General features: G+C 72.2%; 49 protein-coding genes, 4 pseudogenes and 1 riboswitch (2 of these 54 only partly in view). Of the genes and pseudogenes, 28 read left to right on the top strand and 25 right to left on the bottom strand.

Features of this window, described 5'->3' with window-relative positions:
• On the bottom strand, nt 1-230 hold the 5' end (the start) of the coding sequence (locus tag NQU54_RS21330) for an NAD-dependent epimerase/dehydratase family protein (RefSeq protein WP_257632438.1). Its footprint begins 580 nt before the window's first position; only the first 230 of its 810 coding nucleotides appear in the window; the start codon lies at nt 228-230; its stop codon lies beyond the left edge, outside the window.
• Between the two features lie 306 nt (nt 231-536).
• Here NQU54_RS21330 and NQU54_RS21325 point away from each other — a divergent pair, with 306 nt between their 5' ends.
• The 3 genes and pseudogenes from NQU54_RS21325 to NQU54_RS21315 all read left to right on the top strand — a co-directional run.
• Nucleotides 537-1,484, top strand: coding sequence for a 5-dehydro-4-deoxyglucarate dehydratase (locus NQU54_RS21325; RefSeq protein WP_093701624.1), 948 nt, complete (start codon nt 537-539; stop codon nt 1,482-1,484).
• Nucleotides 1,481-2,680 (top strand): hypothetical protein, encoded by a 1,200-nt coding sequence (locus NQU54_RS21320; RefSeq protein ID WP_257632437.1) that lies wholly within the window; start codon nt 1,481-1,483, stop codon nt 2,678-2,680. The genes NQU54_RS21325 and NQU54_RS21320 overlap by 4 nt, the downstream gene beginning before the upstream one ends.
• 158 nt (nt 2,681-2,838) lie before the next feature.
• Nucleotides 2,839-3,717: pseudogene (locus NQU54_RS21315) on the top strand (MFS transporter); the annotation flags it as partial.
• 26 nt (nt 3,718-3,743) lie between these two features.
• On the opposite strand, the gene NQU54_RS21310 reads toward NQU54_RS21315, so the two are convergent.
• Nucleotides 3,744-4,346, bottom strand: a complete 603-nt coding sequence (locus tag NQU54_RS21310) for a kinase (protein ID WP_257632436.1) — start codon at nt 4,344-4,346, stop codon at nt 3,744-3,746.
• A gap of 172 nt (nt 4,347-4,518) precedes the next feature.
• On the opposite strand from NQU54_RS21310, the gene NQU54_RS21305 reads away from it, so the two are divergent.
• The 9 genes and pseudogenes from NQU54_RS21305 to NQU54_RS21270 all read left to right on the top strand — a co-directional run bounded on the left by NQU54_RS21305 (nt 4,519) and on the right by NQU54_RS21270 (nt 12,924).
• Nucleotides 4,519-5,190, top strand: coding sequence for a GntR family transcriptional regulator (locus tag NQU54_RS21305; protein ID WP_257632435.1), 672 nt, complete (start codon nt 4,519-4,521; stop codon nt 5,188-5,190).
• A gap of 77 nt (nt 5,191-5,267) precedes the next feature.
• A complete protein-coding gene (locus NQU54_RS21300; protein WP_257632434.1) occupies nt 5,268-6,170 on the top strand; it encodes a dihydrodipicolinate synthase family protein in 903 nt (300 codons plus the stop codon).
• Nucleotides 6,167-6,394: pseudogene (locus NQU54_RS21295) on the top strand (dihydroxy-acid dehydratase); the annotation flags it as partial. The gene NQU54_RS21300 and the pseudogene NQU54_RS21295, both read left to right, overlap by 4 nt.
• Nucleotides 6,343-6,519, top strand: a pseudogene (locus NQU54_RS50550) (gfo/Idh/MocA family oxidoreductase); the annotation flags it as partial. The pseudogenes NQU54_RS21295 and NQU54_RS50550, both read left to right, overlap by 52 nt.
• A complete protein-coding gene (locus tag NQU54_RS21290; RefSeq protein ID WP_257632433.1) occupies nt 6,516-7,370 on the top strand; it encodes a DUF6807 domain-containing protein in 855 nt (284 codons plus the stop codon). The pseudogene NQU54_RS50550 and the gene NQU54_RS21290, both read left to right, overlap by 4 nt.
• 138 nt (nt 7,371-7,508) lie before the next feature.
• Nucleotides 7,509-8,850: pseudogene (locus tag NQU54_RS21285) on the top strand (ABC transporter substrate-binding protein).
• Nucleotides 8,851-9,053: 203 nt separating this feature from the next.
• On the top strand, nt 9,054-9,905 hold the full coding sequence (locus NQU54_RS21280) for a polysaccharide deacetylase family protein (protein WP_257632458.1): 852 nt from the start codon (nt 9,054-9,056) through the stop codon (nt 9,903-9,905).
• A 215-nt stretch (nt 9,906-10,120) separates the two neighbouring features.
• A complete protein-coding gene (locus NQU54_RS21275; protein ID WP_257632432.1) occupies nt 10,121-11,341 on the top strand; it encodes a right-handed parallel beta-helix repeat-containing protein in 1,221 nt (406 codons plus the stop codon).
• 137 nt (nt 11,342-11,478) lie between these two features.
• Entirely contained in the window at nt 11,479-12,924 is a 1,446-nt protein-coding gene (locus NQU54_RS21270; protein ID WP_079257187.1) for an NCS2 family permease, read from the top strand.
• 33 nt (nt 12,925-12,957) lie between these two features.
• Here the strand turns inward: NQU54_RS21270 and NQU54_RS21265 are convergent, their stop codons facing one another.
• The 5 genes from NQU54_RS21265 to NQU54_RS21245 form a co-directional block, all read right to left on the bottom strand.
• A complete protein-coding gene (locus tag NQU54_RS21265; RefSeq protein WP_257632431.1) occupies nt 12,958-13,938 on the bottom strand; it encodes an aldo/keto reductase in 981 nt (326 codons plus the stop codon).
• 72 nt (nt 13,939-14,010) lie between these two features.
• Nucleotides 14,011-14,691, bottom strand: a complete 681-nt coding sequence (locus NQU54_RS21260) for a response regulator transcription factor (protein WP_257632430.1) — start codon at nt 14,689-14,691, stop codon at nt 14,011-14,013.
• Nucleotides 14,688-15,953: a sensor histidine kinase gene (locus tag NQU54_RS21255; protein ID WP_257632429.1), complete on the bottom strand. Its 1,266-nt coding sequence runs from the start codon at nt 15,951-15,953 to the stop codon at nt 14,688-14,690. Before NQU54_RS21255 ends, NQU54_RS21260 begins: the two co-directional genes overlap by 4 nt.
• Complete coding sequence (locus NQU54_RS21250) at nt 15,950-17,005, bottom strand: hypothetical protein (protein WP_257632428.1); 1,056 nt, start codon at nt 17,003-17,005, stop codon at nt 15,950-15,952. The genes NQU54_RS21255 and NQU54_RS21250 overlap by 4 nt, the downstream gene beginning before the upstream one ends.
• Before the next feature lie 93 nt (nt 17,006-17,098).
• A complete protein-coding gene (locus NQU54_RS21245; RefSeq protein WP_069869920.1) occupies nt 17,099-17,869 on the bottom strand; it encodes an IclR family transcriptional regulator in 771 nt (256 codons plus the stop codon).
• A 135-nt stretch (nt 17,870-18,004) separates the two neighbouring features.
• On the opposite strand from NQU54_RS21245, the gene NQU54_RS21240 reads away from it, so the two are divergent.
• Entirely contained in the window at nt 18,005-19,540 is a 1,536-nt protein-coding gene (locus NQU54_RS21240) for an aldehyde dehydrogenase (NADP(+)) (RefSeq protein ID WP_257632427.1), read from the top strand.
• 266 nt (nt 19,541-19,806) lie between these two features.
• Complete coding sequence (locus NQU54_RS21235; protein ID WP_257632426.1) at nt 19,807-20,853, top strand: aminotransferase class V-fold PLP-dependent enzyme; 1,047 nt, start codon at nt 19,807-19,809, stop codon at nt 20,851-20,853.
• Between the two features lie 134 nt (nt 20,854-20,987).
• Here NQU54_RS21235 and thpD read toward each other — a convergent pair whose 3' ends face one another.
• The 6 genes from thpD to NQU54_RS21205 all read right to left on the bottom strand — a co-directional run bounded on the left by thpD (nt 20,988) and on the right by NQU54_RS21205 (nt 25,929).
• Nucleotides 20,988-21,875 (bottom strand): ectoine hydroxylase, encoded by an 888-nt coding sequence (gene thpD / locus NQU54_RS21230; RefSeq protein ID WP_079257182.1) that lies wholly within the window; start codon nt 21,873-21,875, stop codon nt 20,988-20,990.
• Between the two features lie 4 nt (nt 21,876-21,879).
• Nucleotides 21,880-22,284: an ectoine synthase gene (locus NQU54_RS21225; RefSeq protein WP_069869916.1), complete on the bottom strand. Its 405-nt coding sequence runs from the start codon at nt 22,282-22,284 to the stop codon at nt 21,880-21,882.
• Between the two features lie 40 nt (nt 22,285-22,324).
• Entirely contained in the window at nt 22,325-23,587 is a 1,263-nt protein-coding gene (ectB, locus tag NQU54_RS21220; protein ID WP_257632425.1) for a diaminobutyrate--2-oxoglutarate transaminase, read from the bottom strand.
• A gap of 61 nt (nt 23,588-23,648) precedes the next feature.
• Nucleotides 23,649-24,209, bottom strand: coding sequence for a diaminobutyrate acetyltransferase (ectA, locus tag NQU54_RS21215; protein ID WP_257632424.1), 561 nt, complete (start codon nt 24,207-24,209; stop codon nt 23,649-23,651).
• A 320-nt stretch (nt 24,210-24,529) separates the two neighbouring features.
• Nucleotides 24,530-25,342 carry a hypothetical protein gene (locus NQU54_RS21210; protein ID WP_257632423.1) on the bottom strand — a complete coding sequence of 271 codons (813 nt, stop codon included), beginning with the start codon at nt 25,340-25,342 and terminating at the stop codon, nt 24,530-24,532.
• A complete protein-coding gene (locus tag NQU54_RS21205) occupies nt 25,342-25,929 on the bottom strand; it encodes a SigE family RNA polymerase sigma factor (protein WP_257632457.1) in 588 nt (195 codons plus the stop codon). The genes NQU54_RS21210 and NQU54_RS21205 overlap by 1 nt, the downstream gene beginning before the upstream one ends.
• A gap of 433 nt (nt 25,930-26,362) precedes the next feature.
• On the opposite strand from NQU54_RS21205, the gene NQU54_RS21200 reads away from it, so the two are divergent.
• Both NQU54_RS21200 and NQU54_RS21195 read left to right on the top strand, forming a co-directional pair.
• Complete coding sequence (locus tag NQU54_RS21200) at nt 26,363-27,472, top strand: amidohydrolase family protein (protein WP_257632422.1); 1,110 nt, start codon at nt 26,363-26,365, stop codon at nt 27,470-27,472.
• A gap of 288 nt (nt 27,473-27,760) precedes the next feature.
• Nucleotides 27,761-28,654, top strand: coding sequence for an SCO1860 family LAETG-anchored protein (locus NQU54_RS21195; RefSeq protein WP_306278931.1), 894 nt, complete (start codon nt 27,761-27,763; stop codon nt 28,652-28,654).
• Nucleotides 28,655-29,052: 398 nt separating this feature from the next.
• Here the strand turns inward: NQU54_RS21195 and cobC are convergent, their stop codons facing one another.
• The 10 genes from cobC to NQU54_RS21145 all read right to left on the bottom strand — a co-directional run bounded on the left by cobC (nt 29,053) and on the right by NQU54_RS21145 (nt 40,639).
• Entirely contained in the window at nt 29,053-30,141 is a 1,089-nt protein-coding gene (cobC, locus tag NQU54_RS21190; protein ID WP_257632456.1) for an Rv2231c family histidinol phosphate aminotransferase CobC, read from the bottom strand.
• Nucleotides 30,142-30,280: 139 nt separating this feature from the next.
• Complete coding sequence (locus tag NQU54_RS21185; RefSeq protein ID WP_257632420.1) at nt 30,281-31,117, bottom strand: sirohydrochlorin chelatase; 837 nt, start codon at nt 31,115-31,117, stop codon at nt 30,281-30,283.
• 68 nt (nt 31,118-31,185) lie between these two features.
• Entirely contained in the window at nt 31,186-31,686 is a 501-nt protein-coding gene (locus NQU54_RS21180) for a cobalamin biosynthesis protein (protein WP_372505971.1), read from the bottom strand.
• Nucleotides 31,687-31,705: 19 nt separating this feature from the next.
• Nucleotides 31,706-33,157 carry a cobyrinic acid a,c-diamide synthase CobB gene (locus tag NQU54_RS21175; RefSeq protein ID WP_257632418.1) on the bottom strand — a complete coding sequence of 484 codons (1,452 nt, stop codon included), beginning with the start codon at nt 33,155-33,157 and terminating at the stop codon, nt 31,706-31,708.
• The gene (gene cobO / locus NQU54_RS21170; protein ID WP_037949564.1) at nt 33,151-33,747 is read right to left on the bottom strand and encodes a cob(I)yrinic acid a,c-diamide adenosyltransferase; all 597 of its coding nucleotides are present in this window, start codon (nt 33,745-33,747) and stop codon (nt 33,151-33,153) included. Before cobO ends, NQU54_RS21175 begins: the two co-directional genes overlap by 7 nt.
• Complete coding sequence (locus NQU54_RS21165) at nt 33,747-35,897, bottom strand: putative cobaltochelatase (RefSeq protein WP_257632417.1); 2,151 nt, start codon at nt 35,895-35,897, stop codon at nt 33,747-33,749. The genes cobO and NQU54_RS21165 overlap by 1 nt, the downstream gene beginning before the upstream one ends.
• Nucleotides 35,898-35,961: 64 nt before the next feature.
• Nucleotides 35,962-37,605 carry a cobyric acid synthase gene (locus NQU54_RS21160; RefSeq protein ID WP_257632416.1) on the bottom strand — a complete coding sequence of 548 codons (1,644 nt, stop codon included), beginning with the start codon at nt 37,603-37,605 and terminating at the stop codon, nt 35,962-35,964.
• Nucleotides 37,602-38,585, bottom strand: a complete 984-nt coding sequence (locus NQU54_RS21155; protein ID WP_257632415.1) for a cobalamin biosynthesis protein — start codon at nt 38,583-38,585, stop codon at nt 37,602-37,604. Before NQU54_RS21155 ends, NQU54_RS21160 begins: the two co-directional genes overlap by 4 nt.
• 149 nt (nt 38,586-38,734) lie before the next feature.
• Nucleotides 38,735-38,952, bottom strand: a riboswitch (cobalamin riboswitch).
• A gap of 142 nt (nt 38,953-39,094) precedes the next feature.
• Nucleotides 39,095-39,346, bottom strand: a complete 252-nt coding sequence (locus NQU54_RS21150; RefSeq protein WP_257632414.1) for a hypothetical protein — start codon at nt 39,344-39,346, stop codon at nt 39,095-39,097.
• Nucleotides 39,347-39,358: 12 nt separating this feature from the next.
• Nucleotides 39,359-40,639 carry an inorganic phosphate transporter gene (locus NQU54_RS21145; RefSeq protein ID WP_257632413.1) on the bottom strand — a complete coding sequence of 427 codons (1,281 nt, stop codon included), beginning with the start codon at nt 40,637-40,639 and terminating at the stop codon, nt 39,359-39,361.
• A 347-nt stretch (nt 40,640-40,986) separates the two neighbouring features.
• Between NQU54_RS21145 and NQU54_RS21140 the strand changes: the two genes are divergently transcribed.
• The 6 genes from NQU54_RS21140 to NQU54_RS21115 all read left to right on the top strand — a co-directional run bounded on the left by NQU54_RS21140 (nt 40,987) and on the right by NQU54_RS21115 (nt 47,879).
• Nucleotides 40,987-41,673, top strand: a complete 687-nt coding sequence (locus NQU54_RS21140; RefSeq protein WP_257632412.1) for a class II aldolase/adducin family protein — start codon at nt 40,987-40,989, stop codon at nt 41,671-41,673.
• A gap of 90 nt (nt 41,674-41,763) precedes the next feature.
• The gene (locus tag NQU54_RS21135; protein ID WP_257632411.1) at nt 41,764-42,891 is read left to right on the top strand and encodes an alpha/beta hydrolase; all 1,128 of its coding nucleotides are present in this window, start codon (nt 41,764-41,766) and stop codon (nt 42,889-42,891) included.
• Nucleotides 42,892-43,101: 210 nt separating this feature from the next.
• A complete protein-coding gene (locus NQU54_RS21130) occupies nt 43,102-44,508 on the top strand; it encodes a hypothetical protein (RefSeq protein WP_257632455.1) in 1,407 nt (468 codons plus the stop codon).
• 248 nt (nt 44,509-44,756) lie between these two features.
• Nucleotides 44,757-46,355: an ABC-F family ATP-binding cassette domain-containing protein gene (locus NQU54_RS21125; RefSeq protein ID WP_257632410.1), complete on the top strand. Its 1,599-nt coding sequence runs from the start codon at nt 44,757-44,759 to the stop codon at nt 46,353-46,355.
• 400 nt (nt 46,356-46,755) lie between these two features.
• Nucleotides 46,756-46,977 carry a helix-turn-helix domain-containing protein gene (locus tag NQU54_RS21120; RefSeq protein ID WP_009718933.1) on the top strand — a complete coding sequence of 74 codons (222 nt, stop codon included), beginning with the start codon at nt 46,756-46,758 and terminating at the stop codon, nt 46,975-46,977.
• A gap of 122 nt (nt 46,978-47,099) precedes the next feature.
• A complete protein-coding gene (locus NQU54_RS21115) occupies nt 47,100-47,879 on the top strand; it encodes an enoyl-CoA hydratase/isomerase family protein (protein WP_069869900.1) in 780 nt (259 codons plus the stop codon).
• Between the two features lie 383 nt (nt 47,880-48,262).
• Here the strand turns inward: NQU54_RS21115 and NQU54_RS21110 are convergent, their stop codons facing one another.
• Complete coding sequence (locus tag NQU54_RS21110; protein ID WP_257632409.1) at nt 48,263-50,149, bottom strand: SpoIIE family protein phosphatase; 1,887 nt, start codon at nt 50,147-50,149, stop codon at nt 48,263-48,265.
• Nucleotides 50,150-50,376: 227 nt separating this feature from the next.
• Here NQU54_RS21110 and NQU54_RS21105 point away from each other — a divergent pair, with 227 nt between their 5' ends.
• Nucleotides 50,377-54,681 (top strand): HAMP domain-containing protein, encoded by a 4,305-nt coding sequence (locus NQU54_RS21105; RefSeq protein WP_257632454.1) that lies wholly within the window; start codon nt 50,377-50,379, stop codon nt 54,679-54,681.
• Complete coding sequence (locus NQU54_RS21100) at nt 54,678-55,172, top strand: response regulator (RefSeq protein ID WP_257632408.1); 495 nt, start codon at nt 54,678-54,680, stop codon at nt 55,170-55,172. Before NQU54_RS21105 ends, NQU54_RS21100 begins: the two co-directional genes overlap by 4 nt.
• Before the next feature lie 74 nt (nt 55,173-55,246).
• Here NQU54_RS21100 and NQU54_RS21095 read toward each other — a convergent pair whose 3' ends face one another.
• Complete coding sequence (locus tag NQU54_RS21095) at nt 55,247-55,981, bottom strand: nucleopolyhedrovirus P10 family protein (protein WP_257632407.1); 735 nt, start codon at nt 55,979-55,981, stop codon at nt 55,247-55,249.
• 190 nt (nt 55,982-56,171) lie between these two features.
• Between NQU54_RS21095 and NQU54_RS21090 the strand changes: the two genes are divergently transcribed.
• The 4 genes in view from NQU54_RS21090 to NQU54_RS21075 are tightly spaced (at most 57 nt apart) and all read left to right on the top strand, a layout consistent with a single transcriptional unit that may run on beyond the window.
• Entirely contained in the window at nt 56,172-56,696 is a 525-nt protein-coding gene (locus tag NQU54_RS21090) for an Asp23/Gls24 family envelope stress response protein (RefSeq protein WP_087684190.1), read from the top strand.
• A 41-nt stretch (nt 56,697-56,737) separates the two neighbouring features.
• The gene (locus tag NQU54_RS21085) at nt 56,738-56,935 is read left to right on the top strand and encodes a hypothetical protein (protein ID WP_069869895.1); all 198 of its coding nucleotides are present in this window, start codon (nt 56,738-56,740) and stop codon (nt 56,933-56,935) included.
• Between the two features lie 57 nt (nt 56,936-56,992).
• Nucleotides 56,993-57,394: an Asp23/Gls24 family envelope stress response protein gene (locus tag NQU54_RS21080; protein WP_257632406.1), complete on the top strand. Its 402-nt coding sequence runs from the start codon at nt 56,993-56,995 to the stop codon at nt 57,392-57,394.
• Nucleotides 57,391-57,435 carry the beginning of a DUF6286 domain-containing protein gene (locus NQU54_RS21075; RefSeq protein ID WP_257632405.1) on the top strand. It continues 639 nt past the right edge of the window, so only the first 45 of its 684 coding nucleotides appear in the window; its start codon is at nt 57,391-57,393; its stop codon lies off the right edge, out of view. Before NQU54_RS21080 ends, NQU54_RS21075 begins: the two co-directional genes overlap by 4 nt.

Raw genomic sequence — 57,435 nt, 5'->3', positions numbered from 1 at the left:
GAGGCTTCCAGGGAGATGCCCGCGAGATGGATGATCGCGTCGACGCCCCGTACGGCCTCGCGCAGGGCGTCCCGGTCGGACAGGTCCGAGGTGATCGCGTCCGGCTCGCCCTCGATGGGGAGTTGGTCGAGCAGCCGCAGCTGGTACCCGTACTGCGGCAGCAGTTCGCGCATCAGGGTGCCCATGCCGCCGGCGGCGCCGGTGAGGAGGACGGTGCGGGGAGCGGGCATGGGGGGATCTCCTCCGTGGGGGTGTCGCGTCATGGGGTTGTCGCGAGGCATCGCGTATGTGGTTTTTATTCGTGTATGTGGTTCAGATTCATGGACACCGTAAGGATCGGCGCATGCACCGTCAAGGGTGGCGCGACGGCGCGGAATTCGCCATCAGGTGAGTGGTGTCACGCCGTTGGCGCCCTTGACCGGCGGCCGATGGCTGCCTTACGGTGAGGATTGTTCATGAATGTAGATGACGATCAGAAACGTGCACACTGCGTCGGTGGGTGACGGCGGGTCGGTGTACACGACAGGGAGAAGGCCGTGACCTCAGCTTCACTCGCCGGGCGCCTTGACGGACTGCTGTTCTTCCCCGTGACCGCCTACGGTCCCGATGGCGCCCTGGACCTGGAGATCTACCGTGCGCACATCCGCGCCGGGATCGACGCGGGGGCGGGCGCCGTCTTCGCGTGCTGCGGTACGGGCGAGTTCCACGCACTGACGCCCGAGGAGTTCCACGACTGCGTCGCGGTCGCCGTGGACGAGGCCGCCGGGCGGGTGCCGGTGGTCGCGGGCGCCGGGTACGGGACCGCGCTGGCGATCCAGTTCGCCAAGCTGGCCGAGCGGGCCGGTGCGGACGGGCTGCTCGCCATGCCGCCGTATCTCGTCGTGGCCGGTCAGGAGGGGCTGATCCGTCACTACAGCGCCCTCGCGGGCGCGACCGACCTCGACATCATCGTCTATCAGCGGGACAACGCCGTCCTGGAGCCGGAGTCCGTGGCCAGGCTCGCCAAGGTGCCCGGCATCATCGGCCTCAAGGACGGCCTCGGCGACCTCGATTTGATGCAGCGCATCGTCAGCGCGGTGCGCGCAGAGGCCCCCGACGGGGGCTTCCGTTACTTCAACGGGCTGCCGACCGCCGAGCTGACCGGCCTCGCCTACCGCGGTATCGGCGTGACGCTCTACTCCTCCGCCGTCTTCTGCTTCGTCCCCGAGATCGCCCTCGCCTTCCACAAGGCCCTCATGACGGGCGACGACGAGACCGTCAACAAGCTGCTCGACGGCTTCTACCGGCCGCTGGTCGAGCTGCGCAACCAGGGCCGCGGCTATGCCGTTTCGCTGGTCAAGGCGGGCGTCCGGCTGCGCGGACTGGACGTGGGCGAGGTGCGGCCGCCGCTGAGCGAGCCCAGCCCCGCCCATGTCAAGGAGCTCACCGAGCTGATCGAGCGCGGCATGGCGCTGATCGGGGACGGGGACGGGGAAGCGCGGTGAGGGCCTCCGCCTTCGTCTACCCCTGGGACGTCGTCGGAGACCCGGACGCCGCGCGCCGCATCGCCGATCTCGGCGTCCGGCAGGTGACGCTGGCCTCCGCCTACCACTCCACCCGGGCCCTGACCCCGCGTCACCCCGGCCACCGCATCGTCACCGCCCGCCACGCGGCCGTGCTCTACCCGCCGGACGCCGAGCGCTGGCAGGGGCGCGAACTGCGGCCGTACGAGCAATCGTGGGTGCCGGGCGACGACCCGTACGGCGAGGCGGCCGCCGCGCTGGCCGACGCCGGTCTCGAGGTCCACGCCTGGGTGGTGCTCGCGCACAACACCCGGCTGGGCGAGGAGCATCCGCGGATCACCGTGCGCAACGCCTACGGCGACCGCTACCCATGGGCGCCGTGCATCGCCCGCCCCGAGGTGCGCGCCTATCTGGTGGACCTGGCCGCCGAGGCCGCCGTACGGCCCGGCACCCGCGGCACCGAGCTGGAGTCCTGCGGCTGGTACGGGCTCGCCCATCTGCACGCCCACGACAAGATCGGCGGGGTGCCGCTGGGCGGCGCCGGCCAGTATCTGATGTCGCTGTGCTTCTGCGAGAGCTGCGGCGCGGGCTATGAGGAGCTCGGGGCCGACGCCGAGGAGCTGCGCCAGGCGGTCGTGCGCGCGCTGCGACCGGTGTGGACGGGCGAGACGACCGCGGACGGCGGTGACCGCGCGGAGGAGTGGGCCGAGGTCGAGAAGCTGCTCGGCGCCGACCACGCCGCCGTCTTCGCGGCCTGGCGCGACCGGATCGCGAGCAGTCTGCGGGCCGAGGCCGTGGCCGCCGTAAGGGCCGCGGCGGAAGCGGACTTCCGGGTTCTGCTGCATGCCGACCCGGCCCCGCACCGGCTCGGCGCCAACGTCGGGGTGGACCCGGCCGATGTGCTGGCGCAGGCCGATGGGGTCGTGCTGCCCTGCACCGGGGGCGAGGCGGCACGCTCCGGGGTGCTGCTCCCCTTCGTGCCGCACCGGACCGAACGGACCGTGCTCGCCGCCAACTTCACGGTGGTGGCGGGGATGGGCGGCAGCCCGGCCACGCTGGCCCAGGACGCGGCCCACGCGGTGGAGCTGGGCGCGGATGAGCTCCGGCTGTATCACGCGGGTCTGGCCTCGGACCAGGACCTCGAGGCCGTCCGCACGGCCCTCGCCGAGCTGAGCTGAGCTGAGATGGGCTGAGATGGCCTGAGCTGAGCTCAACAGAGCGGAGCCGATCCGAACCGAGCTGCCCGGAAGCCCGCCGCACCCCCATGGCGGGTTTCCGGCATGAGTCGGCGGTTTATCGGAAGCGCGACACCTCGTGGCATCGCCACGATCGAAGGGTGCTGAAGAACCGAACCACCCCACACCGCAGGCCCATCGCCCTGTTGTCCCTGGGACACGCCTGTGTGGACATCTACCAGGGAGCGGTGGCCGCGCTGGTGCCGTTCTTCGTCTCCGAACGGGCCTACAGCTACGCCGCCGCCTCCGGTGTCGTGCTGGCGGCCTCGCTGCTGTCGTCCGTGGTGCAGCCGCTGTTCGGGGCGCTCACCGACCGGTGGGCCATGCCATGGCTGCTGCCGGTGAGCACGCTGGTGGGCGGCGCCGGGGTGGCGCTGAGCGGGGTCACCGGCTCCTATGCGATGACCCTGGTGGTGGTCGCCGTCTCCGGGATCGGCGTCGCCGCGTACCACCCCGAGTCGGCCCGGGTGGCCCGGCTCGCCAGCCGGGGCAGCCACACCGCGATGAGCTGGTTCTCCCTCGGCGGCAACCTCGGCTTCGCCGCCGCGCCCCTCGCGGTCGCGGCCGTCATCGCCACCGGCGGCCTGCGCGCCTCCCCGCTGCTGGCCGTCCCCGCCGTCGCCGGAGCCGCCCTGTGCGCGGCGGCGCTACGGGCGCTGAGGGCCCCGGGCGGGTCGGCCGGGTCCGCGCGAGCGGGCCGCGGGGGAGCGGGAAGGGATGACTGGTCCTCCTTCCTCCGGCTGTCCGGGGCCATCATGTGCCGCTCGATCGTCTTCGTCGGGCTGAGCGCGTTCATCTCGCTCTACGTGCGCGAGCGTACTGGTGGCGGCGAACTGGGCGGTACGACCGCCCTGTTCGTGCTCTACGCCGGTGGCGCAGTGTGCGCGGTCGCCGGAGGCACGCTCGCCGCCCGCTACGGCCGCATCCCGGTTGTCCGGTGGTCGTACGCTCTGAATCGCCCTCCCCGCCCTGGGCCGGCCCCTCCTGCGTCCCCTCCCCGAAGCGATCACCGGCCCCCGGCACCCGAAGACCGCCGACGCACCCGAGCGGGCGTGACAACGGAAGGGCCCGGTCCGCCGACGTCCCCGGGCGCCGCAGCCCACCCCGCGTCCCGCATCACCCGCTCGACCGTCTCCTCCAGCGCGCTCGCCGCCGGGATCACCGTCTCGACCCCGCCGGGCAGCAGGTCCAGCGGCCGGTACCAGTCGCGCATCTCCCGTTCGCCGTACTCGTCCGCCTGCGGTTTCGTGGCGTGCCGCCGCAGGGTCTCGGCGAACGGGACGTCGAGGTAGTAGGCGTGGGTGCGGCCCAGGTGGTCGCGGCACAGGGCGTCCAGCATCGGGCCGTAGTGCGCGGTGTGCAGGATGCCCTCGACCACGGCGTGGAAGCCGTGGTCGAGGGCGTAGCGGGCCACGGTGTCGATGAGGCCGATGTTGGCCGCGTCCGGGGTGTCCCGCTCCCGCAGCACGACCCGGCGCAGATTGTCCTGGCCCACCAGCGCGAGGCCGCGTCCGTAGCGGGCGCGCAGCCCGGCGGCGACGGAGGACTTGCCGGACGCGGAGTTGCCGCGCAGCACGATCAGCCGCGTCGTCGCGGATCCCACCCTCATCCGGCCACGCTATCGGCGCCGGGGCGAGTCGCGGGGCGTGTGCGGACGATCGCCCGCAGTGTGCGAATTTTCGTCAGGACGGTTGACGAACCCCCGGGGCCGCCCTAACTTCATCGCGTCGTACTTCATGCGTCATATACGAGACAAGATATGTGAGATCTGAGAGCCCTCCATGGACATCGCCCCGAGCCCGATCCCCTCCCGCACCCAGTACGTGCTGGAGGCGGTCAAGCACGCGATTCTCACCGGGCGGCTGCGGCCCGGACAGGCGCTGGTGGAGGCCGAGTTGGCGGCACAGTTCGGGGTGTCCAAGACGCCCGTGCGGGAGGCGCTCAAGACGCTCGCGGGGCGTGGGCTCGTGGTGATGAGCGAGTACAAGGGGGCCACGGTCAGGACCGTGGACACCGCGATGGCGCACTCCGTCTACGATGTGCGGCTGCTCCTGGAGCCCGAGGCGCTGCGCCGGACCGTGACCGCCGGGGCCGCGCTGGAGACCGCCGGGGCCGCCCTGGAGCGGTCGGACGCGGCCGCCGACCCGGCCGGCCGGTCGCTCGCCAACCGCGACTTCCACCGGGCGCTCTATCTGCCCTGCGGCAACCCCCTGCTGACCCGGATGCTCGACGAACTGCGCGACCAGGCCGCGCTGGTGTCCGCCATCGGCCGGCAGGCGGTGCCCTCCTGGGAGCGGGAGGCCCGTGAGCACCGGGAGATCCTGGCCCGCGCGCTCGACGGCGACGCCGACGGGGCGGCGAGCGCACTCCACGACCACATCGCCTCCTTCGTCCAGCGCGCCTTCCCGGACGGGGAGCGGCACCCGACGGCCCCGGTCGCCGACCGGGAGTAGCCCCCGGCGGCCCGGTCGCCGACCCCAGCACCATTCGAACAGCCCGCCCGATGCCCACATCGAGAGAAAGGGTTCGTATGGACTACTCACCGCTGAGGACGGCGCTCGCGGACGTCGTGGCGATCCCGGTGACTCCGTACGACGCGCAGGGCGCCGTGGACCGCACCGCCTACCGCGCCCTGCTCCGCCGGCTCCTCGACGGCGGGGTCAAGGCGGTCACGCCGAACGGCAACACCGGGGAGTTCTACGCCCTCACCCTCGAAGAGCGGCGGCTGGTCACCGAGTTGACCGTCGAGGAGGCCGCTGGCCGGGCCGCCGTGCTCGTCGGGGTCGGGCATGACGCGGCCACCGCGGTCGAGGCCGCCCGCCACGCCCGCGCGGCCGGGGCCGACATGGTGATGGTCCATCAGCCGGTGTATCCCTACGTCGCCCAGGACGGCTGGATCGACTACCACCGCACCATCGCCGAGGCCGTCCCCGGGCTGGGTGTGGTGCCGTATCTGCGCAATCCGCTCATCGAGGGCGCGGCGATCGCCCGGCTCGGCGAGGAGTGTCCCAATGTCATCGGGGTCAAGTACGCGGTCCAGGACGCCACCCGCTTCGCCGCCGTGTCGCGCGACGCCGGTCTTGACCGGTTCGTCTGGGTGGCCGGGCTCGCCGAGCTGTACGCGCCCTCGTACTGGGCGGTCGGCGCCACCGGTTTCACCTCGGGCCTGGTCAATGTGGCCCCCAACGTCTCGCTCGACATGCTGGGGGCGCTGCGCGCGGGGGACTATCCGGGCGCGATGAAGGTGTGGGAGCAGATCCGGCGGTTCGAGGACCTCAGGGCCGAGCGGCAGTCCGCCAACAACGTCACGGTGGTCAAGGAAGCGCTTGCCGCGATGGGCCTGTGCCGGCGCGACGTCCGCGCCCCGAGCAAGCCGCTGCCCGAGCCGAGGCGCGCGGAAGTCGCCGCGATCGTCGAGGGGTGGTCGGTGTGAGCACGCGACGGAGACCGCGCAAGCGCCCCGAGGAGCTGCGCAGTCACCAGTGGTACGGCACCGAGGGCCTGCGCTCCTTCAGCCACCGGGCCCGCACCCGCCAGCTCGGCTATCTCCCCGAGGAGCACCTGGGCAAGCCGGTCATCGCGATCCTGAACACCTGGAGCGATATCTGCCCGCCGACGCCTGGCGCACCGAGCGCGGTGCGGGCGTCGTCCCGCGGGCCGCCAAGCGGCGCGTGGTGCCCGGCATAGACCGACTGGTCACCGCCGGCGCCGAGCGCCTCGCCCTGTACTCGGAACTGCGCGCCCCCTGGGCCGCAACCCCCGCGGAGGTCCCGCACCCATGACACCCCTGCCCCCCTCGAATCCCCTGACCCCCTCCCTCACCCGCCGTCCCCCCTGCACCCTGCTGCGCCATGAGGGCCGGGTCGTCGGGACGTACGCCCACCGGCCCCAACTGCCCGGCGCGCTCGCGCCACCCCCGTATCTGCACCCCGTGCGCACCCTCGGCGGCGTCACCGTCACCGGGCTGCGGCCCGCGGAGGATCCGGCCCACCTGGGCGTGTCCATGGCCATCCCGGAGGTGGCGGGACACGACTTCCGGGGCGGGCCGGGCCGACGGGACCGCCAGGGGAGCCAGCGCCATCTCAGCTGGCTGCTGCGCGACCCCGACGGTTTCGTGGAGGAGCTGGCGTGGGCGGCCGGCGGGCGGCAACTGCTGCTGGAGCGGCGCACAGTGGCCGTACGGTCCCTGGGCACCGAGTGCTGGGCGCTGGACTTCACCTCCGCCCTCACCAATGTGACGGGCCAGGAGATCGCCCTCGGCGGGGCGGGCCACGGCGGCGGCTTCTTCTGGCGCGTCCCGCGGCTCCCCGAGTCCGCCCACGTCTTCAGCGCCGACGGCGAGGGCGGGGCGGCGGTGCACGGACGGCCCGCGGACTGGCTGGCGCTGGCCACCGACGACTGGACGCTGGTCTTCGCCGGTGCGACCGGCGACACCCGGGCCGACCCGTGGTGTGTGCGCACCGGGGAGCACCCGGGTGTCGGCTCGACCCTCGCATGGGAGCGTCCGCTGCCCATCGCCCCCGCCGACACGGTCACCCGCCGCATCGTCACCGCGATCGCCGACGGCCGCCTACCCCACGCCGCGGCAGCCCGCCTGGCAACCCACCTCTCAGACAAAGGCGCAGCCGTATAACCCAGGTTGTGGGCAATCGTTCTGCGGGGCGGAACGGGTGGGCACAACCGACCCGCAGACGGCCACCGTCCTCAGCCAAGACGGCGCAACCCTCAACGACCAGCAACCGCAAGGAGACCCACAAAGGAGAAGAACACCATGAAACCAACGCGCCGCAGAACACCCCGAACCGCAGCCACCCTAGCCGCAGCCCTAACCTTCGCCTTAACAGCCACCGCCTGCGGCGACGACGGCTCGACCACCGGCGAGGAGGGCCCCGGCAAGGGCACCATCACCTTCTGGGACAACAACGGCGGCCCCCGCACCAAGATCTGGAAGCAGATCATCGCCAAGTTCGAGGACAAGTACCCCGACATCACGGTGAAGTACGTCCCGATCCCGATCACCAATGTGCAGTCGAAGTACGACACCGCCATCCAGAGCGGTGGCGACAGCCTGCCCGACGTCGGCGGCGTGGGCACCGCGTATCTGGCCAATCTGGTCGCCCAGGGCGCCCTCGACCCGGTGACCGACCGCATCGACGACAGCGCCCTCAAGGGCAAGCTGATCAAGAACATGGTCGAGAGTGTCCGGGCGGCGGGCGGTGACGACAAGGAGCTGTACTCCGTCCCGACCTCCGCCAACCAGGGCACCCTCTGGTACCGCACCGACCTCTTCAAGGCGGCGAAGCTGCCCGCGCCCGACAGCTGGGAGAACTTCTACAAGGCCGCCGACGAGCTGACCGACAGGGGCGGGAACAAGTTCGGCTTCACCCTGCGCGGCGGCGCGGGCTCGATCGCGCAGGCGCTGGACATGATGTACGCCCAGTCCGGTATCTCGTCCTTCTGGGACGGCGACAGGACCACCCTCGACGACCCCCGGAACGTCGCGGCGCTCGAGAAGTACATCGCCCTCTTCAAGAAGGTCACCCCCGGCAGCTGATCTCAACAACGACTTCGCCAAGATGGTCGCCCAGTTCGGCCAGGGCGACATCGGGATGTTGCAGCACAACCTCGGCAGCTATGTCGACCACATACGGCTGCTCGGCAAGGACAAGATCGCGGGCATACCGCTGCCGCCGTCCAGGGCCGGAGCGGCGCGCACCATCGTCTCCAACCCGGTCGACGGCCTCGGGCTGTTCAAGGCGAGCAAGAACAAGGCGGCGGCCTGGAAGTTCATCGAGTTCGCGGCCTCCCCGGAGATGAACAGCCTCTGGAACGAGGATGTGGGCGCGATCCCGGCCAATGTCGGGGCCGCGGACGACGAATGGATCGCCAAGGCCCCGCCGGCCAAGGCCGTGCTGGAGTCGCTCAACGATCCGCGGACCAAGGTCGTCCAGCTGCCGTACTACCTCCCGGACTGGAACAACATCAGCAAGGCCGACAACGAGCCCAGCTTCCAGAAGGTGCTGCTCGGCCGGCTGACCGCCAAGGCGTTCTGCGACAAGGTCGCGAACGAGCTCAACTCGGCCCAGGCGGACTGGGAGAAGCACCAGAACTAGCCGCGCGCCACCACTTCACCCCATGAGCGCCCCATGAGCCATGAGCCGGCGGGCCCTTGGCCCTCGGGCTCTCGCGCCCTCTATGAACCCCATGTATACCTTCCGTGTATAGTGCTCGCCGAGTGCCGCCGACTTTACGTATTTATACGTCTGTTGGCGGCATCGCGACCACTGCTGACCACAAGGGGGCTACGGGGATGTCAATGGGGCAAAAGGGCCGAATATCCGGGCTGCTCGTAGGTGCCGTCTCTCTCGCGCTGGGCCTCAGTGGCTGCGGTGCGTCCTACGACACCACCTCGCCGCGCAGTGCCCGGGAGCACGCGGCGGCGGACGCCGGGCATTCGACACCGGCCGCGTCCAAGCCGAACGTGCTGAAGGAGGGAGACAAGAGCGGCAAGGGCAACAAGGGCGATAACAGCGACAACGGCGATGACACCGGCTCCGTCGACTGCGCCATCGCCAAATGCGTCGCCCTCACCTTCGACGCGGGCCCCAGCGGGAACACCCCCCGGCTGCTGAAGATCCTCAAGCGTGAGCACGTCCACGCGACCTTCTTCATGCTGGGCAAGAACCACATCGTGAAACACCCCGACCTGGTGCGCCGTATCGCGGACGAGGGCCATGAGCTGGCCAATCACACCTGGTCGCACAAGATCCTGACCAAGACCGACTCCGACGAGGTCCGCTCGGAGATCACCCGTGTCCAGGACGCCGTCGCCAGGCTCACCGGCCGTACCCCGCTGCTGATGCGGCCGCCGCAGGGGCGTACGGACGAGCGGGTCTCCAAGATCTGCCGGGAGCTGGGCGTGGCGCAGGTGCTGTGGAGCGTCACGGCGAAGGACTACCAGACGACCGACTCCGCGCTGATCGAGAAGCGGGTGCCGGACCAGACGAAGCGCGATGGCGTCATCCTGCTGCACGACATCTACAAGGGCACGGTCCCGGCGGTGCCCGGGATCCTCGCGAAGCTGAAGAAGGACGGCTACACGGTGGTGACGGTCTCCCAGCTGATGGCCCCTGCCACTCCGGAGCCGGGCAAGGTCTATCGCCCATAAGACAACAGACCGGCAGGATCTTTGTCGTAACCGAACATCCTCGGCCACAAAATGATCAAGAGTTGTCGCAAGCTATCGCGAGCCGATCGAGATTTCGTAATCTAAGAATCCTCGGGAGCGCGGCAACCTACTCTGGACTGGCGGCAACTACGACATGGATCGGGCCGGTCCGGATCCCCCGGCCCGTTCTCTCGACGCGGAACAGGGGAGTTGCCATGAGGCTGAGACGCAAGCGGGGCCGCCACCGCAGGCGCAAGGATCGTACGCTGCCGCTGGGCAGCGCCGTGATCGTGGCGTCGGCCGTGGCCGGGGTGTATCTGACGGCTTCGCCGGACGGCGCGAGCGCCGTGCCCACCACCCTGTACGTGGCCACCAACGGCAGTGACGGCAACACCGGCACGTTCAAGTCCCCCTACCGGAGCGTCGAGAAGGCGTTCTCGTCCGCCAAGGCGGGCACCACCATCGAGGTGCGCGGCGGTACGTACTACCCCGCCAGGACGCTGCGCAGCTCCGTCAGCGGCACCCCCCGCGAGCGCGTCCAACTGCGGTCCCACGGGGCCGAGAAGGTCCGGTTCGACGGGTCCAGACTGGGCGAGGGCTCCTCCCTGGTCTCCCTCTCGACCGACTACTGGACGGTCTCCGGGATCGAACTGCGCAACGCCCCGGGCGGCGGCCTGGTCTGCACCTCCTGTACGAGAAACGTCTTCCAGAACCTCAGCACCCACGGCAACGGCGACACCGGGCTCACCCTCCGCGGCGACCGCACCAACGACAACGTCATCCGCAACCTGGACTCCTACGCCAACCACGACGACGCCACCGGCGGCCGGCGAGCCGACGGCATAGCCCTCACCCATGGCTCCGGCACCGGCAATGTGGTCACCGGATCCCGGCTGTTCAACAACAGCGACGACGGCCTCGACCTGTGGATGTGGGCGAGCCCCGTCACCATCGAGCACTCCTGGGCCTTCGGAAACGGCCGCAACCGCTGGCACATCCCCTACTTCAAGGGCAACGGCAGCGGCTTCCAGCTCGGCGCCAACCGCGATGGCGCCCCCTCGCCCGCCCATGTCGTACGGTCCTCCGCCGCCTGGTCCAACACCAAAAGCGGTTTCGACGCGGGCGGCAACACCGGAGCCCTCCGGCTCCAGCGCACCACCGCCTTCGACAACTGGGGCAAGGGCTACTCCCTCGTCGGCTCCCACGCCCGCCTCAACCGCAACCTCGCGCTCTCCAACGGGCGCGGCAGCGCCGACACCGGGCCCCTCGCCGTCTCCCGGGACAACAACTGGGCGCCGGGCCGCCGGGCCACCCCGCCGCTGGTCACCACCGACCCCACCACGGCCTCCAACCCCCGGCGGGAGGACGGCTCACTGCCGCTCACCGGCTTCCTCGTGGTCATGGACCGCACGGAGATGGGCTCGCCGATGAACTGACGGCGGCCCGGCCGTGCGGTGCGCCGCGCGGCCGCCGATCCCGTAACAAGAACAAAACCTGAATCGCGCTCAGGGCGGGCACAATCCCTTGATCCGGCATGCCGCCGATCCGCACGCCGTCCCCGAGGAGCGCGACCATGGCGAGACAGATCACGGACAAGGCACCGGCCCCACCGGGGCCCGGACTCCGCCCGCTCGACCGGTACTTCCGGATATCCGAGCGCGGCTCCACCCTCGGCCGGGAGGTCCGGGGCGGATTCGCCACCTTCTTCACGATGGCGTACATCCTCGTGCTGAACCCGATCATCCTGGGCGGGGCGAAGGACAAGTTCGGCGAGCAGCTCTCGGGCACTCAACTCGCCACCGCCACCGCCCTGGTGGCCGCCGTGATGACCGTCCTCATGGGCATCGGCGGCAACCTTCCGCTCGCCCTCGCCGCGGGGCTCGGGCTCAACGCCGTCGTCGCCTTCCAGATCGCCCCGCAGATGAGCTGGGCCGATGCCATGGGCCTGGTGGTCCTGGAGGGCCTGATCATCTGCGCGCTGGTGGCGACCGGGCTGCGCGAGGCGGTGATGCACGCCATCCCGCAGCCGCTGAAACAGGCGATCAGCGTGGGCATCGGGCTGTTCATCGCCTTCATCGGCTTCATCGACGCCGGGTTCGTCTCCCGGATACCGGGCCCCACCGGCTCCACGCCCGTACAGCTCGGCTCGGACGGCCGGCTCACCGGCTGGCCCGTGCTGGTCTTCTGTGTGGGGGTGCTGCTGACCGTCGCGCTGATGGCGCGCAAGGCCAAGGGCGCCCTGCTGATCAGCATCGTCGTCTCGACCGTGCTCGCGATCGTCATCAACGAGATCGCCGACATCCGGCCGGAGGCATGGGGGCTGACCGTGCCCACCCTCCCCGACAGCGTCGTCGACACCCCGGACTTCGGGCTGCTCGGCCACTTCAGCCTCTTCGGGGCGTTCCAGCAGGTCGGCGTGGTCACCATCGTCCTGCTGATCTTCACGCTCATCCTGTCCGACTTCTTCGACACCATGGGCACGGTCGTCGGCGTGAGCAATGAGGCCGGACTGCTCGACGCCGAGGGCAGGGTGCCGGGCCTGGGGCGGGTGCTGCTCATCGACGGTGCGGCGGCCGCCTTCGGCGGTGCCGCGTCCGCCTCGTCCAACACCAGCTACATCGAGTCGGCGGCCGGGGTCGGCGAGGGCGCGCGCACCGGCTTCGCCAGCGTGGTCACCGGAGCGCTGTTCGGGCTTGCGCTCTTCCTCACCCCGCTGGCCACCGTGGTGCCCGCCCAGGCCGCCGCCCCGGCGCTGATCGCCGTCGGTTTCCTGCTGATGAGCCAGGTGCGGTCCATCGACTGGGAGCGGCTCGACATCGCCGTCCCGGCGTTCCTCACCATCGCCCTGATGCCGTTCAGCTACTCCATTTCCAACGGGATCGGCGCCGGGTTCATCTCTTATGTGGTGATCAAGGCGGTGCTCGGCAAGGCGCGGGAGGTGCACTGGCTGCTGTGGGGGACGGCCGCGCTGTTCGTCGTCTACTTCGCGATCGACCCCCTCGAGCGGCTGCTCACCTGAGCCGCCTCGGCGCCGCCGAGCCGCCCCGCCCCGTCAGCTGTGGCCCATGATGGGGCGCGGGCGGTAGGGGGCCTCCAGGCGGGTCACTTCCTTCTCCTCGAGCGTCAGCCCGACCGCCGCGACCGCGTCCTCCAGATGGCCGATCTTCGTGGCCCCGACGATCGGCGCGGTGACCGCGGACCTGCCCAGCAGCCACGCCAGCGCGACCTGGGCGGGGGAGACCCCGCGCTCCTCGGCGATCGCGCGGGTGGCGTCCACTATGGAGAACTCCGCGTCCGCGTACCACTTCTCCACCAGCGGATCGCTGCCCGCCCGGACCGTGGGCCCGGTGCGGTCCCGGTCGCGGGTGCCCGCCAGCAGCCCGCGCGCCAGCGGGCTCCAGGGGATGACGCCCACGCCCTGGTCCAGGCAGAGCGGGTTCATCTCCCGCTCCTCCTCCCGGTAGAGCAGGTTGTAGTGGTTCTGCATGGCGGCGAACCGGGTCCAGCCGTGTGCCTCGGCCGTGTGCTGGGCCTTGGCGAACTGCCAGGCGTACATGGAGGACGCGCCTATATAGCGGGCCTTTCCGGCCCGCACCACATCGTGCAGCGCCTCCATCGTCTCCTCGATCGGTGTCTCGTGGTCGAAGCGGTGGATCTGGTAGAGGTCCACATGGTCGGTGCCCAGCCGCCGCAGCGAGGCGTCGATGCCCGCCATGATGTGCTTACGGGACAGCCCGCGGTCGTTGGGGCCCTCTCCCATCGGGTTGTAGACCTTGGTGGCGAGGACATAGTCGTCGCGGCTGGGGAAGAGTTCCCGCAGCAGCTCGCCGGTGATCTCCTCGCTCCGGCCCAGCGAGTACATGTCGGCGGTGTCGAAGAAGGTCACCCCCGCCTCGGCCGCCCGCCGCACGATCGGCCGCGCGTCGTCGATGTCCAGCTGCCAGGGCCGGTGCTCGGGGCTGCCGTAGCTCATCATGCCCAGGCAGATCCGCGACACCTTGATGCCCGACGCGCCCAGCCGTACGTACTCCATGCGTCTGCTCCTCCTGCCCTGCCGCCCGTTCGGCGGACCCGCGTCACAGCAGACCACCCCGGCCGCGGGATGTCAGCCCGGTGTGACGAAACCGCTCTCATACGCGGCGATCACCGCCTGGGTGCGGTCCCGCACCCCCAACTTGGTGAGCACCGCCCCCACATGGGTCTTGACCGTGGCCGGTCCCACCGCCATCCGGGCCGCGATCTCGGAGTTGGACAGCCCGTCGGTCATCAGCCGCAGCACCACCGCCTCCCGCTCGGAGAGCCGGTCGCGCAGCGCCCGCGCCGACGCCTCGCGGTCCGGGCCGCGGGCGGCGGCGTGCTCGGCGGCCAGCGCCCGCACCGCGGCCGGGAACAGCAGCGAATCGCTGCGCGCCACCAGCCGCACCGCCTGCACCAGCTCCGCCGCACGGGCCCGCTTGAGCAGAAAGCCGCTGGCCCCGGCGCGCAGCGCGTCGTACACATAGCTGTCGTTCTCGAACGTCGTCACCACGATGACGCGCGGCGGATCCGGCAAGGTGCCCAGGATCCGCTCGGTGGCGCGGATGCCGTCGACATCGGGCATCCGGACATCCATCAGCACGACGTCCGGGCGCAGTTCACGGACCACCGGCACGGCCTCGGCGCCGCTCCCGGCCTCGCCCACCACTTCGAGGTCCGGTTCGCTGGAGAGGATCGCGCGCAGCGCGGTGCGCACCATCCGCTCGTCGTCCACGAGCACGATGCGCAGGGGGGACGGCGGAGTGTTCACCGGGCCGCCTCCAGGGGGAGCCGGACCGTCAGCCGCCAGACGCCGTCCACGGTGTCCCACGCACAGGTGCCGCGCAGCAGGGTGACCCGCTCGGCGATACCGCGCAGCCCGCGCCCGCCGCCGGTGGGCCGTGCCCGGGTGGTTCCGTCCACCGGGTTCTCCATCGTGATCTCCACCTTCTTGCGGTCCTCGGCGATCCGGAGCCGCACCGGCACCCGGCCCGCGTGGCGCAGTGCGTTGCTGAGCCCCTCCTGGACGATGCGGTACGCCTCGCGGGAGACGACGGGCGGCAGCCGGTCCAGCGTGCCCGGGGCCGTCAGCTCGACGGCGACGCCCGCGGCCCGGGTGCGGGTGAGCAGCCCGTCCAGATCCATGAGGGTGGGGGAGGGGGCGGGGGCCGGTCCGTCCTCCCCTTCCCGTAACAGGCCCAGCACGCTGTCGAGTTCGCCGACCGCCTCCCGGGTGGTCTCCTCGATGGCCGCCAGCGCCTCCCGGGCGAAGTCCGGATCGGTGTCGAGGACCTTACGGGCCGCGCCCGCCTGGAGGGTCACCGCGCTCAGCGCATGGCCGACCGAGTCGTGCAGCTCACGGGCGAGCCGGTTGCGGGAGGCGAGCCGGGCGGCCCGCTCCTCGGCGGCGGCGAGCCGATCGGCGGGGGCCGGGCCGAGCAGTGCGGGCGCACAGCGGGCCAGCAGCGCCCCGGCGGCCGCCGCGATCCCCATGATCAGGGCCAGCAGCCCCACCCCGGCCAGGGGCGCCAGCTCGGCGGGGGCCCCGGCGAAGGCGTGCGGCCATCCCAGCCCGTCGGTGTACGAGTCGTCGGTGAACGGCAGGGCGACCAGCAGCGCCGAGGCGGGCAGCAGGGCCAGGATGAGCCCGCTGACCAGCCCGCCGATGGCCAGGTGCAGTCCGTACCAGAGCGCGGTGCGGGCGCGTGCGTCCCATGACCCGGCGGGCCCGGCCGCGAGTTCCACGGACTCCGGCAGCCCGCACAGCGACCGCGCGGCGGTGGCCTCCAGGGGGCGTACGAGCGGCAGGAGCGCGGTCGGCGCGGCCAGTGGCAGGGCCGAGGCGAAGGTGACCAGCTGCCACCGCAGCGAGGTGAACGGATCGGCGCCCCGGACGAGCATCGCGAGGACGACTGCGGTCAGCAGGTAGTACGGCATCAGCAGGGCGCCGCCGAGCACCAGATGGACCCAGCGCAGCTGGGCCCGGCGGCCGATCACCGCACCGACCGCCCGCCGCCACCCCGCCCCGGTCACGGGGCCCGGCGCTCGGCCGCGCGCCCGGCACCGGCGGAGCCGCGTTCGCGGAGGAAGCGCCCGCCGGCCGCGAGGACGAGCAGTCCGACGGTCATCTGCACAGCGTAGGTCAGATTCATCAGCGCGGTCGGCTCCTTGGCGGCGTTCCCGGCGGTCAGCCCGGCCAGCAGAAGCCAGCCGCCCCAGCAGGCGAGCGCCGCGGAGCCGACCCAGGCGAGGCCGAGCGGCAGGGCGAGGCGCAGCGGGCGCCCGGCGCGGAAGGCGATCATGAGCACGCCGACGGCGGTAACCAGCGCGAACAGCACGTACACGCCCTCCAGGACGGCGAAGTCGCTGGTGCGGTCCTGGGCCCGGTACCGGTTCAGCCCGGTGGCCGACCCCGTGGCCCACAGCAGATGGACGGCGGCGGGCACCGCGGTGAGCAGGGCGATGACGACGGCGGCCGGGCGCCGGAGGGCGCGGTCCGGCGCGCGGGCGGGCAGATCGGCGATCCGGCCGCGCCACAGATGGCCCCAGCGGCGGCGGGCGTACAGCACGAACAGGCCCCCCAGGGCCAGACCCTGCACGATGAACCCGCCGTAGACCATCCCGAAGACCCACTCGGCCAGGAACGTCCCGCCCGTTCCTGAGGACTGCCCTGGGTCCCCGGTCCCGTCGCCGCCGAAGCCCAGCGCCCTGGCCGCCAACTGGGCGGGGAATCCGGCCATGATGGGCGCGAGCAGACCGCAGGCCACCCAGGCGGGCAGGGCCGTCAGCCAGGCCGGCGCCCGCAGCCCCCAGGGGCGGGTGAGCAGCAGGGCGAGGACGACCACGGCGCCGTCCATGAGCACCGACAGGCCGTTGACGACGACCATCAGCGTCTGCCGGCCGGGCTCGCGCAGCTCACTGCCCTCGGGGATGCCGAGATGACTGCCGGTCATCCAGGCGGCCTTGAGGCCGATGTAGGGGAGACAGGCGAGGATCGCGACGGCCCGCAGGATCCGCGCCGTCAGGTCACCGGGCAGGCGGGCGGGTGCGGAGCGCGTCCGGGGGCCGGGGAGGGTGTGGGTCATGGTCACCAGCCTCCCGGCGCGGCGGGCGCGGCGCCTCACCCCGCCCGACGATCCCCCTCCGCCGCATGGCGGAGGCGGCCGTCCTCCCGTGGGTCAGAGGCGGCGCGTCGCGAGGGTGAGCCGGTCCCGGGCGTCGAACAGGGCGTCCTTGATCATCTGCTCATGGGCGGGGGTGAGCCGGGCCACCGGCACCGAGCAGCTGATGGCGTCGCGCGAGGGGGTGCGGTACGGGATGGCGATGCCGAAGCAGCGCAGGCCCAGAGTGTTCTCCTCGCGGTCCACCGCGTACCCCTGCTCCCGGACGAGGTGCAACTCCTCGATCAGCTTCTCGCGGTCGGTGATGGTGTGCTCGGTGAGCTGGCTCAGCGTCTCCGGCAGCAGCTTGCGCACCTGCTCGTCGGAGTACGTGGCCAGCAGCGCCTTGCCCAGTGAGGTGGAGTGGGCGGGCAGCCGGCGGCCGACGCGGGTGAAGGGGCGCAGATAGTGCTGCGACTGCCGGGTGGCGAGATAGACGATATTGGTGCCGTCGAGCCGGGCGAGGTGGATGGTCTCGGTGGTGTCGTCCGAGAGCCGGTCCAGGGTGGGGCGGGCGGCGGCCACGACCTCGTCGCCGTCGATGTAGGAGGTGCCGACGAGCAGGGCGCGCACCCCGATGCCGTAGCGGGTGCCGGTGGCATCGGTCTCCACCCAGCCGAGCTCCACCAGGGTGCGCAGCAGCATGTAGAGGCTCGACTTGGGATAGCCCACGGCCTCCTGCACCGCGGCGAGGCTGTGCATACCGGGCCGCCCGGCGAAGAACTCCAGCAGTTCGACGGTGCGGACCGCCGACTTGACCTGGGCCCCACCCGTCTCGGCAGCTGACATCGCCTTGACCCCTCTGTTCGACCAGCCATAGAGTCCCAGGGGGAAATTCATCACCCGGGACAGCGTTCAGCATATCGAACACCGTCGATGTGTGAGACGCAAGCAGCGGTAACACCACAGCAGGAGGAATCCGCGGTGTCAGCACCAGTGTGGAGCGTCGACCCCCGAACCGGAAAGCAGCGCGAGCAGGTAGCGGTCGAAGCCACGGCGGAGGAGGTCGACCGCGTGGTGCGCGCGGCCCACGCCGCCCGCGGTTCCCTGGCCGACCGCGTGGTGCGCGCCGCACTGCTGCGCACCGCCGCCGACCTGCTCGACGAGGCCCGTGACCAGCTGGTCGAGGCCGCCGACGCGGAGACCGCGCTGGGCCCCGCCCGGCTCACCGGCGAACTTGCCCGCACCACCTATCAGCTGCGGTCCTTCGCGACCATCGTGGACGAGGGCGGCTTCCTCGACGTCCGCATCGACCACGCCGACGCCACCCAGACCCCGCCCTGGCCCGATCTGCGCCGCTACAAGCTGCCGCTCGGCGTCGTCGCCGTCTACGCCGCCAGCAACTTCCCGCTCGCCTTCTCCGTGCCCGGCGGCGACACCGCGAGCGCCCTCGCCGCGGGCTGCCCCGTCATCGTCAAGGCCCACCCCGACCACCCCGCCACCTCCGAGGTGGCCGCCTCCGCGCTGCGCCGCGCCGCCGAGCGGGTCGGGGTGCCCGCCGAGGTGATCGCGGTGGTGCACGGTTTCGACGCGGGCATCGAGCTGGTCGGGCATCCGCTGATCGCCGCCGCCGGTTTCACCGGATCGGTCCGCGGCGGCCGCGCCCTGCACGACGCGGCGGCCTCCCGGCCGGTGCCGATCCCCTTCCACGGCGAGCTCGGCAGCCTCAACCCGGTGGTGGTCACCGAGGCCGCGGCGGCCGAGCGCGGCGACCAGATCGGCGCGGGGCTCGCGGGCTCCATGACGCTGGGCGTCGGCCAGTTCTGCACCAAGCCCGGCTTCGTCCTGGCCCCGGCCGGCCCGGCGGGCGACGGCCTGGTGAAGTCCCTCACCGAGGCGGTCAGCAACACCGAGGCCGGAGTCCTGCTCGACCACCGGATGCGGGACAACTTCGTCGCCGGGGTCCAGGAGCGCGCCGAGCTGGCGGACGTGGAGGCCCCGGTCACCCCCGGCGCCGGCGGTGAGCACACGGTCAGCGCGGGCTTCCTGACCGTCCCGGCGGGGCGGCTGGCCGAAAGCGGCCCGCACGACGCGCTGCTGGAGGAGTGCTTCGGCCCGGTGACCGTCGTGGCGCGCTACGAGAGCGACGAGGAGATCAGCGCGGTGCTCGGCCGGCTCCCGGGCAACCTCACCGCCACCGTCCACCTCTCCGCCGCCGAGGCCGAGGGCACCGAGGGCCGGGCCGGTGAGCTGATCGCCGAGCTCACCCCGCTGGCCGGCCGGGTCCTGGTCAACGGCTGGCCGACCGGTGTCGCGGTCGCCCCCGCCCAGCACCACGGCGGGCCCTACCCGGCCACCACCTCCACCTCCACCTCGGTCGGCGGCACCGCCATCGAGCGCTGGCTGCGGCCGGTCGCCTACCAGGACACCCCGGCCGCCCTGCTGCCGCCGGAGCTGCGCGACGAGAACCCGCTGGAGCTGCCGCGGCGGATCAACGGCGTCCGGGAGCAGCGCGGCTGACGCCCGGAACGACGGCACGGCCGCCGGACCCGCGGACCTGACCCGCGTGTCCGGCGGCCGTTTCGGCATGCCCGCGGCCGTCGTAGGGCGCCCGGGGCCTGGCGCGGCCGGCCTGATGCGGCCGATCCGCGGGGTGTGTTCACCCGGGTGCCGTGCCACGTGGAGGAATCGCCGCAGGTCAGCGGGGATGCATAAGGATCGCTTGAAGGCATCCCACAAGAAATCGCGATGGACGCCGGGGTGAGCGCGTTCCATAGTGGTTGGACATGGAGAGCCTGGCGGGCGCCGAATTCGCGCCACACACGACGTATCTCACCACCGCGTCCAGCGGTCTGATCCCCGCACGCTCCGTAGCCGCCGTGCAGGCGGTCCTCGACGGCTCGGCCGCCGGACAGCCCATCGTCGACGTGGCCTTCGAGGCGGTCGAGGCGGCCCGCGCCGCCTACGCCCGGCTGGTCGGCGTACCGGCCCGGCGGGTCGCGGCGGGCAGCTCCGTCGCCGTGTACGCGGGGATGATCGCCACCTCGCTGCCGCCCGGCGCCGAAGTCCTGGTGGCCGAGGGCGACTTCAGCTCCCTGGTCAACCCCTTCGCCGTCCGCGGCGACCTCAAGCTGCGCATCGTCCCGCTGGAGGAGATCGCGGAGGCGGTACGGCCCGGTACGGCGCTGGTGGCCGTGAGCGCGGTCCAGTCGGCGGATGGGCGGATCGCCGATCTCGACGCCATCCGGGAGGCGGCCCGGACCCATGGGGCCCGCACCCTGGTGGACGTCAGCCAGGCGGCCGGCTGGTTCCCGGTGAACGCCGACGAGGCCGACTACACCGTCTGCGTGGCCTACAAGTGGCTGATGTGTCCGCGCGGTGCCGCCTTCCTGACCGTGCCGGAGGACCTCGGCGGACTCACCCCCGTCTTCGCGGGCTGGGTCGCGGGCGAGAAGCCCTGGGACAGCTGCTACGGCCCGGTGGAGGAACTCGCCCACTCCGCCCGCCGCTTCGACGAGAGCCCGAGCGTCTACTCCTACGTGGCGGCCCGGCACTCCCTGGCGCTGATCGAGGAGCTGGGTACCGAGGCCATCGCCGCCCATGACCGCGAGCTCGCCGACCGCTTCCGGGACGGGGTCATCGGACTCGGCCACCGGCCCATCGCCGCCCCCGGCTCGGCCATCGTCTCCGTGCCCGGCCTGGGCGACGCCGCGCCCCGGCTGGCGGAGGCGGAGGTCCATGTCTCGGCGCGGGCCGGTAACCTCCGCGCCTCCTTCCACCTCTACAACACCGCGGCCGATGTGGACCGGCTGCTGGAGAAGCTGTCCGGCTGAGGCGGCTCCCCGCGGCCAGAGCCTGACGGGCCAAACAGGCGGGTGGCGCAAAGGGACCGGGCAAAAATCTGAGGGAAGCCGGGGCACTCCGACTTCCCTCAGATCACGGACGTCACATCAGCGCACGGCGGTTGTCACCGTACGGGCGTGAAGTCCCTCGCACCGATGAAGTCCGGCCGGGGGACCGGCGCGGCGAACGGCTCGACCGCGGTGTTCTCCACGCTGTTGAACACGATGAACACATTGCTGCGGGAGAACGGCGTGATGTTGTCGCCGGACCCGTGCATGCAGTTGCAGTCGAACCAGACCGCCGAGCCGGGCTTGCCGGTGAACTGTCTGATGCCGTGCTTGTCGGCGAAGCCGCTGAGCGCCTCGTCGGACGGGGTGCCCGCGTCCTGCATCTGGAGCGACTTCTTGTAGTTGTCCTTCGGTGTCGCGCCCGCACAGCCCAGGAAGGTGCGGTGCGAGCCCGGCATGATCATCAAGCTGCCGTTGTGCGCGAAGTTCTCGGTGAGCGCGACCGAGACCGACACGGTCCGCATGTTCGGCAGCCCGTCCTCGGCGTGCCAGGTCTCGAAGTCCGAGTGCCAGTAGAAGCCCGAGGCGCCAAAGCCCGGCTTGACATTGATCCGGCTCTGGTGGACGTAGACGTCCGAGCCGAGGATGTGCCGAGCGCGGCCCACCACACGCGGGTCGCGCACCAGTTTGGCGAAGACCTCGCTGATCCGGTGCACCTCGAACACCGACCGTACGTCCTGCGACGTCGGCTCGATGATCGAGCGTTCGTCGGCGCGCACGTCCGGATCGGCGATCATCCGGTCCAATTCGGCGCGGTATTCCGCCACCTCATCCGGAGTGATCAGCTCATCGATCGCCAGGAAGCCGTCGCGATCGAAATCGCTCAGCTCGGACGGTTGCAGCGGCCCCGGGGCTCCGGGCTCGGACCACACCACGGGGTCCACGCGCGGAGTCGCCACCTCCACAGCCCCACGGGTCGGGTACAGGTCAGTGACCGCGGTCATCGGTTCATGCCTCCTCGGTCTCGGTGATCAGCGGGTATACGCCGTTCTCATCATGGTCCTCCCGTCCGGTGATCGGCGGGTTGAATACACAGACGCACCGGAAATCCGTTTTGGGGCGCATCGTGTGCTTCTCATGTCCGTCGAGCAGATACATGGTGCCGGGCGTGATCCAGTGCTTCTCACCGGTCTCGTCGTTGGTGAGCTCGGCCTCGCCCTCGACGCACAGCACCGCCTCGATGTGGTTGGCGTACCACATCGACGTCTCGGTGCCCGCGTAGAGGATGGTCTCGTGCAACGAGAAGCCGACGCCCTCCTTGGCGAGCACGATGCGCTTGCTCTCCCAGGTGCCGGACTTGGACCTCACATGCCTCTCGGTGTCCTCGATGTCCTTGAAGGATCGGACGATCACGGTGAGTTCTTGCCTTTCTCTTCTCTGCGGTGCGGGAGGATCATGCGGTCTCGCGGACCGCGCGGGCGAGGGTCCGCAGCCCCTCGTCCAGGTCATCGGGGGAGATCGTCAGCGCGGGCAGCAGCTTGACGACCTCGCTCTCGGGGCCGGACGTCTCCAGCAGCAGCCCCAGCTCGAAGGCGCGCCGGCAGACCGCGGTGGCGCGCGGCTTGTCGTCGAACTCCAGCCCCCACACCAGGCCGCGGCCGCGGAACCGGGTGCCGGACTGCTCCTCGCAGATGGCGCGCAGGGCCTGCTCGACCTGCTCGCCGCGGGCCAGGGTCTGCTTCTCCATCTGGCCGTCGGCCCAGTAGGTGTCCAGGGTCGCGGCGGCGGTCACGAACGCGGGGTTGTTGCCGCGGAAGGTGCCGTTGTGCTCGCCGGGCTCCCAGATGTCCAGCTCGGGCTTGAAGAGGGCGAGTGACATCGGCATGCCGTAGCCGCTGATGGACTTGGAGACGGTCACGATGTCCGGGGTGATGCCCGCCTCCTCGAAGGAGAAGAAGGCGCCCGTGCGGCCGCAGCCCATCTGGATGTCGTCGACGATCAGCAGCATGTCCTGGCGCTCGCACAGCTCGGCCAGGGCGCGCAGCCACTCGGGCCGCGCCACGTTGATGCCGCCCTCGCCCTGTACGGTCTCGACGATCACGGCGGCGGGCTGGTTGAGACCGGAGCCCTGGTCCTCCAGCAGCCGCTCGAACCACAGGAAGTCCGGGACCGTGCCGTCGAAGTAGTTGTCGAACGGCATCGGGGTGCCGTGGACCAGCGGGATGCCCGCACCGGCGCGCTTGAAGGCGTTGCCGGTCACGGCCAGTGAGCCCAGCGACATGCCGTGGAAGGCGTTGGTGAAGGAGACGATGGCCTCGCGGCCCTTGACCTTACGGGCCAGCTTCAGGGCGGCCTCGACGGCGTTGGTGCCGGTCGGGCCCGGGAACATGACCTTGTAGGGCAGATCGCGCGGGCGCAGGATGTGGTTCTGGAACGATTCGAGGAACGCGCGCTTGGCCGTGGTGGACATGTCCAGGCCGTGCGTGACGCCGTCACGCTCGATGTAGTCGATCAGCGCCCGTTTCAGCACCGGGTTGTTGTGGCCGTAGTTGAGCGACCCGGCTCCGGCGAAGAAGTCGAGGTACGTGTGGCCGTCCTCGTCGTACATGTGGCTGCCCTGCGCGCGGTCGAAGACGGCGGGCCAGCCACGGCAGTAGCTGCGCACCTCCGACTCCAGGGCCTCGAAGACGCTCAGGGCGGGCGGGGTGATGGTCACAGCGTTCTCCTGGGAGAGGGGTGTGAGGGGGGTGAGGGTTCGAGGGGGATCGAGGTGGGGGTCAGGTCCGGTCGGGGCTCGGTCCGAGGGAGCCGAGCGGACCGATGCGGTAGAGCACCTCGGGCTCGTGCGCACCGTCGGGGAACAGTCCGCCGTGGAAGAGCACCTCACGCTCGACCGGCGCTTGATGCCGCTCGGCGAACGAGGTGAACAGCCGGTTCGAGGCGGTGTTGTCCGGGGTGATCGTCGTCTCGATGCCGCGGACGCCCGTCGCGGCGACCCGCTTGACCAGCCCGTCCAGCAGGGTGGCGGCCAGTCCGCGGCCACGCCGGGCGTGGTCGACGGCGACCTGCCAGACGACCAGGGTCTCGGGGCGCTCGGGGCGGACGTAGCCGGTGATGAAGCCGACCGGTCCGCCGTCGGCGTCGCGCGCCACCACGGATGTGGCGGCGAAGTCGCGGCACCACAGGAGGTAGCTGTAGGAGGAGTTGAGGTCCAGGGCTTTGGAGTCGCGTGCGATTCGCCAGATCGCGGCTCCGTCCTCGACGCGCGGGGTGTCGAGGGTCAGGTCCTCCGGCAAATCCAATTCGCTACGGACAAGGTCTGCTTGTGCGGCGGTCATGCAAATTCAATTTACCCAGCAGAATCGGAAAATGCATCGCGGTGGGGGGTTACGCGAAAGGGGGTGGTCGTGTTATCACGCGGGAGCGCGCGTGCGCGCGGCCGCACGCCGAAAGAGGCTGATTTGTGGGGGAGATACCGGGGCAAAGTGAATCTCATGTGTGGTCCGTCACATGTGCGTAATCGCCCGGTGACCGTCTTGAATTACGGGATCAGGATCCCGTGAAAAAATTTTGTGTTTAGGAATCACAAAAGCGGGCAGACGAATGTGGAAGCAGTAGCGGAAAAACGCGGAGAATTTCTGGCCAAGCTGCCATGAATTCAATCTCCCACGGTGAACCGGGGGAAGTCGCCCCGCACCGCGAAGGCCCCGGAGTCACCGTTGCCCGAGGCCGAGTAGGCGTCCCGGCCGTTGTCCCGCTCGCCCTCGGCGTGGTTGTACTGCCCCGCGAAGACGAACCGGCCCGCGGGTACGGTCGCACCCTTCCGGAGCGTCCAGCGGTAGACCAGCGCACCGTCCTCGATATGCGTGGCGGCGGTCATATCGGAGGTCGGCAGCGAGCTCCAGGAGCCGGTGGACCGCACACCCCCGGTCTCCGCGACCCGCAGCTCCACCGTCAGCGAGGTCAGCGGCCTGCCGATGGTGAGCGTGATGTCACTCTGCGCCCAGTAAGGGTTGGAATGGGCGTTGATGGCGCCCTTGGACCGTACGGTCGGCTCGGCGAGGTGGTTTGGACCGGCCGCGGTGGGATAGGCGCTCGGCGTGTGCCGCTCAGCTTCGCTCTGCGACCCGGTGCCCGGCTCCTCCCCGGGCCGTGTGTCCGTGCCCGCGCCCGCAGGGGGCACGGCGGGTTCGCTCGAGGTGCGCACCGTCTGCGGCCGCTCGGCACCGTCCGTGGCCAGCACCACGAGGCCCGTCGCGGCGACCGCCGCCGCCAGCCCGGCGACCGGGCCCACCATCCGGGGCCGGCGCGGGCCCATCCGCGGGTCCCGGCTCCGGCGTCGGTCATCGGCCGCCATGCCCGCCGTGACCCTCGCCAGCATCCTGCTCCGGTCCGGTTCATGGGAGGCGGCGGCCGCACGCAGCTCGGCGACGACATCGCGGCCCTCGGCGCGCTCGCGATGCTCGATCATCAACTGCCCCCTCCTGCGTGCCCGGCGTGGCCCATATGACCCGAGTGACGAGCGGGGCCCGCGGGACCTGTGCCCGTGGGACCTGTGTTCCCGGAGCGGAGCGTCCGTACCGTCCGCCCCGCGTCCGTCGCCCCGGGCAGCTCGCCCTCGCCGTCCGGAGGGCCGAGCAGCCGCTCCAGCTCGGCGATTCCGCGGGAGGTCTGACTCTTGACCGTGCCCACCGAAATGCCCAGCGTACGGGCCGTCTCCCGCTCGGAGAGGTCGAACGCGTGCCGCAGCACCACACACGCCCGCTTGCGGAACGGCAGCCGGACCAGCGCGGCCTGCACATCCACCACGGCGGACACATCCGGGTCGTCCACATGGTCGGAGCGCTGCGAGGAGAAGAGCGCCACCCGCCGCCGCTCGCGCACCAGGCTGCGGATCCGGGAGCGGGCCAGATTGGCGACCACGCCCCGGGCGTACGCGGCCGGATGGTCGGCGGCCCGCACCCGGTCCCACTGGTGCCAGACCGCCACCAGCGCGTCGGCCGCCAGGTCGTCCGCCCCGTCGGAGCTGCCGAGCAGCAGATGGGCGAGGCGGGCCAGCTCGGCGTGGTGCCGCTCGAAGAAGTCCCGGAACTCGGCTTGTGGGTCGGGTGGATCGGGGTGGGAGGCGGCGGTCTGTAAGTCGGCGTGCGGGGCGGCCGGTGGGTCGGGGTGCCCAGTGGCCGGTGAGCCGGCCGGTAAGTCGGGGTGGGCGTCGGCCGATAAGTCGTCGGGGCCCTCCGGCGCGTCGGGCGCCTCCGGTGCTGCGGCCCGTGGTGGGTCCGTCGTGCGCGTCGTGTCCATCGGTACGGCTCGCGCGGTGCTCGCGGCGGCCGCGTCATCGGTCGGAGCGCTCACGAGGACCTCCTCACTGCCGCTCGTCCGGCGGGTTGCGTGAGCGTAGCAGCGCTGCGCAAGTTGTTCGAGTGGCGCCGTTCCGGCTCCTGGGAATTGGCCGGTCAACGCCCTGCCCCGGTCTCGTACAGTGCGTTGCATGAGGGATAGCGCGGTGCTCCATATCAAGGGCCGGATCCTGGTCGGACCGGACACCGGCGACGCTGCCGGGGACATCCGGGACGAGCTGTGGGTGGTGGACGGCCGGATCACGTTCGAGCGGCCGGCCGGGGCCAGGGACATCCGGCTGATCGAGGGCTGGGTGCTGCCCGGACTCGTCGACGCCCACTGCCATGTCGGCCTCGACGCCCATGGCGCGGTGGACGACTCCACCAGCGAGAAACAGGCGCTGACCGACCGTGACGCCGGGGCGCTGCTGCTGCGGGACGCGGGATCGCCGGCCGACACCCGCTGGATCGACGACCGCGAGGATCTGCCCCGCATCATCCGGGCCGGCCGCCATATCGCCCGTACCAGGCGCTACATCCGCAACTACGCGTATGAGATCGAGCCCGAGGACCTGGTCGCCTATGTGGCCGCGGAGGCGCGGCGCGGCGACGGCTGGGTCAAGCTGGTCGGCGACTGGATCGACCGGGAGACCGGTGACCTGGGGTCCTGCTGGCCGCGCGGCGCGGTCGAGGCGGCCATCGCGGAGGCGCACCGGCTGGGCGCGCGGGTCACGGCGCACTGTTTCGCCGAGGAGAGCCTGGCCCCGCTGGTCGAGGCGGGGATCGACTGCGTCGAGCACGCCACCGGGCTCACCGAGGAGACCATCCCGCTGTTCGCCGAGCGGGGCGTGGCGATCGTCCCGACCCTGGTCACCATCGCCACCTTCCCGCGGCTGGCGCTGGGCGGCGAGGCGAGGTTCCCGCGCTGGGCCGACCATATGCGGCGGCTGCACGAGCGCCGGTACGAGACGGTGCGGGCGGCCTACGACGCGGGCATCCCGATCTACACCGGCACCGACGCGGGCGGCGGCATGGCCCATGGGCTGGTCGGGCAGGAGGTCGCCGAGCTGGTGAAGGCGGGCATCCCGGCGCGGGACGCGCTCTCGGCGGCGACCTGGGGGGCGCGGGACTGGCTCGGGCGGCCGGGTCTCACCGAGGGTGCCTCCGCCGATCTCGTCGTCTACGACTCGGATCCGCGTGCCGATGTGCGAGTGCTGACGACGCCGCGGCGGGTGGTGCTGCGGGGACGGGTGGTCGGCTGACCGGGCCACAGGGGCCGACCGGACACGGGGGCCGACCGGACACGGGGGACGGGGCGCGGGGACGGGTGGGGCGGGGGTTCCCGAAGGGAACGCGGTTCGAACTGGGCGGCGAACCACACCCATTGGGATGAACGGACATGATGTGTCTGCCTGTTTACCCTCGGTGCGCAAATATGGCGTGGTCGAGGCCGTCGGCGCCCGTGGAGTCCCCCGCGGCAGGCGCCGGCGGCTCCATGTCTCCTGTGGGGGTCTACTCACGTGTCCTGTTCCAGTAACACCTACTTCGGCATGCCCACCCGCCGTCTGGCGGCCGCCGCTGCCGCTGCCGCGGTCTCCGTCCTGGGCCTGCTGCCCGCGGCGACCGCGCAGGCCGACACCGGTGCGACCACCGGTAAGGCGGGTGCGGTCGTGCTCCGCACCGATCTCGATGTCTCCCTGCTCAACAAGACCGTCTCGGCTCCGCTCTCGGTCGCGCTGAACGAGGTTCACGCGCCCGCGACCGCCAGCAAGACGGCACTCAGCGCGACCTTGGACGGCGTGGACGGGGGCCGGCCGTTCAAGGTGCTCCGGGCCGATGTGGCCACTGCACGGGCCGCGGCGGACAAGCAGCGGGCCGAGGGGTACTCCAACCTCGTCAACGCCCGGGTCAATGTGCCGGGTCTGGCCGCGGTGCCGCTGATCACGGTCGAGCAGGTGACCTCGAAGGCGGTGTGTGCCGCGGGGAAGCGGCCGACCGCCCACTCCAACCTGCTCGGCAGCGTCAGCGTGCTCGGCAGGAAGGCCACCCTGAGCACAAGCGGCACCACCACGGTGGATGTGCCGTCGCTCGGCCAGGTCCGGCTCGATCTGTCACGGACGGCCACCACCTCGCGGACGGCGGCGGCCACGGCCCTCAACCTGAGGGTCTCCGTGAACCCGCTCAAGCTGAACGTCTCCGAGGTCGAGGGGCAGGTCACCCTCGCCCGGGCGACCTGTGAGGCGCCGGTGGCCGCGGCGGTGGAGCCCAGCCCGAGCGTGGGCTCCCAGACCACGCCCGAGCCCAAGCCGGAGCACCTGGCCGAGACCGGTGGCAGCTCGGCCACGCCGTACCTGGTGGGCGGCGGTGCTCTGCTGCTCGCCGCGGGCGGTGGCGCCCTCGTCCTGGCCCGCCGCCGTCGCGCCGGCGGCAGCGACGCCGGCTGACGTCGGCTGACGCCTGGCCTGGCCTGGGTGTCTGGGCCAGGCCAGGGTGTCTGGGCTTGGCCCGGACGTCTGGGCTTGGCCCGGGTGTCTGGGTCGGGCGGTTGGCGCGGACGCTTGGGCCGGGTGTGTGGGCCGGTCGTGTGGGCCGGGCGTCCGGGTATGACGCCTGGCTCGGAGGTCCGGGTCTGATGTCTGATGCCTGACGGTTGGCCCGGACGCCTGAACCTGGCGCCTTACGGCTGGCGCTCGGCCAGCCGGACCCGGTGTCCGTACCGCGCGGTGCGGACACCGGGCTCGGGGCACGGGGGCACGGGCAAGCCGTAGATGACCGCGTGCCGCCCCGCGCGGCGCGCGGTCAGGCTGTTGTTGCGGTCAGTTGGTGCCCCCCATTGGCGCGGTCAGTCAGCCGACTCCGCGACGGCTTTTGCCAGGGCGATCACGAAACGGTCCGTCGTGGCGGGGTCGCGGACGGCGAGCCGGAGCCAGTCCGGGCCGAGGCCCGGAAAGGTGTCTCCACGGCGGACGGCGAAGCCCAGCTCCCGCAGCCGGGTGCGGATCGCCGCCGCGCCCGGCAGCCGGATCAGCAGAAAGGACCCGGCCGCCGGACCGCACACTCGCACCTCCGCCAACTCGGCCAGCCGGTCGGCCAGATGGGCCCGGTCGGCGGCCATACGGTCGGCGGCGTATGCGGCCTCGGCGAGGGCGGACGGGGTGCAGCACGCCTCGGCCGCCACCAGGGCCGGGCTGGACACCGGCCACAGCGGCTGGACCCGCTCCAGCGCCGTGACGGTGTCCGGCTCGGCCAGTACGTAGCCGATCCGCAGCCCCGCCAGACCCCAGGTCTTGGTGAGGCTGCGCAGCACCACAAGCCCCGGCACATCGGTGCGGCCCGCCAGCGATTCGCGCTCGCCGGGGACGGCGTCCATGAACGCCTCGTCCACCACCAGCGTCCGCCCCGGCCGGGCGAGTTCGGCCAGGGCGTCGGCCGGATGCAGTACGGATGTGGGGTTGGTGGGGTTGCCGATCACCACCAGATCGGCGTCCTCGGGCACCGCACCCGGGGTCAGCCGGAAGCCGTCCCGCTCATCGAGGACCACGCGCTCCACGGTGTGCCCCGCGTCCCGCAGCGCCGACTCCGGTTCGGTGAACTGCGGATGCACCACCACCGGGCGGCGGGTCGGCAGCGCACGGGCGAGCAGGACGAATGCCTCCGCGGCGCCCGCCGTCAGCAGCACCCGTCCGGCCGGAAGCCCATGGCGCGCGGCCACCGCCTCCCGCGCCGCCCGCCCGTCCGGGTAGGCGGCCAGCCCGTCGAGGGACGCGGCGATCCGGGCCTTGAGCCACTCCGGAGGCGTACCGGCCCGGACATTGACCGCGAGGTCCGTCAGCGCGGCATCGGCACCCCGCACCTCCGCGTCCCCGTGATGCCGCAGATCGAACCCGGAGGACCCGGAGGACCGGGCCGACCCGGCGGACCCGGCGGACAGGGCTGACCCGGAAGACCCGGAGGACCGGGCTGACCCGGCGGACGCGGCGGACCCGGAGGCCGGGGCCGACCCGGCGGATCCGCCATCGGCTGACCCGGCGGCGGACCCACTCGCACTCGCGGACACGCCCGCCAACGAATCAGCGGACATCGGCGTGGGCGTCGGGATGCGCGAAGGCATGGGCCTCATCGGCGCAGCCTCCGCGCCCGGCGGTGTCGGCCACCTCCTCATAGCGGTCCATGACGAGGTCGGCCAACTCCTTCGCCGGGCCGATGACATCGGCCGGGACCACCTCGACCTCGGGGTGGGCGAGCCCCCAGCCCTCCGCCTGCTGCCGCACCCGCTCCAGGGCGCCGCCCGCGAACAGGAAGTACGGCAGCACCACGACCCGGCGCGCCCCCAGCCTGGCGCAGCGGTCCAGGCCCGATGCCACATCCGGTGCGGCGAGCGAGGCGAAGGCCACCTCGACGCCCGCGAAGCCACGGCCCTCCCACATCAGCCGGGCCGCGCGGTGCACCTCGGCGTTGGCGGCGGGGAGCGGCGAACCATCGCCCACCAGCAGCACGGTGGTCTCCGCGCGGTCCGAGGGCAGCCGGGGCCGATTGCCCAGTGCCTCGTCGAGCCGCCGCTCCAGCACGCTCAGCAGCGTGGGGTGCGGGCCGAGCGGCCGGGCGGAGGTGAACGAGGCGTCGGCGTGCCGCTCCGCCTCCTGCGCCAGCGCGGCGGCCACGCCGTCTCTGGGGGGAGCCGCCGGGATCAGCGTCATCGGGACGACCGCGAAGCGGTTCACCCCTTCCCCGACGAGTCGGGTGACCGCATCGGACAGCGGGTGGCCGCCCGGTCCGGCGAGGCCACCCGCCACGGGCAGATCCGGGTGGCGTATGGCCAACTCCTCTACGAATGCGTGGAAGGCGGCGGCATGCCTTTCGTCTCGCGTGCCGATGCCTGCGACGAGCAGGGCGGGCGGGGTCGTCACGAGGTCTCCTTGTACAGGTGATGCGGGGGTCACGGTCGGCAGAGGGCGGGCTGTTCCGCCCCGAGACGTTACTGACCTGCGTCGGGGCGGTCCACGGCAGGTCTTCGCTGCCCGCTCTGCCCGGATTTGACCGCCGCCGGACGGCGAGCGACGGCGCAGGTGGCCCTTCCGGGGCGGCCGTGCGGTGTGGATTTCCGCTTGGCGACGAGCAGTTCGCCACCCGGACCGGCGGCCAGCAGCGCGGCCGCCTCGGCGACCCCGGCCGTGCCCACGGCGTTGAGCGGCGCCGCGGACGGGTTCGGCACCTCCACCGCCGCGAGCGCCTCCGCGGGGTATCCGCACAGCGGCACTCCGAGCCGCTCGGCCGCCGTCAGCAACCCGGGCTCCCCGGTCTTGGCCTCGACCGTGGCCAACTCGGCCACGCCGTGCGGTGAGAGGCCCGCCTCGGCCAGGGTCGCCTCGACCAGGCCGAGCACCTCGCCGACGGACACCCCCCGGCTCGCCCCGACTCCGACGACGAGTGGCGACCCGGGCAGGGGACATATCGTGCCCCGGCCGATGACCTCCACGTCAGCTCACCGCCTCGGCTCAACCGGCAGGGGGCACACATCTGTCGACGAACCGGGCCGCCGCCCCCGGGATCGAGGCCCAGTGCACATGCAGATAGGAGGCATGTACATCTCCCTGTGCGAACCCTTCGGTACGGCGCTCCGGGTGGACGAGACCCCAGGCGGGCTCCGGCCCCGCTCCGGGCACGATGGTGGTGCGGTGGAACTCATGGCCGTGCACCCGTGTCCCCGCGGCGGCGAGTGAGGTGTCGGAGACGGCCACGGCCTCACGGTAGCCCAGCGTCAGACGTTCCGACATCCGTGCCTCGGCGGCCAGCACCCCGCACATCGGCTCCCCGTCCAGCGAACGCGCCAGATAGACCAGTCCGGCACATTCGGCGGCGATGGGCGCGCCGGACGCGGAGAGCCCGGCGACGGCGGCGCGCAGCGGCTCGTTCGCGGACAGCTCGGGGGCGTAGACCTCCGGGAACCCACCGCCGATCACCAGACCACCGGTGCCTTCCGGGAGGCGCTCGTCCCGCAGCGGATCGAAGGGGACGACCCGCGCCCCGGCCGCCGTGAGCAGCTCGGTGTGTTCCGCGTACGAGAAGGTGAACGCGGCCCCGCCCGCCACGGCCACCACCGGCCGTGCCGCCCGCCCGGCCCGGCCCCCGGCAGCGGGGGCGGTGCGGATCGCCCGGTGCGCCTCCTCCTCCGGATCCCAGGCCCGCTCGGACAGGGGCGGTGCGCTGCGGGCCAGCGCCAGCAGCCCGTCGAGATCGCAGCCCTCCCGCACCCGGGCGGCCAGCGCGGCCACCGAATCGACCGCCTCCGCATGGCGCTCGGCCACCGGCACCAGACCCAGATGGCGGCTCGGGGCCCGCACCGCCCGTGTTCGGCGCAGCGCGCCGAACACCGGCACCCCGCACCCCTCCAGCGCCTCGTGCAGCATCGCCTCGTGACGGTCCGAACCGACCTTGTTGAGGATCACCCCCGCGACCCGCACCTCGGGATCCCAGGACGCGAAGCCATGCACCAGCGCGGCCACCGACCGCGATTGCGACGAGGCGTCCACGACCAGCACCACCGGCGCCCGCAGCAGCTTGGCCACATGCGCCGTCGAGGCCAGCTCGCCCTGCCCGGCCGCCCCGTCGAACAGCCCCATCACCCCTTCGACCAGGGCCAGATCGCAGCCCGCCGCCCCATGCAGGAACAGTGGGGCGATCCGCTCCGGACCGCATAGATACGCGTCCAGATTCCGGCCGGGGCGCGCGCCCCCGGCCCGGGACCGGCCGCCCGAGGAGGCGGCCGAGGAGGCCGCCGAGGAGATGGCGAGCGCGTGATAGCCAGGGTCGATGTAGTCCGGGCCGACCTTGTGCGGGGACACATCCAGACCGCGCTCCGCGAACGCGGCCATCAGCCCCGCGGTGACCGTCGTCTTCCCGCTGCCGGAGGCGGGCGCCGCGATCACCAGGCGCGGAACACTCACCACTCGATGCCTCGCTGGCCCTTCTGACCGGCGTCCATCGGATGCTTGACCTTCGACATGTCGGTGACCAGGTCGGCGAAGTCCAGCAGTTGCGCCGGTGCGTTACGCCCCGTGATGACGACGTGCTGTGTCCCGGGCCGGTCCCGCAGCACCGCCACCACCTCGTCGGGGTCCACCCAGCCCCAGTGCATCGGATACGCGAACTCGTCCAGCACATAGAGCCGGTATGTCTCCGCCGCTAGATCGCGCTTGACCTGCTCCCAGCCCTCGCGTGCGGCCTCCTCGCTGGAAGCCATGTCGCGCTGGACCCACGACCAGCCCTCGCCCATCTTGTGCCATGCGACGGTCCCCCCTTCGCCCGAGTCGCCGAGGACGCGCAGCGCACGCTCCTCACCGACCCGCCATTTCGCGGACTTTACAAATTGGAATACACCGACCGGCCAGTTTTGGTTCCACGCCCGCAGCGCCAGCCCGAACGCCGCGGTCGACTTGCCCTTGCCCTGACCGGTGTGGACGAGCACCAGCGGACGGTTGCGGCGCTGGCGGGTGGTCAGCCCGTCGTCGGGGACGACGGTCGGTTGTCCTTGCGGCATCAGGCGGCCCTCCGAGGGTTCGATACGTTTCGTACATCGCGCACCAGCGCCGTCACGCTGTCCGCGCGCAGCTCGTCGAGGGTCACCCGCGTGCCCCGCAGTTCGCCGGCGAGCGCGCCCGCCAGCCCCAGCCGCACCGGCCCCGACTCGCAGTCCACGACCACCGAGGCGACCCCGTCGCCCGCGAGCATCCGCGCCGCGCGTCCGGCCCGCTCGACCGGTGCGGGCCCGCCGGACCGCCTCGCCTCCGTGGCCCGCCCGTCGGTCACCACGACCAGCAGCGGACGGCGCGCGGGGTCCCGCAGCCGCTCCACCCGCAGCACCTCCCGGGCCTTCAACAGCCCGGCCGCAAGCGGCGTACGGCCGCCCGTCGGCAGCCGCTCCAGCCGCACGGCGGCCGCGTCCACCGACGAGGTGGGCGGCAGCGCGAGTTCGGCGTCCGCGCCCCGGAAGGTGATCAGCCCGACCTTGTCCCGCCGCTGGTAGGCGTCCAGCAGCAGCGACAGCACCGCGCCCTTGATCGCGCTCATCCGCTTCCGCGCTGCCATCGAGCCCGACGCGTCCACCACGAACAGCACGAGATTGCCCTCCCGGCCCTCGCGCACCGCCTCGCGCAGATCGTCCCGGCGCACCATTAGCCCAGGTCCGCTCCGCCCGCGTGCCCGCTGATGGGGGGCGGCCGCCCGGACGGTCGCGGTCAGATGCAGCGCGGAGAGCGTCCCCCGCGGGCGGCGCGCCCCGGTGGTGCGGCCGTGCGCGCTGCGGGCGCGCGAACGGCGGCCTGCCGCGCCCTCGCCCAGGCCGGGGACGTCCAGGCGCCGGGTGCGGAACGGTTCGGCGGCGCCCACGGCCGCCCGCTCACCGCCGGCTCCGCCGGTACCGCCGTCCCCTTCGCCCGGGTCGGCCGCCCCGCCGTCGCGATCGGCCCGGGCCGGCCCGTCCTCGCGTTCGGCCGCCTCGTGCTCACCCCCGCGCTGGTCGGGAACGGACGGCTCGGGAGTGGTGGGCGGCGTCTGCTCCCGTGCCCCGTCGCCCGCGCCCTCCTGGGGCCCGCCCCCGGTGTCGTCGGGACCGTCCGAGCCGTCCGGCCCGTCGCCGGGGCCCTCGGGGCCCGGGTCCGGATCCGGCTCCGGGTCGTCCTCCTCGAACCGCCGCAGGATCTCGTCGAGTTTGTCCTCGTCGAGCCCCGGCGCGTCGAACGGAGCCCGCCGCCTGCGGTGGGGGAGCGACAGCAGCGCCGCCCCCCGTACGTCCTCGGTCCGGACGTCGGTGCGCCCCGCCCAGGCGGCCAGCGCGGTCGCCGTACGGGCCGTCACGATGTCCGCGCGCATCCCGTCCACCTCGAACCCGGCGCACACCGCGGCGATCTGCCGTAGCGCGCGGTCGCCGAGACCCACCCGGGGCAGCAGGGCGCGCGCCGCCGCGATGCGCTCCCTCAGGGCCTCCTCGTCCGCCGCCCAGCGCGCCGCGAACCCCTCGGGGTCCTCGTCGTACGCCAGCCGCCGCCGCACCACCTCGACCCGCTCCCCGGTGTCCCGGGACGCGGCGACCTCCACCGTGAGGCCGAAGCGGTCCAGCAACTGCGGCCGCAGCTCGCCCTCTTCCGGGTTCATGGTGCCCACCAGGAGGAAGCGCGCGGCATGCCGTACGGACACCCCCTCGCGCTCCACGTAGGAGGCGCCCATGGCGGCCGCGTCGAGCAGCAGGTCGATCAGATGGTCGTGGAGGAGGTTGACCTCGTCGACGTAGAGCACACCGCGGTGGGCGTCCGCGAGCAGTCCGGGCTCGAACGCCTTGACCCCGTCCGACAGCGCCCGCTCGATGTCGAGGGCGCCGACCAGCCGGTCCTCGGAGGCGCCCACGGGCAGTTCGACCATCCGCGCGGGGCGCGCCTCGCCGGTGCCCGGCTCATGGGGACCGTCCGGGCAGGACGGGTCGGGCGCGGCCGGATCGCAGGAGAACCGGCACCCGGCCACCACGTCCACCTCGGGCAGCAGCGCGGCGATCGCTCTTACGGCGGTGCTCTTGGCCGTGCCCTTCTCGCCGCGCACCAGGACGCCGCCCACGGCGGGTGAGACGGCGTTGAGGAGCAGGGCGAGCCGAAGGCCGTCCATGCCGACGATCGCGCTGAAGGGGTAGGTGGTGGTCACGCGGCGGTACCTCCTGGGGTGCGTTGGCGTCGCTGTCCGGTCTCGGTGTCGGGGGCGTCGTTCATCACGACGTCCCCCTTGGTGCCCCCGGAGGGACGAACGGCAGCCCCTCCGGGACGCCGCCCTCGATGAGCCGCAGCAGCGCGTCCGTGTCGGCGTGCTCCTCGATCAGGTCGCCGAGGCGGTCGAGCTGCTCCTCGCGCAGCTCGCCGAAGCGGGTGTCCGGCGCCGGTACGAACGCCCGGCCCGCCGCCTCGGCCACCCGCCGCAGGAACGCCCGCCGGAAGCCGTCGCTCTCCAGTGAGCCGTGCCAGTGGGTGCCCCACACCGAACCCACCCGGCAGCCGTCCAGGAAGGGCTCCTCGGCCCCGTCGAGCGGCTCGGCGACCCCGTGGTGGATCTCGTAGCCCTCCACCCGCTCACCGAGCGCCTCGCCCACCGGCCGGGCCAGGGTCTTCTCCGCCGCGAACCGCACCCGCACCGGCAGCAGCCCGAGCCCGGCGACCGTCCCGGCCCTCGACTCGACCTCGTCCTCGATGCGCTCCCCGAGCATCTGGAAACCGCCGCAGACGCCCAGCACCGGGCGACCCTCGGCGGCCCGCCGGGCGATCGCGCCGGCGAGCCCGCGCTCACGCAGCCACTCCAGCGCCCTTACGGTGCCCCGGGTGCCCGGCAGCACCACCAGATCGGCGTCGGCCAGCTCCTCGGGCCGGTCCACGAACCGCACGACCACGCCCGGTTCGGCCGCCAGCGCGTCCACGTCCGTGAAGTTGGACATCAGCGGCACGGCGGCCACCGCGATCCGCAGCACGTCCGCACCGTAAGGGGGCGCCACGACGCTCTCCCGCAGGGTGCCGCGCAGCGAGACCCGCAGCCCGTCCTCCTCGTCGATCCCCAGCCCGTGGGCGAACGGCAGCACACCGACAGTCGGGCGCCCGGTGAGGTCGCGCAGCATCTCCAGACCTGGCTCCAGAAGGCTCACATCGCCGCGGAACTTGTTCACCAGATAGGCGGCCACATGCCGCTGGTCCGCCGCCGACAGCAGGGCGGTCGTGCCGAAGAAGGACGCGAAGACGCCACCGCGGTCGATGTCCCCGACCACCACGACCGGAAGCCCCGCGGCCCGCGCGAGCCCCATGTTGACGATGTCGGTACGGCGCAGATTGATCTCGGCCGGGCTGCCCGCGCCCTCGCAGATCACCGCGTCATGGGTGCGCCGCAGCTCCTCCAGGCACTCCGTGACGGTCCCCAGCAGCGCCTCACGCCCCTTGGCCGCCTCACCGGGGGAGACCGCGCCCGACGGCGGCCGTACGGCGGGCCCCGACCGCGCCGGGGTCCCCGGCCGCCCGAAGTACCCGCGCGCGCTCAGCTCGCCCACTGGCTTGCCCAGCAGCACCACCTGACTGCTGCGGTCGCTGCCCGGCTTCAGCAGGACCGGATTCATCAGCGCGCTCGGCTCCACGCGCGCGGCGGCGGCCTGCATGGCCTGCGCCCGCCCGATCTCCGCCCCCTCCCGGGTGACGAAGGAGTTGAGCGACATGTTCTGCGCCTTGAAGGGCGCCACGCTGACGCCCTTACGGGCGAGCCACCGGCAGATCCCGGCCGTCACCACGCTCTTGCCCGCGTCGGAGGTCGTGCCCGCGACGAGCAGCCCCCCGCCCAGCGACCCCGAACCGTCCGTGCCGCCCTTACCGCGTATCCCGCTCATCCACCGCCCCTTCCAGCGGCCCGGGGCCGCCCCGTCAACGCCCTCAGGACCGGCCGGGCCGCCACGGACACCCCGAGCGCCAGGATGCCGACGCGCCGCGACAGCCGTATCGCCCGCTCGATGTCGGCCGCCGCCACCGGCCGCCCGCCGGAGTTGAGCACCGGCCGGTGCTCGACCCGGCCGCCGTACGCGAGGGTGCCGCCCAGCCGTACGCCGAGCGCGCCCGCGAAGGACGCCTCCACAGGGCCCGCGTTGGGGCTCGGATGGCGCCGGCCGTCGTGCCGCCAGGCGCGCCACGCACCGCGCGGATCGGGGCCCGCGAGCGTCGCCAGGGCCGCCGTAAGGCGCGCACCGGGCCATCCGGCCACATCGTCCAGACGGGCCGCCGCCCAGCCGAACCGCCGGTAGCGCGGCGACCTGTGGCCCACCATGGCGTCCAGGGTGTTGACGGCGCGGAAGCCGATGAGCCCCGGCACCCCGCCCACGGCGCCCCACACCAGGGCGCCCACGACGGCGTCGGAGGTGTTCTCGGCGACCGATTCGACAACCGCGCGGGCGATCCGCGGCCCGTCCAGCGCCTGCGGATCGCGGCCGCACAGATGCGGCAGCCGCTCCCGGGCGGCCTCGAGGTCCCCGGCGGCCAGCGCGTCGCCGACGGCCCGTGCCTCACGGCCCAGCGTCGTACCGCCGAGCACGGCCCAGGTGGCCGTGGCGGTCAGCGCGACCTCCGCGCCACGGCGCCCGCCGAGGGCCCGTACGGCGCGGGTCAGCAGCGCGGCACCGGCGGCCGCGCCGCCCGCGCACAGCGCGGTGTGCAGGGCCCCGTAGCCGCGGTGGTCACGCCACAGCCGGCGCTCGGCGGCCGCGGCGGCGCGCCCGAACGCGGCCACCGGATGGCCGCGGCGCGGATCGCCCGTCGCGAGATCGCCGAGGAAGCCGAGGACCGCGCCGCACGCGAACGAGGCGTGGTCGGCACGCATCCCTCAGGCCGCCGTCACGCCTCGGCGCGGCGTGACGCGAACAGGGGTGCCGACAGGGGCGCGGGAGGAGCCGGAGCGGGCAGAGGAGGCTGGCGGCGTGGCGGTGCCGGGCATGGCGGTATGTCCTCACTCAGGGTCCTCGCCCTGGTTCGACGTGACCGGCGGTGAGAGTCTCCTGGCTCCCGGATCCGCGGCCCTCCCGGTCTTCCAGCCCCGCGTACGCGACGAACCGTACGGACGAGCCGTGACCCCATACAGGCGATGGGAGGTCGCTCCCCGGTGACAGTGGCGGGACCGCGCCGGATTCTCACCGGCTTCCTCTCCTGCCGCCGTTTGGCTCGGGAAGTCCACCATGGGCCGCGAATGGCCGTCAACTCGCATATGACCCATGACGCCCAAGTGTGCCGAGCCCCACAGGCGACGTCCGCTTACAGAACGGCCGCCGGACGGTCGGCGCTGGTCAGCGCCGCCATCCGGCGGCCGGTGGGGCGATGGGGATCCTGGGGTCCTCAGGCGACGATCAGATAGATGCCGTACGCCACGACCGCGGCGCACACCGCGAAACAGGCGTACGCGCCGGTGCGCGCGAGCGCGGACCCGCCGCCGACCGCACCGGAGGGCACGGCGGCCGTGCCGCCCTGCTCCGGCGCCGCCTTACGGGACGTGCCGACGATGCCCAGGGTGAAGACGCCCACCATGCCGACCGTCACCGTGAGGCTGACGCCGAAGACCTGGCCGAGTGCCGCCCAGTCGATGTTCATGTTCCTGGCTCCTTAGCGGGTGGTGCTGCTCGCGGCGGCGGGGGTGGGGGTCTGCTCGGGTGTGCTCTCGGGGGTGCCGCTCGCGGCGGCGGCCTCCACGGCGCCCTCGGGGGCGGAGGCCGCCGTACCCGCGGGCGGCGGGGCCACGGACCGCAGGGCGGCCGTGACGGCGCCCACCGGCTCCTGGGCGGCGACCTCGTTGACGTTGGTGTGGTCCACGGGCTTGCGGCGCGACAGCGCCCAGATCGCCCCGCAGGCCAGGATCGCGAGCACGGCCACCGCCGCGACTCCCGCGTTCCCCTGGTCGGCCAGCAGCGCGGCGCCGCCCGCCACCAGGCCCGCGGCGGGCAGGGTCAGCACCCAGGCGACCACCATGCGGCCCGCGGTCGACCAGCGCACCACCGCGCCCTTACGGCCGACACCCGCGCCCATGACGGCGCCGGAGCAGACCTGGGTGGTGGACAGCGCGAAGCCGATGTGGGAGGAGGCGAGGATGACGGTCGCGGCGCCGGTCTGGGCGGCGAAGCCCTGCGGCGGCTGGATGTCGGTGATGCCCTTGCCCATGGTGCGGATGATCCGCCAGCCGCCCAGGTAGGTGCCGAGCGCGATGGCCAGGCCCGCCGAGACGATGACCCACAGCGGCGGGTCGGAGTCGGGCGCCACCACGTTCCCGGTGACCAGCGCCAGGGTGATCACGCCCATCGTCTTCTGGGCGTCGTTGGTGCCGTGGGCGAGGGAGACCAGGGCCGCCGAGGCGATCTGCCCCGCGCGGTAGCCCTTCGCGGTGTCCTCCGGGGAGCGGCCGCTGCCGAGCCGGTAGGTGAGCCGGGTGGCGACCATGGTGGCGATGCCGGCCACGATCGGCGCGGCGACGGCGGGGATCAGGACCTTCATGACGATCGCGTCGCCGTTGACCCCGTCCAGGCCGACGGAGACCAGGGTGGCGCCGATCAGGCCGCCGAACAGGGCGTGGGAGGAGCTTGAGGGGAGTCCGGCGAGCCAGGTCACCAGATTCCACAGGATCGCGCCGACCAGCCCCGCGAAGATCACTTCTGGTCGGATACCGGCGCCCTCGTCGATGATCCCGCCGGAGATGGTCTTGGCCACCTCGACGGACAGGAACGCGCCGACGAGGTTGAGTACCGCTGACATCGCCACCGCAACCCTGGGACCGAGTGCTCCCGTGGAGATGGTGGTGGCCATGGCGTTGGCCGTGTCGTGGAAGCCGTTCGTGAAGTCGAACACCAAGGCCGTGACGATCACGATCCCGATGAGAAGCGTGATGTGTTCCATACACCCGGTCAATCAGTTCGAAGGTCGTTAGTGGCACGGTGAACGTAAGGAAACAGGGTGAACAGGAGGTGAACTGAGCAGGGCATCAGGGTGACGTGGTTGCGGAATGGCCAAGACACCGTGAATTCCAGCCTACGCTCCCATGTCATACGGGAGTTGAGCCGCCAGCGAGGACCTCAGAAGGAGACCCCCGGAACCGGCCCCGCGAACGCCCGGCGTTCACCTTCGTTCACCCGCCCCGGCCGGCTGTCCACGAGGCGCGGCCGTAGGTCGTGCCGCGCCCGTTCCGGTCCCGCCGCGGCGCGGCCACGGGCCGCCTGGCAGGATCGCCCCGGAGGTGAGGGCAGGTGACCCAGTCGCGATCCCCGCGGCAGCCGCAGCCGCGGCTGACCCACCCCCTGCGCCAGGCATGGACGCAGGTGGTGAGAACGGCCCGCAGAACCACCGCCGACGGCCTCGTCGTCGGCACCTCGGGCAATGTCTCGGCCCGGGTCGGGGACACCGTCCTGGTGACCCCGAGCGGCGTCCCCTACGACCGGCTCGGCTCACGGGACGCCGTCGCCGTCGACCTCGACGGACAGCAGGTCCTCGGCGCGCTCAAGCCCACCAGCGAGCTGCCCATGCACCTCGCGATCTACCGGGAGACCGACGCCGAGGCGGTGGTCCACACCCACGCCGTGCACGCCACGGCCGTCTCCACCCTCGTCGACGAGCTCCCCGCGATCCACTACATGACCGCCGCCCTCGGCGGACCGGTCCGCGTCGCGGCCTACGCGCTCTACGGATCGGACGAACTGGCCGACGCCATGCTCGAGGCGCTCCGCGACCGCAGCGGCTGCCTGCTGCGCAACCACGGCACCATCGTCCACGGCGCCACCCTGGACCAGGCGTACGACCGCACCGCCCAGCTCGAATGGATGTGCCGGGTCTGGCTCACCGCGGCCTCCGCCCCCGGCCGCACACCGTCCCTGATCCCGCCGGACGAGATGCGGCGCGCCGCGGAGAAGCTGAGCGGCTACGGCCAGCCGGGCTGAGCCCGCCCGGCGCGCGGGCCCCGGCCGGGCGGTCACCCGGCCGGGTACGCCCGCTGGCCGGGGGCTGCCTCCCCGCCCACACTGGGAGGGATGCGCCTGCGTACAACGGCGGTCGCGGCCGCCACCACCCTGCTGAGTGTCGGCGTGGCCGCGGTGGCGGCCGGACGGTGCGCCACCGACGCTGCGCTGAAACCGGCCTCCCACCGGCCGCTGCCGAACGAGCCCCCGCTGACCGTCCACGCGACCGCCGCCGGCCAGATCACCCTCACCCGATCGCTCGCCTCGCTGCGCCCCGGCACCTACGGCCTCACCGGCCGCTCCTGCCACGCCGTCGTCGGCCCCGTCGTCGAGGACGCCCCGCACGCCGCCGACTGCGTCGTCCGCCGCCTGGAGCGGGTCACATACGGCGACCTCAACCCCGGCACCCGGGTGCGGCTGACCCCGCAGGTGCACATCGGCGATCCGCGGGACGCGCTCGGCATCGACCACACCGACGTCCACGTGCCCGGCGAACTCGGCCCGCTGCCCGCCTGGTTCATCCCCGGTGAACGCTCCACATGGGTGATCACCACCCATGGCCTGGGCACCACCCGTGAGCACCCTATGGTCGTCATGCCCTTCCTGAGGCAGCTGCGGGTGCCGGTGCTCGACCTCGCCTACCGCGGGGACCCCGGCGCCCCCCGCCCCGAGGACGGCATATCCCATCTCGGCGACACCGAGTGGCGCGACCTGGACGCCGCCGTCCGCTACGCGGTGGCCTACGGGGCGACCGGAGTCGTGCTGCACGGCTGGTCCATCGGCGCCTCGATGGCCCTCCACACCGCCGCGAACTCCGCGCTGCGGCACCGCGTCGTCGGCCTCGTCCTGGACTCCCCGGTGCTCGACTGGCGGGCCACCCTGCGCGCCCTGGCGGCGGCCCGTGGCATCCCCGCGCCGCTGCTTCCGCTCGCCCTGCGCGCCGCCGAGGGACGCACCGGACTCCACGACAGCAGGCTGCCGGAAGTGGCCGATCCGGAGCGGCTGTCCGTGCCCACGCTCCTCGCGCACGGCCCCGACGACACCCTCGCGCCCTGGCACGTCTCGCGTGAACTCGTCGGCCGCCGACGCGATCTGGTGACCCTTCACACGGTCCGGCAGGCACCGCACGCGGCCATGTGGAACGCGGACCCCAAGGGGTACGAGGAGGCGCTGCGGCGCTTCCTGATACCGCTGCTGTAGCGGCCGTAAGGCGATCGCGGAAGCGCGTGCGAGACGGCGCGGGAAGCGTTCGCGGGGCGGCGGCGGACATGTCCTCGAGATGGCGCGAACCATTCGCGGCGACCGCCGGACGGGTGCCGATTGGGCTTTCGGGCCGTCAACGGCGAGACTGCTTCCGTGACGTCCCGTACTCCGCGCGACTCCCGGCTCCGACTCGTCCGAAACCGGCCGATGGCCACCGCCCGCCGGCCCGCGGTGAACCGCGGCTCAAGACCGGCGCCCCGCCCGCCGGAGGGCACACCGCCCCCGGCCGAGCTGGCCCGGCAGGCCAGGGCGGGGCTCACGGGGGCCGTGGCGGTCGCCCATTGGGCCGCGGCAGAACACGGCGATCCTGGCGCGCTGTCCGACGAGGCCGCCGCCCGCGCCGCGGCGGCGCTCGGGCTGAGCGAGCGGGAGGTGCGGACCGACTGGGACCGCGCCCGCCTCATCGGCCTCATCGAGCACCACGCGGGCACCACCCGCCCCGGCTGGCGGCTTCAGGCGTGGGACCGGGACGACAGCGCGGTGCTGCGCGGCTGGGTCGCCCTCCTCGACGCGTGGTCCCTGGCCTGCCCCGCCCCGGCCACGGCCGAGCCGACGGCGGTCGCGGAGGTCGTCGAGGCCGTACCGCAGCTGCTCTCCCTGTTGCAGCTCTCCGCCGGCACCGTGCAGATCTCCGCCCTGCTGGACATGCTCCGGCAGCGGGTCGCCGAGCTGCGCACCGAGCGGTGCGAGGTCCCCCAGGGGGCCACGGAGGGCCGGGAGCCCACCGAGGGCGCCGGGAGTTCCGCGCCTGCCGATGCCGCCGAGGACGCCGCCACGCTCGAGGGGCTGCTGGACTGGGCCCTGGACGCCCTCTCGTCCGTCGGGGCGCTCACGGTGCGGGAAGAGCCCCGGGACGGGCTGAACGGGCCGGAGAACGCCGCTGACGACGCCAAGGGCGACCGCCGGGAGGCCGTGCTGACCGCGCTCGGCAACTGGGCGGTGTGGGTCAAGCTGGAGCAGATCTGCGTCGCCGCCCAGAGCCCGGCCGGGAACATCGAGCAGCCCGCCGCCGACATGCTGCGCGGCTGCGCCGGCCTGACCCCGGGCCCCGCCCGCGCCGAGTACCGGGCCTGGCTGGCCGCCCGCCCCGTCGGCAGCGCCGTCACCGAGCTCATCGACGCGGCGCGCGGCGACGACGCGCTGCTGCGCGGGCTCGCCTTCGAGGCGCTGCGCGTCGTCGGGGCGCCCGCCGAGCCCGCCGTACGGGCCGTCGTCGGCGAATCGTGTCTGCGGCCGTACGCGCTCCTGTGGCTCGCCGAACACGAGGGCGCCGACCCGGACGAGGCGCTGGACGCGCTCACCCGCGAGGAGGCCACCTGGCTGTGGGTGGACACCGCCGCGGCCATCTCCGACCACGGGGAGAGCCCGCTGCTCGTCCGCCACCTGGAGTCCGCCGTCCAGGGCACCGTGCCCGCGCTGCTGGAGGAGGTACGGGCCGTGGGGCACCCCCGCACCGTGCAGGTCCTGGTGGCGCTGGCCGCCGCCCACCCCGATCCCGCCCTGGCCAAGGCGGTGCGCCGGGCGGCCTTCCAGGTGCACACGGGCGGGGCCTGACGGGGAGCGGCCGCCGTAGGGGACCACGGGAAGGCAGGCCGGGGGAGACCACGGGGAAGGCCGTAAGGGCGCGGCGAAGGCCGTAAGGCCGCGGGGGAGGCGGGGGGGAAGCCGGGGGGACGCCGGGGGAATAACGACTTGCCCGCCCCGCTAAACTAGCCGCATGGCAATTCTCCTCGTGCATTAGACGGCGTCGGCCGCCCTCAGTCCGTCCCGTCCGCCGTCCATCCTGCCCAGGAGCAATTCCCGTGATCACCGCCTCCGGTGTCGAGCTGCGTGCCGGCGCCCGCGTCCTCATCGAGTCCGCTTCCTTCCGTATCGCCAAGGGCGACCGCATCGGCCTCGTCGGCCGCAACGGCGCGGGCAAGACCACGCTCACCAAATGCCTGGCCGGTGAGGGCATCCCGGCCGGCGGCACCATCACCCGCTCCGGCCAGGTCGGCTACCTCCCGCAGGACCCGCGCACCGGCGACCTCGACGTCCTCGCCCGCGACCGCATCCTCTCGGCCCGTGACCTGGACTCCGTGCTCCGCAAGATGCGCGAGAACGAGGACCGGATGGCCAACGGCCAGGGCGCCACCCGTGAGCGCGCGATGAAGAAGTACGAGCGCCTGGAGACCGAGTTCCTCACCAAGGGCGGATACGCCGCCGAGGCGGAGGCCGCGACCATCGCCGCCAGCCTCGGCCTGCCGGACCGGGTGCTCGGCCAGCCGCTCCATACGCTCTCCGGCGGTCAGCGGCGCCGGGTCGAGCTGGCCCGGATCCTCTTCTCGGACTCCGACATCCTGCTGCTGGACGAGCCCACCAACCACCTCGACGCCGACTCGATCGTCTGGCTGCGGGACTACCTCAAGACCTACAGCGGCGGCTTCATCGTCATCTCCCACGATGTCGACCTCGTCGAGACGGTCGTCAACAAGGTCTTCTACCTCGACGCCAACCGCTCGGTGATCGACATCTACAACATGGGCTGGAAGCTCTACCAGGCCCAGCGCGAGGCCGACGAGAAGCGCCGCAAGCGCGAGCGCGCCAACGCCGAGAAGAAGGCCGCGGCCCTCAACTCGCAGGCCGACAAGATGCGCGCCAAGGCCACCAAGACCGTGGCCGCGCAGAACATGGCCCGCCGCGCCGAGAAGCTGCTGGCGGGCCTGGACGACGTCCGTCAGGCCGACAAGGTCGCCAAGCTGCGCTTCCCCGACCCGGCCCCGTGCGGCAAGACCCCGCTGACCGCGGAGGGGCTGTCGAAGTCGTACGGCTCCCTGGAGATCTTCACCGATGTCGACCTGGCCGTCGACAAGGGCTCCCGGGTCGTCATCCTCGGGCTGAACGGCGCCGGTAAGACGACCCTGCTGCGGCTGCTGGCCGGGGTCGAGAAGCCGGACACCGGCATGGTGACCCCCGGCCACGGGCTGAAGCTGGGCTACTACGCGCAGGAGCACGAGACGCTCGACCCGGACCGCACCGTCCTGGAGAACATGCGCTCCGCCGCCCCGGATCTGGACCTCGTCGACATCCGTAAGACGCTCGGGTCGTTCCTGTTCTCCGGCGACGACGTGGACAAGCCGGCCGCGGTGCTCTCCGGCGGCGAGAAGACCCGGCTCGCGCTGGCCACCCTGGTGGTCTCCTCGGCCAATGTGCTGCTCCTGGACGAGCCCACCAACAACCTCGACCCGGCCAGCCGTGAGGAGATCCTCGGCGCGCTGCGCACCTTCGCCGGTGCGGTGGTGCTGGTGACCCACGACGAGGGCGCCGTGGACGCGCTTCAGCCGGAGCGGATCATTCTGCTTCCGGACGGTGTCGAGGACCTGTGGGGCGAGGACTACGCGGACCTCGTCGCGCTCGCCTGACGAGGCGTGATGACGGGGCCGGGCGCTGTTCCGGCCCCGTCCCAAGAGTCCGGTTCCTCCGGTCCGATTCCCTTCTTGTAGATCATTTGGCCTAGGCGTGATCCATCATCTGAGTGAGAACGGCTGGTATCGCGGCGCGTCGCGGGCCACCGGCGCACAGGGCGTGCCGTGCGCCGGTCCGGACCTCCGCGACGTTGCTCGCGTATGCCCTGACCTGCCTCTTCGTCGATGGATACGAAAGAGTGTCAGGTTGAACAACGCCGGAATCCTTGATTCCGAAGGCCGTCGCGCCGCGATTTCCCGCAATGCTTCATCCACAGACCTTGCCGAATGGGTGGCCAGGAAGCCCTGTAGGGGTGATCATGAGAGTCCAGAGCGCACTTCCCATGAGGAGGCACGGGTGGCCGAGACTCTGAAGAAGGGCAGCCGGGTGACCGGCGCCGCGCGCGAAAAGCTCGCGGCAGACCTGAAGAAGAAGTACGACTCCGGGGCGAGCATCCGGGCGCTGGCCGAGGAGACCGGCCGCTCCTATGGATTCGTTCACCGGATGCTCAGCGAATCGGGAGTCTCCCTGAGGGGACGCGGCGGCGCGACGCGGGGCAAGAAAGCCGCCTCGGCCTGATCGCCCGCTCGCTCCGTCACCATCGGCAGGTTCGGACAGGGGTGCCACCCGGCTGATCGTCGGTTCGGCCGGGTGGTTACTGTGCAGTCACTTGTACTGACCGCACACGACCGGAGGCCCCTGTGACCCTGCTCGACAAGGACGGCGTTCAGCTTACCGTCGATGACACGGTCGCCACGGTGACCCTGACCAACCCGGCGAAGCGCAACGCCCAGTCGCCCGCCCTGTGGCGGGCGCTGGCGGAGGCGGGGAAGCGGGTGCCGGGCACCGTGCGCGTCGTGGTGCTGCGCGCCGAGGGCAAGTCCTTCTCGGCGGGTCTGGACCGGCAGGCGTTCACGCCCGAAGGGTTCGACGGCGAGCCGTCGTTCCTCGATATGGCGCGCGGCTCCGACAGCGAGCTGGACGCCACCATCGCCGGGTACCAGGAGGCGTTCACCTGGTGGCGGCGGAACGACATCGTGTCGATCGCCGCCGTCCAGGGACATGCCGTCGGGGCCGGTTTTCAGCTTGCGCTCGCCTGTGACCTGCGGGTTTGCGCGGACGACGCACAGTTCGCCATGCGCGAGACCAGCCTCGGGCTGGTGCCGGACCTCACCGGCACCCATCCGCTGGTCGGGCTCGTGGGATATGCCCGGGCGCTGGAGATCTGCGCCACCGGGCGCTTCGTCCATGCCGAGGAGGCCGAGCGGACCGGGCTCGCCAATCTCGTGGTGCCTGCCGCCGAACTCGACGGCGCGGTCCAGGACCTGGCGGCGGCCCTGCTCGCAGCGCCGCGCGACGCCGTGATCGAGACCAAGGCGCTGCTGCGGGGTGCCGTGGGCCGCACGTACGAGGAGCAGCGGGCCGCCGAGCGCGGCGCCCAGGCCCGCCGACTGCGCGACCTGGCGGGGCAGGCGGACTGAGCGCTTCGCGCTCCGCTAGGGAGTGCCGTGCCGTCTTGCCGTCTTGTCGTTCTGCCGTCGGTCGTCTGCGGCGCCGTCGTGGCTGGTCGCGCCCATGCGGCGGAGCCGCACATCGATACAGCCCCGCGCCCCTTCGGGGGGTTTCGAACCCCGATCGGCTTCCGGCGATCTGCACGACGGCGAGGCAGCGGCAGCCGTCACGGACCGAGAGCCGCCGGGGCTGGCGGCGTCGTCCCGGACCGAAAGCCCAGTAAAGCCCAGTGGGAGCGGCGGCCCGTCGCGGACCGGCAGGCTATGGCGGACTGTCGGCGTCGCTGTGCACCGGCGGCGCCGCCCCCCCCGGCGGAGCCGCGGCGGGTGGCGGCGCCGAGCTGTCGTGCCCGTCACGGCACCCGCGGTGGCTCCACCGCCGGTACCGCCTCCAGCACCAGCACCGCCAGATCGTCGTCGATCGGCTCGGCGCTGAAGTTGTGCGTGGCGCGCCGCACCCGCTCCGCGACCGCCTTGGCGCCCAGCCCGACACAGCTCCGCAGGATGTCCGAGAGGCCGTCGTCGTCATCCAGCTGACGGATGCCGTTGCGCCGCTCGGTCACCCCGTCGGTGACGCACAGCAGCGTCTCGCCGGGCTCCAATTCCAGTGAGTCGGCGTGGAAGTCCGGGTTCTCGTCGATGCCGAGCAGCATCTGGGGGCTGGCGGCGGGCGCCACCGCGCCGTCGGTGGTCAGCCGCAGCGGCAGCGGGTGGCCGGCGCTCGCCAGGGTGCAGTGGGCGCCGCCCCCCGCCGGGTCGGGCTCCAGCTCCCCGTAGAGCAGGCTCAGGAAGCGCGGCCGGGACTGCTCGCCGTCGATCTCGGCCGCCTCCGCGTCCTCCTCCACCAGCGCCTGGTTCAGCCGGTTGAGCACCGACTCGACCCCATGGCCCTCGCGGGCCAGCAGCCGGACCAGATGGCGGGCCAGCCCCGTGACCGACATCGCCTCCGGATCGCTGCCCTGAACGTCGCCCAGGAGGAAGCACCAGCGGCGGTCGCCCATGGGGAACAGGTCGTAGAAGTCGCCGCCGACGGTCTGCCCCTCGCCGTGCGGCTCGTAGACGATCGCCGTGTCCACCCCGGGGATGTGGGCGAGTGACATGGGCAGCTGCCGGCGTTGCAGCGCCCGGCTGATCGTCGCCTGCCGGGTGTAGAGCCGGGCCGTGGCCACCGCCTGGGCCACCCGCCGCGCCACGTCCTCCGAGAGCCGCACCACGCCCTCGGCCATCCGGGGCACGCCGGCCCGGCCGAGCAGCAGGGCACCATGGCTGCGGCCGTGGGCGATCAGCGGGAAACACACCGCGGAGCCGCCCGTCCCCTGGCTGTCCGCGATCCCCGGCCAGGGCCAGGAGGTGCCCGCCGAGCCGAGCCCGGTCGGCGGCGGATACCGCTCCAGCGACATACGGAGCGCGCCGATCCGGTGCTCGTCGCTGTGCCAGACGCGGGCGAGGTGCAGCTGGCCGCTCTCGGTGGTCAGCCAGACCGCGCACCAGTCGGCCAGCCGGGGCACCAGGAGCTGCCCGGCCAGGGCAGCGACCATGTTCTCGTCAAGCTGACCGGTGAGCAGTTCGCTGGCCTCGGCGAGGAAGGACGGTCCGCCGCGGTCCACCCAGTCGGCGGTCGGGTCGCGCTGCTCACGCGGCGGAGCGGGGGCGAGGGTCTCGGCGAACCGCAGCTCACGCCCGAGCGCGGTAGTGGGGACGGCGTCGAACCCGGGCCCCGCCCGCTCGGCGTCCAGCCGGAACCAGACCGCCTTACGGGTGCGGTGATAGGTCACGCCCCAGGATTCCGCGAGCGCCCCGATCAGCTGGAGCCCGCGGCCGCGGCCCCGGCGCTGGGTCTCCGGCCCCCCGTATACGGTGCTGGCGGGGTGGAGGTCCGCGACCTCCACGACGATCCCGGGTTGGTTCGGGATGTCTCTCGGCACCTCGTCCTGGCCGGGCGTCCCCTCGGGCCCCATGGGGCCGCCCTCGCCGCCGGGACCTTCACCGGGCTGGAGCCGGCAGACCACCTCGACCCGGGTGCCCGCGTGCAGGACGGCGTTGGTGACCAGCTCGCTCACCAGCAGTACCGCGTCATCGATGGACTGCTCGTCGAGGGTCACCGGTGTGAACGCCTCCGCTGCGCTCCGTCCCGTAAGTGCCGTACGGACGAAGGCGCGTGCCGCGCCGGGCGCGCGCACACTTCCGGGCAGTGTCGTCCGCGACACGGACTCACGCGCGAGAGGAATCAAGGCTCCCACGTGCGCTCCAGGGCAATACGGGCGGTTTAGTCCGTCTAGGTGCCATATTATGACAGACAGGGGGATATGAATGATCTTTAAGGGACGACGCGATGGCACTCGACCCGATCTCCACCGACACTTCCCCGGCGCGGCCCGTGGAATGTCCCGAATCCGCTTGGCCGTCCGGCCCGGCGGGCGCTGAGGAGACGGCATCCGCGACCGAGCTGCGTTCCCTGCTGGCGGTGATGAACGCCTTGTGCGACGGTGACTTCACCGTCCGTGCGGACGCCTCGGCCGACGGCCTCGTCGGTGAGATGGCCGGGGTCTTCAACCAGTTGGTGACGCGCAACGCGCATCTGGCCGGGGAGCTCCAGCGGGTGCGCCGAGAGGTGGTGCGCCAGGGCAGGCTGGACGAGCGGATCACCGCGAGCCCCGGCCAGGGCGGCTGGGCGACCAATGTGAACGCGGCGAATCAGCTGGTGGACGCGCTGGTCGGGCCGGTGTCCAACGCCACGCGGGTGCTCGACGCGATCGCGTCCGGCGATCTGACCCAGCGGGTGGATCTGCACGACGGCAACCGTCAGCTCCGCGGCGATCTGCGGCGGCTGGGACGCGGGGTGAACCGCACGGTGGACCAGCTGTCGCTGTTCACCGGCGAGCTGACCCGCATCGCCCGCGAGGTGGGCACCGAGGGCCGGCTGGGCGGCCGGGCCAAGGTGCAGGGGCTCACCGGCGACTGGCGGATGGTGACGGAGGCCGTCAACACCATGGCCTCCCGGCTGACCGCGCAGGTCCGCGACATCGCCGAGGTGACCACGGCGGTCGCCCGCGGTGACCTCACCCGCCAGGTGACCGTCGAGGCCACCGGTGAGCTGCTGGAGCTCAAGCTGACCGTGAACACCATGGTCGACCAGCTGGGGGCGTTCGCCGACGAGGTGACGCGGGTGGCGCGTGAGGTGGGCACCGAGGGCCAGCTGGGCGGGCGGGCCCAGGTGCGCGGCGTCTCCGGGGTCTGGAAGGACCTCACGGACAACGTCAACTTCATGGCGTCCAACCTCACCTCCCAGGTCCGTAACATCGCCCAGGTCACCACGGCCGTCGCCACCGGTGATCTGTCGCAGAAGATCACCGTGGACGCGCGGGGCGAGATCCTCCAGCTCAAGTCGACGATCAACACCATGGTCGACCAGCTCTCCGCTTTCGCCGACGAGGTGACGCGGGTGGCGCGTGAGGTGGGCACCGAGGGCGAACTGGGCGGCCGGGCTCAGGTCCGGGGCGTCTCCGGGGTCTGGAAGGACCTGACGGAGAACGTCAACTTCATGGCGAACAACCTGACCTCGCAGGTCCGCAACATCGCCCAGGTCGCCACCGCGGTGGCCGAGGGCGATCTGAGCAAGACGATCACGGTGGAGGCCAAGGGCGAGATCCTGGAGCTGAAGTCGACGATCAACACCATGGTGGACCGGCTGTCGTCCTTCGCCGACGAGGTGACGCGGGTGGCGCGTGAGGTGGGCACCGAGGGCAACCTCGGCGGCCAGGCCCAGGTCCGGGGCGTCTCCGGGGTCTGGAAGGACCTGACGGAGAACGTCAACTTCATGGCCCTGAACCTGACCTCCCAGGTCCGCAACATCGCCCAGGTCACCACGGCGGTCGCCAACGGCGATCTGTCGAAGAAGATCACGGTCGATGCCCAGGGCGAGATCCTGGAGCTCAAGGAGACCGTGAACACCATGGTCCAGCAGCTGCGCTCCTTCGCCGACGAGGTGACCCGGGTGGCCCGCGACGTGGGCACCGAGGGTGAGCTGGGCGGCCGGGCCGGTGTTCCGGGTGTCTCCGGGGTCTGGAAGGACCTTACGGACAACGTCAACTTCATGGCGTCCAACCTGACCTCGCAGGTCCGCAATATCGCGCAGGTCGCCACCGCGGTGGCGAAGGGCGATCTGAGCAAGAAGATCGACGTGGACGCGCGCGGCGAGATCCTCGAGCTGAAGACCACCATCAACACCATGGTCGACACGCTCTCCTCGTTCTCCGACGAGGTGACGCGAGTGGCCCGCGAGGTCGGCAGCGAGGGCCGGCTGGGCGGCCAGGCCCGGGTCGAGGGCGTCTACGGCACCTGGAAGCGGCTGACCACCGGCGTCAATGAACTCGCCCTCAACCTGACCACCCAGGTGCGCGCGATCGCCGAGGTCGCGTCCGCCGTCGCCCAGGGTGATATGTCCGGGTCCGTCTCGGTCGAGGCACAGGGCGAGGTCGCCGAGCTGAAGCACAACGTCAATCTGATGGTCGCCAACCTCCGCGAGACCACCCGCGCCAAGGACTGGCTGGAGTCCAACCTGGCCCGTATCGCCGCCCTGATGCAGGGCCACCGCGATCTGGTCGAGGTCGCCGATCTGATCCTGAGCGAGCTGACCCCGCTGGTGAACGCGCAGTTCGGGGCCTTCTTCCTCACCGCGGCCGGCGCCGAGCCCGGTGAGAGGCTCGAGTTCATCGCCGGATACGGCACCGATCAGGGCGCGGTCGGGGGCGACGGCCAGACGCCGCGGCGCGGCGACCCGGACCGCGGGCTGGTCGCCCAGGCGGCGGTGGGAAAGAAGCGGATCATCATCAACGATGTCCCGCCGGACTACATCACCATCAACTCCGGGCTGGGCTCGGCGCTCCCCGCCAGCGTGGTCATCCTGCCGATCCTCTACGAGGACCAGGTGCTCGGTGTGATCGAGCTGGCCTCGTTCAGCCGGTTCAGCGAGGTCCACCTGGCCTTCATCGACCAGTTCGTCAACACCATCGGCGTCTCGATCAACACCATCATCGCCAACGCCCGCACCGAGTCGCTGCTCTCCGAGTCCCAGCGGCTCACCACCGAGCTGCGGCAGCGCTCGAACGAGCTCCAGCGCTCCAACGCGGAGCTGGAGGAGAAGGCCGCGCTGCTGGCGACCGCCTCCCAGTACAAGTCCGAGTTCCTGGCCAATATGTCGCATGAGCTGCGAACTCCGCTGAACTCGCTGCTCATCCTGGCCCGGCTGCTCGCCGACAACCCCGAAGGGCGGCTGTCCACCCAGGAGGTGCAGTTCGCCGCCACCATCCACCGCTCCGGCTCCGATCTGCTCCAGCTGATCAACGACATCCTGGATCTGTCGAAGATCGAGGCGGGCCGGATGGACGTCCGCCCGAAGAAGCTGCCGCTGGTCAAGATCCTGGACTATGTGAACGCCACCTTCCGGCCGCTCGCCGTCGACCGAAGCCTGTCGTTCGAGATCACCGTGGGCGAGGACGTACCGCGCGAGATGTTCTCCGATGAGCAGCGGCTCCAGCAGATCCTGCGCAACCTGCTCTCCAACGCCCTGAAGTTCACCTCCTCGGGCGGGGTGACGCTACGCGTCGAGCGCACTCGGGCGGCGCAGTTCGAGGAGGAGACGCTGCGGGTCGCGGACGCCGTCGTCGCCTTCTCCGTCACCGACACCGGTATCGGCATCCCGCCGGAGAAGCTGCCGGTGATCTTCGAGGCGTTCCAGCAGTCCGACGGGACCACCAGCCGTAAGTACGGCGGCACCGGCCTCGGCCTGTCCATCAGCCGGGAGATCGCCGGAATGCTCGGCGGCCGGATCATGGCCGAGAGCGAACTGGGCGTCGGCTCCCGCTTCACGCTCTACGTCCCCGCGCACTACAGCGCTGTCGCCCCGGCGCCCGACCCCTCGGACCCCAGGGCCACCGGCTCCACCGTCCCGGCGGTGACCCCCGCCCCGGACGAGGCGCTGCCGGACACCGCCGACCACGCCCCCAGCGGGGTCTTCGGCGAGGCGGACGGCCTGGTCGCCACCCGGGTGCCGGGCGGCGGCGGGGCGGAGGCCGAGGTCGCCGTCGGGGCCGGGCGCGGAGACGAGGGCGAGGCCCACGACGACGGCTGGCCGGGGACCACCCGGCTCAAGGAGTGGCAGTGCGGACGCCCCGGCCAGGTGCTGAACGGCTGCCGCATCCTGATCGTCGACGACGACATCCGGAACGTCTTCGCGCTCACACATGTACTGGGCCGGGTCGGCATGACGGTGAAGTACGCGGAGAACGGCCGCGAGGGGCTGGAGGTGCTGCATCGCAACCCCGACGTCTCGCTGGTCCTGATGGACGTGATGATGCCGGAGATGGACGGTTACGAGACGATCCGGGCCATCCGGAACACGCCACGTCTCGCCGATGTGCCGATCCTCGCCCTGACCGCGAAGGTCATGCCCGGCGACCGGGAGAAGGCGATCGACAGCGGCGCGAACGGCTATGTGCCCAAGCCCGTGGATGTCGATCGGCTGATGTCGGCGATCATCGAGCTGCTCGATCCGGTGGATGGGCCGGGCAGCGGTGATGTCGAGTCCGCTGGTGGCGAGGTGCCCGGTGGCTCGTCCGGAGCCGACGGCGTCGAGAGCGGCCGTGGGGATGACGGCTCTGGGGATGACGATCGTGGTGATGACGGTCGTGCCGAGGAGGGTGAGGGCGCCGGGCGGGATGGGAGCACGCCCTCCGAGACCGGTCCGCCGAGGCCGAGGCAGGGGGAGACATGAGCGCCGCCACGTCCGAGAAGGCCGGAATCCTCATCGTCGACGACATGGAGGAGAACCTGATCGCGCTGGAGGCCGTCCTCGGCCCGCTCGAACAGCAACTCGTCCGCGCCCGGTCCGGCGAGGAGGCGCTGAAGGCGATGCTGCGCCAGGACTTCGCCGTCGTACTGCTCGACGTACTGATGCCGGGCATGGACGGCTTCGAGACCGCCGCCAACATCAAACGGCTCGACCAGACCAAGGACGTCCCGATCATCCTGCTGACCGGGACCGACGCCGACTCCGACTACGCCTACCGGGGTTATGCGATCGGCGCCGCCGACTTCCTCACCAAACCCTTCGACCCCTGGCTGCTGCGGACGAAGGTCAATGTGTTCCTGGAGATGCACCGTAAGAACCGTGAGCTGGAGGCGCGGACCGAGCACTTGGCCGACCGCGTCGAGGAGTTGGAGCGCACGGTCGACGGGCTCCGGAAGTACGGCGCCGAGAGCTGATCGGCCGGGGCGGTGATCGGCCGGGGCTGTGGTTCAGTCCGGGGCTGTGGTTCAGTCCGGGGAGGGCGCTCTGGTCAGGGCTCTACGGCGGTGACCAGGACGGCCACCGTGGGCGGCTGATCTCCGGGCGCGAGCACTGGGGCGGACCGTGCCACCGCGGTGCGCACCGCCCTCGCCACATCCACGGCGCGATGGCCCGCCGCCACGGCCAGCTCGACGCGGATATGCGCACCCTCGATCCGCACGGCCCGGGGCGATCCCAGCACCGGCGCGAGCCGGGCGACACCGGGCACGGAGGCGATGGCGCGGGCGACGGCCGCGGCGGCGGAGTCCGGGTCGGGGCTTCCGGCGGCCGGTGGTGGTGATTGTGGTCGTGGCCGCGGTGGCGGTTGGTGGTGTCGCAGGGCCGGGAGTTCCTCCAGCACCTCCGTCACCCGTATGTCCACCGCCTCCACCAGCAGGCCGAGCCGGTCCGTCGCCGCGTCGAGCAGTACGTCGCGCAGCCGGTCCGCCGTCACCGGAAGCGGTTCCGCCAGCGTGGCCCCGCACTCCGCCGCGATACGCAGGGGGCCGGGTGGCAGGGCGCTCGGCGGGGGCGGGACCGCGGGCGCTTCGACGGCGTCGGGGTCGGCGGGGGCGATCCGGAGCGATCCCCGGTGCGCGTCGGGGACCTCGGCGGCGGCCCGCCCGAGCACCTCGGCCGCCGCGCGTTCGGTGATCCAGGAGCCGTCCTCCCGCTCGCCCAGGGGCAGCAGCCGACCAAGCCGCAACTGCTCCCTTACGGTTTGCGCGAGCCGGTCCGTGACCACCGTGCCACCCCTTAGCGCCGGACGGGACCGAGTCCTCCTGGCCCCGGCCTGCCGTCTGGTCCCAGCCTGCCGTATCGATCGCGCGAGTGCCGCATCTCCGAGGCGGTTCGGGGAAGGCGCCTTTATGGTGGCAGTAAGAGCGAGCGGAAACCTCTTCGAACGCTCTTCGCCTCGGAAGGGACGATCGGTGATGTCCGAGACCGCACCACGGAACCGCCGACCCGAGAACCAGGCCACGGAACCCGCCGCCGGTACGCCCAAGACGCTGGGTGCCGCCGGGGCCGGCATCGGCCCGGCCGCCGCCGAACGGACCCGGCGGGGCGGCGGCGACCCGGCCGCGCGGGGGCGGACCACCATCGCCGATGGCGTCGTCGAGAAGATCGCGGGTATGGCGGCCCGCGATGTGGTCGGCGTCCATGCGATGGGCGGCGGTATCGCGCGCACCTTCGGGGTCGTACGGGACCGGGTGCCCGGCGGCCGGTCGGTCACCCGCGGGGTGAAGGCGGAGGTGGGGGAGGTACAGACGGCCCTCGACCTGGAGATCGTGGTGGACTACGGCGTCTCCATCGCCGATGTCGCACGGGCCGTACGGGAGAACGTGATCGCGGCGGTCGAGCGGATGACCGGCCTCGAGGCGGTCGAGGTCAATATCGCGGTCAGCGATGTGAAGTTGCCGGACGAGGAAGAGGAACCGACGGAGCCGCGGCTCCAGTAGGCCGGCGGCGGTCCCGGTCGGCTCCAGCAGGGGAGCACACGATGAGCATGGCCGTGGTCGGGATGATCGCGGGAATGGCGCTGGCTTTCGCGGGTTACTTCGGTGGTTTCGGGGCCTTTCTGCTGGTGGCGGCGTTGGGAGCCGTCGGGTTCATCGTCGGCAGGTTCCTGGACGGTGATCTGGAGCCGGGCGACTTCTTCCGGTCCCGTGACCGTGACCGTGACGGACGGCCACGGTGAACCCCATGGACGCCATGGACGCCATGGCGATGACAGTGACGACCGTAAGGACGCGTTGTGGTCGAGCCGGGTGAGCGGGGCGCGACGCGGATCGCGGACCGGGTCGTTGCGAAGATCGCCTCGCAGGCGGCGCGGGAGGCGTTGCGTGGCCATGCGGCGGAGGCCGTGGACGCCGTGGCCGTGTGGGATGGCGGCCTTACCGATGTCACCGTCGCGCGGCCGAACGCGGTCGCCGCGGTGCGCGGGGGCGTCGCGCGCGTCCGGGTCGCCGTCGAGCTCGGCTACCCGTCGGACATCGGTGCGCACTGCGGTGCGGTGCGTCGTCAGGTGATCGAACGGGTAAGCGAGTTGACGGGCATGGAGGTGCCCGAGGTCGCCGTGACGGTCGAACGGCTGCATGTGCCGCAGTGGGAGCGCCCGGAGCGGAAGGCGCGTCGGGGGAGGGACAGGGTGCGATGAACACCGACCAGAAGATGCGTCAGTCCACCTCGGCGTCGGCG

Source organism: Streptomyces malaysiensis subsp. samsunensis (assembly GCF_024519315.1).
Classification (GTDB): Bacteria; Actinomycetota; Actinomycetes; order Streptomycetales; family Streptomycetaceae; genus Streptomyces; species Streptomyces malaysiensis.
This window is presented reverse-complemented; position numbering and strand designations above follow the sequence as displayed.

Coding starts and splice junctions, on each gene's coding strand:
- NQU54_RS21090 (WP_087684190.1), top strand. CDS start 56,172: ATGTCCGAGACCGCACCACGGAACCGCCGACCCGAGAACCAGGCCACG.
- NQU54_RS21250 (WP_257632428.1), bottom strand. CDS start 17,005: ATGACCCACACCCTCCCCGGCCCCCGGACGCGCTCCGCACCCGCCCGC.
- cobO (WP_037949564.1), bottom strand. CDS start 33,747: ATGCCGCAAGGACAACCGACCGTCGTCCCCGACGACGGGCTGACCACC.
- NQU54_RS21160 (WP_257632416.1), bottom strand. CDS start 37,605: ATGAGCGGGATACGCGGTAAGGGCGGCACGGACGGTTCGGGGTCGCTG.
- NQU54_RS21135 (WP_257632411.1), top strand. CDS start 41,764: ATGCGCCTGCGTACAACGGCGGTCGCGGCCGCCACCACCCTGCTGAGT.
- NQU54_RS21270 (WP_079257187.1), top strand. CDS start 11,479: ATGGCGAGACAGATCACGGACAAGGCACCGGCCCCACCGGGGCCCGGA.
- NQU54_RS21235 (WP_257632426.1), top strand. CDS start 19,807: ATGGAGAGCCTGGCGGGCGCCGAATTCGCGCCACACACGACGTATCTC.
- NQU54_RS21155 (WP_257632415.1), bottom strand. CDS start 38,585: ATGCGTGCCGACCACGCCTCGTTCGCGTGCGGCGCGGTCCTCGGCTTC.
- NQU54_RS21245 (WP_069869920.1), bottom strand. CDS start 17,869: ATGTCAGCTGCCGAGACGGGTGGGGCCCAGGTCAAGTCGGCGGTCCGC.
- NQU54_RS21100 (WP_257632408.1), top strand. CDS start 54,678: ATGAGCGCCGCCACGTCCGAGAAGGCCGGAATCCTCATCGTCGACGAC.
- NQU54_RS21210 (WP_257632423.1), bottom strand. CDS start 25,342: ATGATCGAGCATCGCGAGCGCGCCGAGGGCCGCGATGTCGTCGCCGAG.
- NQU54_RS21145 (WP_257632413.1), bottom strand. CDS start 40,639: ATGGAACACATCACGCTTCTCATCGGGATCGTGATCGTCACGGCCTTG.
- NQU54_RS21085 (WP_069869895.1), top strand. CDS start 56,738: ATGAGCATGGCCGTGGTCGGGATGATCGCGGGAATGGCGCTGGCTTTC.
- NQU54_RS21310 (WP_257632436.1), bottom strand. CDS start 4,346: ATGAGGGTGGGATCCGCGACGACGCGGCTGATCGTGCTGCGCGGCAAC.
- NQU54_RS21105 (WP_257632454.1), top strand. CDS start 50,377: ATGAACGCCTTGTGCGACGGTGACTTCACCGTCCGTGCGGACGCCTCG.
- NQU54_RS21130 (WP_257632455.1), top strand. CDS start 43,102: ATGGCCACCGCCCGCCGGCCCGCGGTGAACCGCGGCTCAAGACCGGCG.
- NQU54_RS21200 (WP_257632422.1), top strand. CDS start 26,363: ATGAGGGATAGCGCGGTGCTCCATATCAAGGGCCGGATCCTGGTCGGA.
- NQU54_RS21265 (WP_257632431.1), bottom strand. CDS start 13,938: ATGGAGTACGTACGGCTGGGCGCGTCGGGCATCAAGGTGTCGCGGATC.
- NQU54_RS21305 (WP_257632435.1), top strand. CDS start 4,519: ATGGACATCGCCCCGAGCCCGATCCCCTCCCGCACCCAGTACGTGCTG.
- NQU54_RS21150 (WP_257632414.1), bottom strand. CDS start 39,346: ATGAACATCGACTGGGCGGCACTCGGCCAGGTCTTCGGCGTCAGCCTC.
- NQU54_RS21275 (WP_257632432.1), top strand. CDS start 10,121: ATGAGGCTGAGACGCAAGCGGGGCCGCCACCGCAGGCGCAAGGATCGT.
- ectA (WP_257632424.1), bottom strand. CDS start 24,209: ATGACCGCCGCACAAGCAGACCTTGTCCGTAGCGAATTGGATTTGCCG.
- NQU54_RS21195 (WP_306278931.1), top strand. CDS start 27,761: ATGCCCACCCGCCGTCTGGCGGCCGCCGCTGCCGCTGCCGCGGTCTCC.
- thpD (WP_079257182.1), bottom strand. CDS start 21,875: ATGACCGCGGTCACTGACCTGTACCCGACCCGTGGGGCTGTGGAGGTG.
- NQU54_RS21290 (WP_257632433.1), top strand. CDS start 6,516: ATGACACCCCTGCCCCCCTCGAATCCCCTGACCCCCTCCCTCACCCGC.
- NQU54_RS21300 (WP_257632434.1), top strand. CDS start 5,268: ATGGACTACTCACCGCTGAGGACGGCGCTCGCGGACGTCGTGGCGATC.
- NQU54_RS21280 (WP_257632458.1), top strand. CDS start 9,054: ATGGGGCAAAAGGGCCGAATATCCGGGCTGCTCGTAGGTGCCGTCTCT.